The sequence below is a fragment of the Collinsella sp. TM05-38 genome (assembly GCF_003466445.1).
Taxonomy (GTDB): domain Bacteria; phylum Actinomycetota; class Coriobacteriia; order Coriobacteriales; family Coriobacteriaceae; genus Collinsella.
On the sequence record NZ_QSPM01000017.1, the window covers coordinates 1 to 47423 of the forward strand.

A 47423-nucleotide genomic window follows, 5' to 3' on the forward strand; every position below is an offset into this window, starting at 1 on the left:
GCGCTGCATGAGCATGCCCTTCTGGCGCGAGGACCTCTAAGTCTTTTCGTTTCCGGTGCGGTCTCCCTACAACCGCACCGGTTTCGCCCGTCAAACGGGCAACACTAATACTTACGTAATTCATTTCTTCGAAAGGATTCGAACCATGGGCGTTAACCTCTCCGGCCGTAGCTTCCTCAAGCTCCTCGACCTCACCACCGAGGAGATCGAGTACCTGCTCAAGCTCTCCAAGAACTTCAAGGATATGAAGCGCGCTGGCGTTCCGCACCGCTATCTCGAGGGCAAGAACATCGTCCTGCTCTTCCAGAAGACCTCCACTCGTACCCGCTGCGCCTTCGAGGTCGGCGGCATGGATTTGGGCATGGGCGTCACCTACCTCGATCCCGGTTCGTCCCAGATGGGCAAGAAGGAGTCCATCGAGGACACCGCCCGCGTTCTCGGCCGCATGTATGACGGCATCGAGTTCCGTGGCTTTGCCCAGGACGACGTCGAGGAGCTCGCCGCTAAGTCCGGCGTGCCCGTGTGGAACGGCCTGACCACTGAGTGGCACCCCACTCAGATGCTCGCCGACATCCTGACCGTCCAGGAGAACTTCAACTACGACATCAAGGGCAAGACCCTCGTCTTCATGGGTGACTGCAAGAACAACGTCGCTCGCTCCCTCATGGTTGTCTGCTCCAAGCTCGGCATGAACTTCGTGGCCTGCGGCCCCGAGGAGTGCATGCCCGCTGACGACGTCATCGAGGCCTGCAAGCCCATCGCCGAGGCCAACGGCTGCACCATCAAGCTGACCACCGACGTCAAGGACGGCGTCACCGGTGCCGACGTCATCTACACCGACGTGTGGGTCTCCATGGGCGAGCCCGACGAGGTCTGGGCCGAGCGCATCGCTCAGCTCACCCCGTATCGTGTCACCTCCGAGGTCATGGCTATGGCCAACCCGGGTGCCATCTTCCTGCACTGCCTGCCCAGCTTCCACGACACCAACACTACGATTGGCGCCGAGAAGTGCGAGCAGTTCGGCATCACCGAGCAGGAGGTCACCGACGAGGTCTTCGAGAGCCCCGCTTCCAAGGTCTTCGACGAGGCCGAGAACCGCATGCACACCATCAAGGCTGTCATGTACGCTACGCTCAAGTAAGAGCATCTAGCATCTCGCTCGGGGTGCATTGCTGCGCACCCCGAGCGCTTTTGTCTGGTAAAAATCTCGCACCGAGCGACATGCACGGCACGGAAGAGCCGCTTTGGGCGAGATCAGTAAATGATTTATGAAGGGGGGATGAGAACTATGACTGAGACCGCTAAGAAAAAGCGCGGTATGCCTTCATCGTTCACCATTCTTCTTGCTCTGCTGGCAATTGTCGCGGTTGTTACCGTTATCGTCTCCGGTACGTCCGGCGGCGCGGTTACCGCTGCCCGCCTGAGCGATTTCTGCACCGCCCCGGTCAAGGGCTTCGCTGACGCTCTGCCCGTCTGCCTCTTCGTTATGATCCTCGGCGGCTTCCTCGGCATGATGACCGAGACCGGCGCCCTGGACAACGGCATTGCCGTTCTGGTGCAGAAGCTTAAGGGCAATGAGATCATGCTCATTCCCGTGCTGATGCTCATCTTCTCCCTCGGTGGTACCACCTATGGTATGTGCGAGGAGACCGTTCCCTTCTACGCCCTGCTCGCCGCCACCATGATGGCTGCTGGCTTCGACCCCATGGTCGGCGCCGCTACCGTCCTGCTCGGCGCTGGCTGCGGCTGCCTCGGCTCCACGGTTAACCCGTTCGCCGTCGGCGCTGCCGTCGACGCTCTGACCGGCGTTGGCATTGAGGTCAACCAGTCCATCATCATCGGCCTCGGTGCCGTCCTGTGGATCGTTACCACCGCCATGTCTATCGTCTTCGTTATGAGCTATGCCAAGAAGGTCAAGGCCGACAAGGGCTCCACCATCCTTTCGATGCAGGAGCTCAAGGACGCCGAAGAGGCTCACGGCAAGGCTGCTTCCGAGGTTAACAAGGAGGTCAAGCTCACCGGTCGTCAGAAGGGTGTTCTGATCGCCTTCGCCTTCACCTTCGTCGTCATGATCGTCGGCTTCATCCCGCTGGCCGACCTCAACGAGGGCGTCGCCAACTTCTTCGATGCTGGCGCTGTCTATGACGCCGACGGTAACGCCATCGTTCAGGGCTGGTCTGCCCTGATCACCGGCCTGCCCATTGGCCAGTGGTACTTCGACGAGGCTTCCACTTGGTTCTTCCTCATGGCTATCCTGATCGGTATCATTGGTGGCCTGTCCGAGAAGCAGATCGTCAACACCTTCATCACCGGCGCTGCCGACATGATGTCCGTTGTCCTCGTCATCGCTCTCGCCCGTGGTATCTCCGTCCTCATGGCTAGCACCGGCCTCGACGTCTACGTCCTCGACGCTGCCGCCAATGCTCTGGCTGGTCTGTCCGGCGTGATCTTCGCTCCCATGAGCTTCCTGGTCTACTTTGGCCTGTCCTTCCTGATTCCCTCGACCTCCGGTATGGCTACTGTCTCCATGCCCATCATGGGACCGCTGGCTGTTAAGCTCGGCTTCTCGCCCGAGGTCATGGTCATGATCTTCTCCGCCGCCATCGGCGTCGTGAACCTGTTCACCCCGACCTCTGGCGCCATCATGGGCGGTCTTGCCCTGGCCAAGATCGAGTGGACGACCTGGCTCAAGTTTGCTCTTAAGCTCATCGTCGCTCTCTCCGTCGTCTGCGCCGTCATCCTGACCATCGCTTGCGTGATGCTCTAAGTACCCCTTGGGTACCCCACGGAAACCATGACGATCCTGTAAAGGATCACCTGGTCATCGTCTGTCCGGTGGGGTAACCCCACCGGTAGACTCCTACCTTTAGCCTCCTCCCGTTCCGTGCGCGGGGGGAGGCGCACTTATGTTGCGCGGCTCTACGAACCGCGCAACCAGTCGACGCTGCGCGCCGTCCAGAACGACAATTTGTCATTCAAAAGGCAAGGCATGACCAAAAGGTCTATGCCTTGCCTTTTTCATGCCAACTTGTTCGTTCTGGGCGGCGCTCGCTGACGTTGCATCTTCCTGCGACGTTTCTATTGTTGGTGCAAGGTGGTGCCGTCCCAAATAGACTACCCGGGTTCCTTACGGTTGCGTGGTGGCGTGTTTGGTTGGTGCCCGTTGTTGGCCTGGCCTTTGGGAAGGGCAGGCTTCGCTATAATCGCGTAGGAACTTAATTGGGAAACGGGACGGGAGCCATACATGCGCCAGGGTTTCGACAATGCGAAGTATATCGAGCTGCAGGCTGCTCATATTAAGGAGCGCATCTCGCAGTTTGGCGGCAAGCTGTATTTGGAGTTTGGCGGCAAGCTGTTCGATGACTATCATGCCAGCCGCGTGCTGCCGGGCTTTGAGCCGGACAGCAAGTTTCGCATGCTCAAGAGCATCGCCGATGACGTCGAGGTCATCATTGCAATCAATGCGAACCATATCGAGAAGAACAAGGCCCGTGGCGACTTGGGTATTACCTATGATGAAGACGTCCTGCGCCTGGTCGATCTGTTCCGAGGGAATGGATTTGCCGTTGCCGCCGTGGTAATCACGCAGTATGCCGGCCAGCCCGCTGCCGATGTCTTCCGCAATCGTCTGAACGCGCTCGGTATTCCCGCCAAGCTGCATTATCCCATCGAGGGCTATCCGCACGATGTCGATCTGATTGTTTCTGACGAAGGCTACGGCAAGAACGAGTTTGTCGAGACCACGCGTCCGCTCGTTGTCGTGACGGCACCGGGCCCTGGCTCGGGCAAGCTTGCCACCTGCCTGTCGCAGCTGTATCACGAGCATAAGCACGGTACCGCCGCTGGCTATGCCAAGTTCGAGACCTTCCCGGTCTGGAATCTTCCTCTGACGCATCCGGTCAATATCGCCTACGAGGCCGCCACGGCAGACCTTGACGACGCCAACATCATCGATTCGTTCCATCTTGAGGCTTACAACAAGACCACGGTCAATTACAACCGTGATGTTGAGGCATTCCCGGTTGTTCGCGCCCTTATGGAAAAGATTCTGGGCGAGAGCCCCTATCAGAGCCCTACGGACATGGGCGTCAACATGGTTGGCTTTGCCATTACCGACGACGATGCCTGCCGTGATGCCTCCAAGATGGAGATCGTGCGCCGCTATTTTGCCGCGGTTGAAAGCGTGCGCCGTACCGGCGTGGGCGACGAACAGGTCGATCGTCTCAAACTCATCATGAAAAAGGCCGGCATCGATAAGAACTATTCGCCGGCGCGCTCGGCTGCCCTCACCAGAGAGCAACTGACGGGCGGCCCCGTGGGCGCCATGGTCATGCCGGACGGTTCTGTTGTGACCGGTAAGACCTCAACGCGCCTGGGTGCCGCGAGCTCGCTGATCATGAACGCCCTCAAGCATGTCTCGGGCGTGGACCTAGAGCTCGAAGTCATCAGCGACGAGGCGATCGAGCCCATCAGCAAGCTCAAGACGCATTTCCTGGGTAGCAAAAACCCTCGCCTCCATACCGACGAGACGCTTATGGCGCTGTCGATCACCTCGGCTACGAGCGAGACTGCCGCCCGTGTCCTTTCGGGCCTGGAGCAGCTCCGTGGCTGTGACGCCTTCTTTAGCGTCATCATCTCGCCGACTGATGAGACGGTGCTGCGCAAGCTGGGCATCAACGTGTGCTGCGAGCCTAAATTCGAGCGTCGTGGGTTCTTTCACCGCTAAAACGAGACGATTGGTCTGATTAGGCCGCATGGGGTATATGCCCTATGCGGCTTAATTAATCAACATTGCCTTTGTTTGGGTTAAAAATAGCCCGTTTACCTGCCTATAAGTGATTTGAGCGGTATACAATAACGCTGATGTAACATCCTTTGCGGGATACGCCGGTCGCGCACGGCGCGTTAAATGCTCGTGCTCGGTTTGAGGAGGCTGCTATGGCGGGCAAGGGTCGTGCGAGTGTCAACGATATGAAGCGTGTCGAGGTGCTGGTGTTGATGGAGATCGACCGGCAAACCGAAGACAATGGCGGGCCGTATGGTTTCTCGCGCAAAACGCTTGCCGAGTGCGTGGGGGTTTCGCCGTATCGCGCCCGCGCCGCAATCGATCGCTTGGATTCCGAAGGCATGATTGATGTCGTCTCGCGTTATAGCGATGACGGCGGTCAGCTTGCAAATGGCATTTGCCTCACCGAACGTGGCGAGTGGTATCTTGAGGGCGTCCGTACCGGTATGCTCGTTCAAGAAATGCTTGAGGACGAGGTTGCTGATCGATAGCAGCGTGTAGCCCTTGCCATAACAGCGCCGCCTGGGAAACCGGGCGGCGTTTTGTTTCAAGACTGAGAAATGCAATCGCACGCGAGAAAAATTGCGAACGGTCCGCGGGGCGAGTATTACAATGAAGACCCGTAAGATGTGTATGGACAACTTCTACGGGAAGTGCAGGTAACTCAATATGACCAAGCATGTGTTCGTAACCGGTGGCGTGGTTTCGTCCCTGGGCAAGGGTATTACCGCGGCCTCGCTGGGCCGTCTGCTCAAGTCGCGTGGCTACAAAGTAACGATGCAAAAGGCCGACCCGTATCTGAACGTCGACCCCGGTACCATGAGCCCCTTCCAGCATGGTGAGGTCTTCGTTACCGAGGACGGTTACGAGTCCGACCTGGACCTGGGTCATTACGAGCGCTTTATTGATGAGAACCTGACCCGCGATTCCAACTTTACGACCGGTGCCATCTACAAAAGCCTAATCGCCCGCGAGCGTCGCGGCGACTTTTTGGGCGGTACCGTGCAGGTGATTCCTCACGTCACCAATGCCATTAAGGACAAGTTTCGCCGCATCGAGGAGCAGACCGGCTCCGATGTAGTCATCACCGAGCTGGGCGGCACGATCGGCGACATCGAGTCCCAACCGTTTGTCGAGGCCATCCGTCAGTACCGCAAGGAGGCCGGCCCCGAGAACGTCTGCTACATCCACGTGTCGCTCGTTCCCTATATTGCCGCCGCCCACGAGGTCAAGACCAAGCCCACACAGCACTCCGTCAAAGAGCTCCGCAGCTTTGGTATCCAGCCCGACATCATCGTGCTACGCTCCGATCACCATATTGACGACGCCATCCGCGGCAAGATCGCGAGTTTCTGTGACGTCGACACCGACTGCGTCTTTACCAACGAGGACTGCGCGAGCATCTACGACGTGCCGCAGCTGCTTGCCGAGCAGGACTTTGACCTGCGCATTTGCGAGCGTCTGGGTCTGGATCCGCGTGAGCGCGACATGAGCGAGTGGAACGAGTTCCTGCGCAAACAGAATCACGCCAACCATCACGCCGACAAGGTAAAGATCGCCGTCGTGGGCAAGTACACGCAGCTGCCCGATGCGTACCTGTCGGTTATCGAGGCCCTGCACCATGCGGGCGTCTTCTACGATCGCCATGTGGACGTCCAGCTGGTCGACGGCGAGAGCCTCGACGAGCAGAATGTCTCCGAGGTTCTGGGCGACGCCTCGGGCATCCTGGTCCCCGGCGGCTTTGGCAAGCGCGCCCTGGAGGGCAAGATCCTCGCGGCCGAGTTTGCCCGTGAGCACAAGATTCCGTATCTGGGCATTTGCCTGGGTATGCAGGTGGCCGTGTGCGAGTTCGCCCGCAACGTCGTCGGCCTTGCCGGCGCCAGCTCCTCTGAGTTCGATCCGGACTGCCCGTTTAGCGTCATCGATCTGATGAGCTCGCAGGAGGACGTGACCGAGAAGGGCGGCACCATGCGCCTGGGCGCCTATCCGTGCAAGCTCGCCGCCGATACCCTTGCTCGCGAGGCATATGGCGAGGAACTCGTCTACGAGCGTCACCGTCACCGCTTTGAGTTCAACAACGCCTTCCGCGACCAGCTCGAGGACGCCGGCTTGGTTATCTCTGGCCTCTCGCCCGACGAGCGCTTGGTCGAGATGGTCGAGCTGCCGCGCGATGTGCATCCGTGGTATGTGGCAACCCAGGCTCACCCCGAGTTCAAGAGCCGTCCGACCAACCCGCAGCCGCTGTTCCGAGAGTTCGTGCGTGCCTCGATCGGTCGGCACGAGGGTGTCGATCGCCTGCAGGTGACGCCCATGAACCTCGCTACGGACTAAGGGTGCCGGCGAACAAAGAACATACCGGAGCTACTCCCTCGTCGCTCGCCGTGGCGGCGGGGGAGTATCTCGATTACCTCGCGGTCGAGCGGGGTTTGGCGCGCAACACGATTGCGGCCTATCGTCGTGACCTGACGACGTACTGCGCCTATCTGGAGCGGGCGGGTATTGTGTCTTTTGAAGAGGTGACCCGTCAGGTCGTGGAGGGCTTTGTCGCCGACCGTCGCGATGGGGGCTATTCCGATGCCTCGGTGGAGCGTGCGCTTGCGGCAGTGAAGGGCCTGCATGCCTTTTTGGTGCGCGATGGGGCTGTGGCCCAAAATCCAACGGCGGCGTTGCGCCTGCCTAAAAAGGCTGAGCGTTTGCCGGAGTATCTATCGGTGGAGGATGTCTCGGCGCTGCTCGATCAAGACTTCCCCGAGGGCGAGATGGGCTTGCGCGACCATGCCATCTTGGAAGTGCTCTACGGATGCGGTTTGCGTGTGAGCGAGTTGGTGGGGCTCGATGTGGGCGATATCCATATCGACGATGGCTTTGTGCTCGTTCGCGGTAAGGGCTCAAAGGAACGCCTGTCCCCGCTGGTGGGAAGCGCGGCGCGAGCTCTGACGCTCTATGTAACTGAGGGGCGTTCTCGCTTGGCGGCCCATGCCCGCGGAACCGAGACCTCGGCGGTCTTTTTAAATAAGAACGGCCGCCGTCTGTCGCGCCAGGGCATCCATGCCATCTGTGAGCGCTATGGGCGCCAGGTGGGGCTGGTGGGGCTCCATCCCCATACGCTGCGTCACTCCTTTGCCACCCATATGCTTGCTGGCGGCGCAGACCTCCGTGTGCTACAGGAGATCTTGGGACATGCCGATATATCGACCACGCAGGTCTACACGCATGTCGATCGTACGCAACTGACCGAGGTCTATCTGGCGGCGCATCCGCTGGCGCATCGTTAGCACATCGCTGACCTGCAAATTAATAGGTGTTTGGGAACGGGCCCCAGATTGCCGCGGCGTGCTTTTGCGCGTGCATGGGCAATCTGGGGCCCGTTCTATTTTTCGCCACATGTCGTCGCGGTGGTGGGCCGCACGTGCCTTGGGTGGGGGAGTTTGGGGGCGATGTGAACGGCATGTAAAGGGACGCAAAAATCGCCTCAAGGTCAACTTGAAGGTTGAGGATGAACGGCGGGGTGCCACAGGTGGCATCCCGCCGTTGCTGTAAACACAACATATTGTGTTTTCGAACATATGATTGGGGGTGTTTTGCAATATATGGTGGGTGGAGTGGTGGGGTGGAGTGGGGGAAGAGGTGGGGAAAGGTGTTGAAAAATGGGGCGGTTCCCCATATTATTAATGACGTCGACAGGCGGGGTGGTTCCCCGCGTACGTGCCATCTGAGTAACCGAGGGGAGGGCGCACATGGGAATGACTGGCGCATACGAGCGCAATCTCGATGCAAAAGGCCGTCTGTCCCTGCCTGCACCCCTTCGCGAGGAGCTTGGAGAGCACGTTCGCGTGTTCAAAGCCCTGGATGTCGATGCTCTGTACGTGTTCTCTGCCGAGGCCTTCGATAAGTGGGTCGAAGGACTCTTCGCGGGTCGTGAGGGCCACGAGGGTTTTAACCCGCGCGACATCAACGACCAGAAGCTCATGAGGGCGATCAACAAGCGCACCACGTCGATGGACGTGGACAGCGCCGGTCGTATCGGTCTTTCCGAGTCTCTCCGCAAGCAGGCGAACCTCGACCGCGAGGTCACGGTTGTGGGCAACTACGACCACCTTGAGGTTTGGGATCGCGCCGCGGCCGATGAGGACGATGACGACGAGGCCCTGCTGGACCTCTTCTTCTCGTAAGGGCAAGGCACGGGTAACGGATGGAGCGTGGGATCTTGACACAAGAATATCGGCATGAACCTGTCATGCTCGGCGAAGTGCTTGAGTCGCTGCGGCTAAAGAGCGGCTCCGTTGTCTGCGATTGCACCCTTGGCGGTGCCGGCCATTCGGTAAAGATGGCTGCGCAGGTGGGGGAGACGGGCCTTTTGCTCGGCGTCGATCAGGACGACATGGCCCTCGAGGCCGCTGGCGCCCGTCTGGACCGCGAGGTTCCCGGCGTTCCGCACCAGCTGCTGAAGGGCAACTTCGGTGACTTGGACGAGCTGCTTTGCTCGGCCGAGGTGCCCGGGGTCGATGGCTTCCTGTTCGATTTGGGCGTTTCGTCACCGCAACTCGATATCCCTGGCAGGGGCTTTTCGTATAACGAGGACGCCCCATTGGACATGCGGATGGATCCGGGTAATAACACCTTAAACGCAGCTGAGGTCATCAACACCTATAACGAACACGACCTCGCCCGGATTCTACGCGTCTACGGCGAAGAGAAGTTCGCCTCGCAGATCGCGCGCGAGATCGTGCGCCGCCGCGAGCAAGAACCGATCGAAACCACCGGCCAATTTGTCGAGATCATCAAGGCGGGTATCCCGGCTGCCGCTCGTCGGCATGGCGGACACCCGGCCAAGAAAAGTTTCCAGGCCATTCGCATCGAGGTCAATCACGAACTCGATGTGCTCGAACGAGGGCTTGATGCCGCCACCAGGTGGCTCAACCCGGGCGGACGTATCTGCGTCATCTCGTATCACTCGCTCGAGGACCGTATCGTAAAGAACCACTTTAAGGAGATGAGCCAGGGGTGCACGTGTCCGCCGGAGATTCCGGTGTGCGTGTGCGGCAACGTGCCGATACTCAAGGTCATCACCCGCAAACCCTTGGTTGCCCAGCCTGATGAGGTTGAGCGCAACCCTCGGGCGAGATCAGCCAAAATCCGCGTGGCGCAGCGTCTGTAGGCGCGACCGCGCGATATTGGACCTCCCGCTCGCACCATAAACGAAGCTTAAACACACTACCAACGTACTCGGGATGGGAGGCGGCATATCATGGGCTACAACACTTCAAGCGCAGCACTTGCCTATGATATGAACGCCATGCCCGCCTATCGTGAGACACCGCAGGCCCCCGATGCTCCCCGTGAGCAGCGCACGCCGCGCTTTGATGTCTACACGGGCGCGGGCCGTCAGGCAAACCAGGCGGTAAGCCCGGTTTTCATGAGCGTTCTTAAAACGTTTTGCATCATTGCGGCTATCTTCATGACGATCGGCGTCGCCCGCGTGGCGCTCGCCGGCGTTACGGCCCAGGTGCTCAACAGCAACGCCGAGCTAACCAACACGCTCGAAAAGGCGACCGATGAGAGCTCCGACCTGGAGGTCATGCATTCGGTCTATGGCGCCGACACGCGCATTCGCGACCTTGCGGGCGCTTATGGCATGGTGGAGCCCAGCGAGAGCGTTACACTTGACTTTTCGCAGGATGCAGCCGCGGGCGCCAACGCGACCGCGACCGCTCAGTAGCAAGACGGTAGCTGAGTATGACAAATGACTATCGCCGCGGTTCCGATGGGGGCCGCGGTTCTGGACGTCCCTCGTCGCGGGGACGTTCTGGTTATCAAGGAACGGGTCGGCAATCTTACAACGCCGGGCGGTCCCGTGGCAACGACCCGGCGTCGCGACTTCGCGGCTCGGGCGGCCCTCAAGTGCATAACACCAGGTCGCGCAAGAGTTCGTCGACCGAATGGCTCACAGGCACGCCGCTGCCTCGCCGCAAAGCCGTCATGGGATTCATTGGGCTTGGCTTGGGCTTGGGCGTCTTTCGCCTTGCCGACTATCAAATTGTCGAAGCCGATAAACTGCGCGAGCGTGCCGATGCGCGGCGCCTGCTTGCGCAGACCCTCTATGCCAAACGTGGCACCATCTACGACCGCAATGGTAACGTGCTGGCGTCGTCGGTCGAATGTCGCAACATCGCCGTGAACCCGCAGCTTGTCGAGGATGTTGACAAGACGGTGTCGGCGCTGGTCAAGGCAACTGGAATCGATAAAAAGACCTGCCGTAAGCTCGTCGAGTCCGATGGAACCTGGGTGTATATCAAGCGCCAGGTGGACGAAGACGATGCTGCGGCGCTGGAGAAGAAGAACCTGCCCGGCGTGCTTTTTGAGCAGGCCATGAAGCGCGTATATCCATACGGCAATCTGGCATCGCAGGTGCTGGGTGTAGTGAATGTAGACAACGACGGCTTGACGGGTCTCGAAAAGCAATACAACAAGCTTCTGACCGGCACGAACGGTTCTCTCGTACGCGAGCGCGCGAGGGACGGCAGCTATATCGCGGGCGGTGCCTATAAAAAGGTGGCTGCGGTCGACGGCGTTGATATCGTGACGACGCTCGATGTCAATATCCAGCGTACGGCTGAGGACGCTCTGGCAGAGGCTGTCGAGAAGACAAAGGCCAAGAACGGCTCGGCTTTGGTCACCGACCCCACGACCGGCGAAATTCTCGCCGCCTGCTCGTATCCGACCTACGACCAGACTGATTTGGAAAACGCCAAGACCGAGGATATGAACCTGCGCCTGGTAACCGACGCCTACGAGCCCGGCTCGGTCTTTAAGACACTCGTGGCGGGCGCCGGCTTCGACTTGGGCGTAGTGCGATCGAGTACGTCGTTTGAGGTGCCGGCGAGTATCAAGGTGGGCGACGATACCGTCACCGATGCCGACAAGCGCGACTATGCCATGACCATGGATGTGCGCGAGATGATGCGCCGTTCGTCCAACGTGGGCTTTGTCCTGGTGGGGCGCAAAATCGGTGCCGACGACTTTGCCGCCTATGTGGACAAGTGGGGCATCGGTCACAGCTCGGGTGTCGATTTTCCGGGCGAGAGCCTGGGCATCGTCAAGGAGCGTGACCGGTATGACGGCGCCACGCTGGGCTCGATGAGCTTTGGGCAGGCGCTGTCTGTCTCGCCGATTGAGATCGCACGTGCCGTGGGCGGCATCGCCAACGGCGGCGTGATGATGACCCCGCACTTCTATAAGTCCAGCAAAGGCAACGAGAAGGACTGGGGCGAAGGCGAGCGCGCGATTTCGGAGGACGCCGCATCGCAGGTGACATCGTGCATGCAGACGGTCGTGTCCGAGGGAACGGGCGTTGGCGGCGCGGTTGACGGCTATGACGTGGCGGGTAAGACCGGTACGGCCGAACGTGCCGACGAGAACGGCGGCTACCTCAAGGAGAACTACATGTCGTCCTTTATGGGCTTTGCGCCGGCGCAATCGCCCAAGGTGCTGTGCTATATCACGCTCGACGGAACGCCGAGCGGCTCAGATGCCGCTGCGGTGCCGTTCCAGTCCATTATGGCCAACGCGCTCGACGTGCTGGGTATCCCGCGCACGAAGTAGGGGGTTACAATCTTTGGGGCGTGGTTTGTTGTCCCATATGAGGGGTGTTCACATGCCCTGCACCACGCATGCGCGGCGCTGGGATACAATACGCCGATAGCATTATTAGGTTTACAGGGGAGCTGCAATGATAGAGATCGCCGTCAACAACCTCGCGGCCGCAACAGGGACCCGAACCGTGACGGGAGAAGTCGATCGGGTATGCCGCGGGTGCGTTATCGACTCGCGCCAGGTCGAGGAAGGGACGATTTTCGTCGCCTTTCCCGGTGAAAACGTCGACGGCAATGATTTTGCTTCCCGTGCCGTCCAGTCGGGTGCCGGCGCCGTCGTGATGACGCGCGAGCCCGAGGCCGAGCTGGTCTCGCTGGCGCAGGACAAGGGCTGTGCCATCCTGCTGACCGATGATCCCGAGGAGTTTCTGCTGCGTTTGGCGCACGCGTATCGCCTGGAGCTTGGCTGCCTGGTCGTTGGCATTACCGGTTCCATCGGCAAGACGACGACTAAGGACGTGCTCGCCGCTGTACTCGCCAAGCGCTATCGTGTCTGGGCCACCAAGGGCAATTTCAATAACCTGATCGGCATGCCGCTCACGGTGCTTTCCGCCCCGGCCGATACCGAGGTCCTGGTGCTCGAGATGGGCATGAACCATTTCCACGAGATCGAGCGCCTGTCCCAGTCCGCCAATCCCAACCTTGCCATCGTGAGCAAGATCGGTACCTCTCATATCGGTATTTTGGGCAGCCGCGAGAACATCGCCCGCGCTAAGGCCGAGATTGTCCAGGGCATGTGCGCCGCCGGCGACTATTTGCCGCTGCTGGTTTTGGGTGGCGAGGACGACTTTACGCCGTTCATTCGCGATACGTTCGCCCAGCCTGCTGGTATCGACGTGATGCTTGCCGGCGTCTCGGACGATGATGAGGTCCGCGCCCGCGACGTTCGTGTTGATGACGAGGGCCGTCCGGTCTTTACGCTCGATTTTGGCCAGGGCGAGACGATCGATACCATGCTTGCCATCCCCGGCGTGCAGTCCGTTCCTAATGCCGTTAAGGCCGCCGCGGTTGCCTATCGCCTGGGCGTGACGCCCGAGCAGATCGATGCTGCCTTTAGGGGCCTCACGATCACCGGGCACCGCCAGGAGATCAAGCGCGCCAAGAGCGGTGCACGCATCATCGATGACTCCTATAACGCTAGCGCCGAATCGATGGCTGCTGGTCTCGATCTACTGTGCTCGCTTTCGTGCACGGGGTCTCGCATGGCGATCCTGGGCGAGATGGGCGAGATGGGCGATGAGGCTCCTCGCATGCATGAACTCGTGGGCGCCTATGCCGCAGCCAAGGAGCTCGACATGCTGGCGTGCGTGGGTGGTGAGCTGGCCCAGCTTATGGCCGATGCCGCGCGCATGATGGGCATGGACGAGGACCGCATCCAGGTGTTCTCCGATTATCAGCAGGTGCTCGACCGCATGGGCGGCGCGCTTGAAAAACATGATGTTGTACTGGTCAAGGGTTCCCGCTTTGTTGAGCTCGACCGCTTTGTGGAAGGTGTGTGCTAGCCCATGTTCGGCAATCCCTCGTATCCAACGTATCAGGCTTTTTTGGGGCTTGGCATCGCCGCCGCCATTGCGCTGCTGCTCATGCCGTGGTGGATCAAGCTGCTCAAGGTTGAGGGTATCGGCCAGCAGGTTCGTGCCGACGGCCCCAAGCGTCATTTGGTTAAGCAGGGAACGCCCACCATGGGTGGTGTTGTCATCCTCGTCGCGATCTCGCTGACCTGCCTGCTGATGGGCAAGCTCACCACCGAGCTCGTGCTCGTGCTCCTCGCCACGCTGGCGACCGGCGTGCTGGGCCTGATCGACGACCTGACCTCCGTTACGCATGGGCGCTCGCTCGGTCTGACGCCCCATGCCAAGATGATCGGCCTAACCATTATCTGTGTCACCTTTACGGTACTTGCCGTCAACTGGTGCGGCGTCGCCCCCGAGATTCGTTTTCCCGGTGGGTTGACGATCGACCTTGGCGTACTTTCGACTACCATCTGCGGCTATTCGTTCCCGTGGCTCTATATTGTCTTTTGCTGGCTGATGATTGCCGGTCTTTCTAATGCCGTGAACCTGACCGATGGCCTTGACGGTCTTGCTGGCGGTGCCTCCATGATTGCCATGCTCGCCATGGCTGCCATGGCATTTTTGCACGAAGACGTGAACCTGTCCATCTTCTGCACCGCGTGTGCCGGTGCCTGCTTGGGCTTTCTGTGGTTCAACTGCTATCCGGCGAGCATCTTTATGGGCGATACCGGATCGCTTGCCCTGGGCGCCGCGTTTGCCTGCACGTCCATCATGACCAACACCGAGGTCGTCTCCCTCATCATCGGCGGCCTGTTTATCGTTGAGACCCTTTCGGTCATGATTCAGGTTGTCTACTTCCACTTTACGCACAAGCGCGTCTTCCTTATGGCGCCCATCCATCATCATTTCGAAAAGAAGGGCTGGGCCGAGACCAAGGTCGTCATCCGTTTTTGGATTATCGCTGCGGCCTTTGGTGCCGTTGGCCTTGCTCTGTTCTTCCAGTTGGGATAGTGGTCTTTCATGCCTCTTGCTGATGTCTTTAGCCTGCTCGTTTTGGGTCAGGGCAAATCCGGTCTCGATGTCGCCCGCTGGGCGCTGGCGCATCCCGAGCGCGTAAGCGCCGTTACCGTGTATGGCGGCGGCACGTCTGAGCCCAATGACGCCACGCGTGCGCTCGAGGCTGCTGGTGTGTCGTTTGTCTATGGGACCGAACAGGTCGAGGGCGCCTATGACGTATGCGTGACGTGCCCGGGCATCTCGGAGTTCTCGGGCTTCTTTAAGGCCGGGCACGAGCATGCCGCCCAGATTATGGGTGAGCCCGAGTTTGCCTATCGCCTGTCGCCCGATAACTGGATTGCCATTACGGGCACCAACGGCAAGACGACCACCACGTCGCTGACTGATTATCTGCTCAAGGCTGCCGGCGAGGCCAGCGTAGCTGTCGGCAACATCGGCGAGCCGCCGGTCAACGAGATTGACGGCCGAGCTCACAACGAGTGGTTTGTGGCTGAGCTCTCGAGCTATCAGATTGCTACGGCCACCGAGCTCCACCCTCGCGTGGCGGTGCTGCTCAACATCACTCCAGACCACTTGGGCTGGCATAAGAGCCATAAGAACTACGCGCTTGCCAAGGTCAAACTGTTTGACAATATGGGCGATGACGATCTGGTGGTTGTCGACGTCGAAGACGCCGGCATTCACGAGTTCGATGAGTACATCTACACGCCGGGTCGTCGCATCTGCAAGGTTGCCTTTGACGAGCCTGAGGGCGAGGATGTCGCCTTTGTGCGCGATGGCAAGATGATCGTGCGCCTGAAGGGCGTCGAGACCCCGCTCATCGCTACATCCGAGCTCAAGATCTCGGGTCATCACAATGTTATCAATGCCCTGTGCGCTGCCACGGCTGCCCTGGCAGTCGGTGCCGATGTCGATGGTGTCTGCCGCGGCCTGGCCTCGTTCCAGCCGCTCGAGCACCGCGTGGAGCCGTGTGGCGAGATTGACGGCGTGCGCTACGTCAACGATTCCAAGGCGACCAACACCGATGCGGTCGAGAAGGCCCTGACGGCATTTCCCGATGACGACGTGATCTTGCTGCTCGGCGGCCACGATAAGGGCACGCCGCTCACGGACTTCGCGCGCGTCGTTATGGATAACGTACGCTCGGTCGTCTGCTTTGGCGATGCACGCGAGCGCTTCACCGCCGCTATGGACGAGGCCGATGTCGATGGCGATGTGGATATCGCCCAGGCGGATGACCTACGCGACGCCGTGGACGTTGCCCGCTCGCTGTCGAGCCGTGGCGACGTGATCTTACTTTCTCCTGCCTGCTCTTCGTTCGATGAGTTCTCGGGCTATGAGGAGCGCGGCCGCGTGTTTAAGGACTATGTGGCCCAGCTTGCCGCTGCGGCGAAATCGCAAATGGAATAGGGGCTGCCGGTGAGAGAGGAGAGCCCCCGACAAGGTATGAGGAGGCCCGACTCGGACCGTGCTTCCTCGCGGCGCAGCAATCCGCGTTCCGGTCGCGGCGGGCAGACGTTTAGCGAACGCTATATTGCCGGCGTTCCCGCCCGTATCATGCGCCCCCGTTTGATATTCATGGCCTGCCTGTTTACCTTGGTGTGCTTTGGCCTGCTGATGGTGTACTCGGCATCTTCGGTCGAGGCACTGCACGAGAATGGCTCGGCGACGTTTTTTTTTGGTCGACAGGCCGCGTTTACCGCGATCGGTGTTCTAGCGCTGATTGCCATCGTGCGCGTTTTGCCGGACAGCTGGTTTGGGGAGGATGTGCTCAGGATCTTCCTTATCGGCATGATGCTCTTGCTTCTGCTGGTTTTCTTGGTGGGCAGCGGCAGCCGTGGCGCCACGCGCTGGCTCAACATCGCCGGCATTCAGTTCCAGCCTTCCGAGTTTTTAAAGCCATTTGCCATCGCGTATTCGGCCATCATGCTCGACCGCTTCTTTTCGCCCGGTGGCAACATCAACGAATTCCTTCGCAAGATGGGCATCTACCTGGGCATTTCGCTCTTTCTGATCTTTATCCAGCCCGATTTCGGTACCGTCCTGATCATCCTGTTGACCCTCATGTGCATGGCGTTGTTCGCGGGTCTCGACCCCAAATTCATCCTCGGCGTGATAATCTTCGGCATTCTCGTGATCGTGATTGCGCTTGTTGCAGAGCCGTACCGTATGGTGCGTATTCAGGTTGCCTTGAACCCTTGGGCCGACGAGTATGGTGACGGCTATCAGGCCACGCTTGCCATCATGGCCTTTGCCTCGGGCGGCCTGTTCGGCCGTGGCATCGGCAACTCAACCATGAAGTACTCGTATCTGCCCGAGGCGCACAACGACTACATCCTGGCCATCATTGGCGAGGAGGCCGGTTTTGTCGGAACCGTGCTGTTCTTCTTGGTGTTTGCGATGCTGATCTACTCGGCGTTTCGCATTGCCGAGCAGGCGACCGACCGTCGCGGAGCGCTTATGGCGTCTGGCTCCGCGGTCATCCTTGCGGTGCAGTTTTTGATCAACGCGCTGGGCATTCTCAATGTGTTTCCCATGACGGGCAAGCCGCTGCCGTTTATTAGCTACGGCGGCTCGTCGATTATTGTGTCGCTTATGCTCGTCGGGTTGATCCTGCGCGTTTCGTACGAGAGCGCCCGCCGCGATGAGCATGACCGCCGCCGTGAGAGCTTTGCCGTTATGGACGAGAGCACCGCCGGCGTTGCCCATGTGCGCGGTGAACGACCTTCGCGTAGCGGCTTTACCGTTCTGGATGGTTCTGCATCCGAGCCGGTAGCCCGTCCACGCCCGCGAACGGCTCCGCAAGGTCGTCCGCAGCGCCCCAGCCCTCGCAACGCGGGCGGCGGATATAATCGAATCGATTTGAACTCGGACCCGTCGGCGCGTCTGCGCACCGACGACCAGGGACCGCGTGTACGAAGGGACTACCATGACCGATAAGATGACCGTTGCTATTGCAGCCGGCGGCACGGCAGGACACATCAACCCTGCGCTCGCCTTGGCCGAAGAGCTGCGTGACCGTGGTCACTACGTTGTGTTCGTGGGCCAGTCGCGCAAGCTCGAGGGTCGTCTGGTCCCCGAGGCCGGGTTTGATTTTGTGCCCATTACGGTCACGGGCTTCGACCGCTCCCGTCCTTGGACGGCGCTGACCTCGCTGTGGCGTGTCAACAAGGCCAAGCGTGCGCTCGCCAGTTATTTCTCAAAGGTCGGCAAGCCCGATGCCGGCATCGGTTTTGGTGCCTATGTCGAGGTTCCGCTGCTGGGGTGGTGCAAGGGCGCGGGCGTTCCGTATCTGCTGCATGAGCAGAACTCTGTTCCGGGCCTGGCCAACAAGATGATGAACTCCCACGCCGCCCGCGTGTGCATCTCGGTGCCGGCAGCGCGCGCGGTCTTTGAGCGCGAAGGCGACCCTGACCATGTGCTCATGACCGGCAACCCCGTACGTCGCTCGGTGATCGAGGGCGATCGCGCTCGCGGCCGCAAGGCACTTGGCGTTCCCGAGGACGCTACGCTGCTGCTCGTCTTTGGCGGTTCACTTGGCGCCCAGCACCTCAACGAGCGCGTGGTTTCGCTCAAAAACGAGCTGCTTTCGCGCAAGAACCTCTATGTGTTGCATTCGACGGGTGCCGACGGCTTTGAGGAGACCGAGCGCGCTTTGGCGCTGACGCCCGAGGAAGCGAAGCGTTACCGCGTCCAGCCTTACATCGACAACATGGGCGATATGCTGGCTTCTGCCGATTTGGCGCTCTCGCGTTCGGGCGCATCGAGCGTGGCCGAGATCGCTGCGCTTGCCGTGCCCTCGGTGCTCGTGCCGTATCCGCATGCGACGGCCGACCACCAAACCACCAATGCCCGTTATCTGGTCGACGCCGGGGCCGGCGTACTCTGCGCCGATGCCGATATCGACGGTTCTGCCTTTGCCGATGAGCTGCTGCACCTGGTCGATGATGCGTCGGCGCGCGACGCCATGCGTCAGGCGGCGCGTGGTCTGGCTCAGGATAGGGCCGCCGCTCTTCTGGCGGATGCGGTAGAGGGTTTGCGTTAGTTAGACGGGATATCGTCGGTCGCCCTCGCGCTGATGCGGTAGGTGCGGTACAGTTAACGGGTTACAGGCAGTGTTTACGCAAGGAGTACACGAGCACATGGCTGATTCCCAGACTGCAACCTCCGCGCCCAAGTTTAAGAGCGCCCACTTTATCGGTATCGGCGGCGCCGGCATGAGCGGCATCGCCCTCGTTCTGCACGAGCGCGGTTATGCCGTTACCGGCTCTGATCTTAAGACGTCACGTTATATCCGCCAGCTTACCCGCGCTGGTGTGAAGGTGCATGTGGGCCATGAGGCCGCCACGATCGACGAGGTCAAGCCCGACGTGGTTGTTGTCTCCACCGCTATTCCGGAGTCCAACCCTGAACTTGTGCGCGCTCGCGAGCTTGGTATTCCCGTGTGGCCCCGTGCCAAGATGCTCTCTGCTTTGGGCCACGGCTACACCACCGTCGCTGTTGCCGGCACGCATGGCAAGACCACCACGTCTTCGATGTGCGCCACCATGCTCGACCGCATGGGCCTGGATCCGAGCTTCTTGATCGGCGGCATCGTCGAGGGCTATGACACGAACGGCAAGAACGGCTCGGGCGACTACTTTGTCGCCGAGGCCGACGAGTCCGACAGCTCCTTCCTGTTCCTGAACCCCAACGTGGTCATTGTGACCAACGTCGAGGCCGACCACCTCGATCACTACTCGGGTATCGAGGAGATCGAGGCAACTTTCGCCAAATTCATGAGCCTGGTGGGCGAGGACGGCACCGTCATCGTCTGCGGTGAGGATCCGCATCTGGTCGAGCTCGCCAAGTCGACGGGCCGTCACGTGCTTTCCTACGGCTTTGCCGAGAGCAACGATGTCGTCTGCGTGCATCCGGATGTCAAGGGCATCCAGAGTGACTTTATCGTTCGCTTTGAGGACGGCACTGAGCACGCTGTGGAGATCAAGAGCAATCCCGGTCGCCACAACATGCTCAACGCCACGGCGGTGCTCACCGTCGCCCATGTCCTGGGCCTTGACATCGACGCCGCCGCCAAGGCGCTCTCGAGCTTTGAGGGCGTCCGCCGTCGCTTTACCCACGTGGGCGATATCGATGGCATCACCGTGGTCGATGATTACGGCCATCACCCCACTGAGATCAAGGCGACGCTTGCTGCCGCTTCGTCGCTGGGCTACAAGCACGTCGACGTCGTATTCCAACCGCACCGCTATTCGCGCCTGCAGGCCCTGTGCGACGACTTTGCCGATGCATTTGCCAATGCCGATAAACTGCTGCTGATCGATGTGTTCTCGGCTGGTGAGATGCCCATTCCGGGTGTCACCTCTAAGATGCTCGCCGATACCGTGCGCGCCAAGCATCCTGGCAAGGAGGTCGTGTACTGCTCCAGCCGTCTTGAGCTCAATCAGGAGCTCGAGCAGATGGTGGGCGAGGGCGACCTGCTGCTCACCATGGGTGCCGGTGACGTTACGACCGTCGGTCCCGAGTTCATCGAGTATCTGACTGCCAAGAAAGACGCTTAAGTCTAATGGGTCTGTTTAACGCCGTCATGGCGCTCTCGGGCATGATCGACACGGATGTGATCGAGGACGAGCGCCTTGCGCGTCATACGAGCTATCGTATCGGCGGCAAGGCCGACCTCTTCGTGACGTGCCATAGCTATCATGCCCTCCGCCGCGCCGTGGCGGTGCTCGATCGCGAGCAGGTGCCGTGGGTCATCATCGGCAAGGGCTCCAATCTGCTGGTTGCCGATGGCGGTTATCGCGGTGCCGTCATTTCGCTCGGACGTGAGTTTCAGCGCACGGTTGTTGCCGATGACGGCTGTACGCTGACGGTCGGTGCGGGCGTGATGTTTGCGCGCCTGGTCAACGATGCCCTGTCGCGTAGCCTCTCGGGCCTTGAGTTTGCCGTTGGCATCCCTGGTTCGGTCGGCGGTGCGATATCTATGAATGCCGGCACACGGACCGAGTGGATTGGCTCGCTGGTCGAGGATGTCGTAACGTTTGACCCGGCATCCGGTATCAAGCATTATGCGGGGTCCGAGATCACTTGGGGCTACCGCGAATGTAGCCTTCCCCGCAATGAGATCATCCTCGAGTGCGTGCTCAAGCTTAAACCGGCGCCCAAGGCCGACATTCGCGAGCGCATGGAGCGGTACCTGACGAGGCGCAAGCGTACACAGCCCATGGGTCGCGCATCCTGCGGGTCGGTCTTTCGCAACCCGCCCGATGCGAGTGTGGGCAAGCTTATCGAGGATTGTGGATTAAAGGGTTTTTCGATTGGCGGCGCGGAAGTATCGCCCGTTCACGCTAATTTTATCGTTAATAACGGAACTGCCTCGGCCGATGACGTTGCCGCGGTTATCAGACATGTGCACGGAAAGGTGAGGGAGGCGTATGGCATCGAGCTCAGACCGGAAGTTAAATTCCTCGGCTTCTAGAGCATCGAAACCCACCTTCCGCCGCACCGGAGGGCGTTTTGGCGCGCCTGCCAAACCTCAACGCAATACCGTCGCGCACTCTAAGTCTGTCGGGCATGCTCGACAGGCCAGTCGTCCGGTCGTCGGCTCGCAGCTCGGTAATCGTCCGGCCGCAAAAAAGTCCTCGCGTCCCTCGGTGACGTCAAAGCCTGTTATGGGCGCCAAGCCTGCCCGTCCCATGGCAGCTCCTAAGCCCTCGACGGGAACTAAAGCGGCGCGTCCGGGTCGCATGCTAGGCGCATCGAAACCGCGCTCGCTGACATCGGTGTCGGCTACCGCCGAGAAGCCTTCGGGTAAAAAAGGCGTCAACCCGTTGTCTTCACTTGGGGCGATGGCAAATAAAACATCAGACGCCGCTTCTGTCGTTGCAGGCAAAGGCAAAATCCTGGGCGGCGTTCTGGCCGTCTTGGCCGTGCTCGTCGTCGTTGCCATCGTGGTGATCAACTCTGGATTGTTTACCGCCACTGATATTCAGATTCAAGGCAGCGAGCATGTGACGAAGCACGATGCTGTCCAGCTGATCGATTTGCCCGAGGGAACGTCGCTTTTTAACGTCGATCCCGACCAGATTACCGAGGACCTCAAGCAGAACCCGTGGGTCTCGGGCGTGGATGTCCAGCGTCAGTTCCCGCATACGCTCATCATTACGCCGATGGAGCGCAAGGTCATCGCAATTGCCTATATCAGCTCCGATGACCTTGCCTGGGCCATCGGGGATGATGACACCTGGATCGCCCCGCTGTCGACGTCGGTCGAAGTGGACGACCAGGGCAACGTCATCACGACAGGGCAGGGCTCAAATACCCTGACCGGCATTGATGCCGCACTGGCGCTCGCTAAGCACTATGGCGCGGTGTTGCTGACTGATGTCTCGGCGGATGTCGCTCCGGTTTCCGGCCAGGCGGTGAGCTCCAAGGCCGTTAAGGCTGGCTTGGATTATGTGCGTGGTTTTTCGAGCGAGTTCTTGGGACAAGTCAAGGATATTTCCACGCCTTCGGTCGAAGCCATCTCGGCAAACCTCAATAACGGCATTGAGGTGTCGCTGGGCGATTCGGACGATATCGCCAAGAAAGAACGCGTAGTCACTAAGTTGCTTTCGCAGGTAGAGGGCGTAACGTATATCAACGTGCGCTCTCCGGGCAACTACACATTTAGGAACGCTCCGACCGCGTAGCGCTGGTTGATGCTTTGTTGAGGGGCCATGCCACGCCGTTTATCTGGTTTGTTTGGTTTTCACAGTCAATTATTTGACTGATACGTTCATAATGTGCAAACATAATACGGTTTACCTTTGCATTTACTTTCAACCTGAAGGTTAATGTGCGCAGGGGTCGACCCATGCTATGGCTATAACCTTTGTTCGGAGGACCGACATGCACGAGACAGAGATCAACAACTACCTTGCCGTCATTAAGGTGGTCGGCGTCGGCGGCGGCGGTACCAACGCGGTCAATCGAATGATCGAAGAGGGCATCCGCGGCGTCGAGTTTGTTGCCATCAACACCGATGCTCAGGCACTCGCGATCTCTGATGCCGATATCAAGGTGCACATCGGCACCGACCTTACCCGCGGCCTGGGCGCCGGCGCCAACCCCGAGGTTGGCCGCAAGGCTGCCGATGAGTCCCGCGACGACATTGCCGAGGCGCTCGCTGGCGCCGACATGGTGTTCATCACCTGCGGCGAGGGCGGTGGCACCGGTACCGGTGCTGCTCCCATCGTTGCCGATATCGCGATGAACGAGGTCGGCGCACTGACCGTCGCCGTCGTGACCAAGCCCTTCACCTTCGAGGGCCGCAAGCGCAAGAAGAGCGCCGAGGAGGGCATCAAGACCCTCTCCGATTGCGTCGACACCATGATCGTCATTCCTAACGATAAGCTGCTCGACATCGCCGAGAAGAAGACCACCATGCTCGAGGCCTTCGCGATTGCCGATGGCGTCCTTTCCCAGGGCACCCAGGGCATCACCGACCTCATCACCGTCCCCGGTATCATCAACCTGGACTTCGCCGATGTTAAGACCATCATGAAGCAGGCCGGTACCGCCATGATGGGTATTGGTACCTCTTCTGGGGATACCCGTGCCGTCGACGCTGCCCAGCAGGCCATCTCCAGCCCGCTGCTCGAGAGCTCCATCGATGGCGCCACGCGCGTGCTGCTCTCCATCGCCGGTTCCAAGGACCTGGGCATCCAGGAGATCAGCGACGCCGCCGACGTTGTCGCCAACGCCGTCGACCCCGAGGCCAACATCATCTTCGGTACCGTTGTCGACGAGTCCCTGGGCGATCAGGTGCGTATTACCGTCATCGCTACGGGCTTCTCCGACTCCAACGTCAACCGTCAGGACGAGCTCTTTGCTGCTCAGCAGTCTCAGAGCAAGGTCGCTGCCTCCGCTGAGCCGCAGCGCACCGCTCCTGCCGCCAGCCCGGCTCAGGCCGCTCCGACCCGCAACGTCGGTGGCACCGAGCTTCCTAACTTCGGCAACGATCAGTTCGAGCTTCCCGACTTCCTGAAGCGCGGTAGCTTCTAAGTCGTTCTTTGCATTGTTGTGCACAGGGGCGTGTCCGTATGGACGCGCCCTTTTTATTTCGACTTTGTAAACTAGAACCTCCAATCTCTTTACGTTCCCTTTACGATTGCCTCCAGTGCAGCAGGTATCCTTTTAAGGAAGTATGACAGCCGTATAAACGCGGGCTGTAGCGGCGATGCCGCGTACTTGTGTTATTAGGAGGCTTTAGTATGGCAGCGCGTGCGGACAAAGTTTCGCGTGTCGACCATGATGGAGTTACGTTGGTGGAGGGCGCGACATCCTATGTTCGCTTTGCCTTCACCGAGCGCGTCGGTGGTGTTTCCGAAGATGCGTACTCCTCACTCAACTTGGGCTCGCATGTTGGCGATGATCCCTTTGCTGTTCAAGAAAATCGTCGTCGCGCGCTCGAGGCTATGGGTGCCGCCGAGTGCGAGCACAACCTGCTCGTTCCCAATCAGATCCATGGTGACCATATCGTTACGGTGACCTCGAACGGCGCCGATGACCTTGAGGACGTTCGCGAGCAGATTGCCGAGGGCTGCGATGCCATCGTCTGTACGGCGCATAACGTGCCCGTGCTGCTCTGCTTTGCCGACTGCGTTCCCGTGGTGCTGGTGGCCCCCGGCGGATTTGCCGTGGTGCACTCCGGTTGGAAGGGCACGATTGCACGTATTTCCGCCAAGGCGTGCCAGGCGCTTTGCGATGCTGCCGGCTGCGATGCGAGCGACGTTTCCGCCTATATCGGTCCCCATATCTTGGGTGACGAATATGAGGTGTCCCAGGAACTCATGGATCGCTTTGCTGCCGAGTTCTCGTGCATCGATGCGAGCATCTCTCGCATGCTCGATCTTTCCGCTGCCATTTGCGAGGCACTGGTAGATGTCGGTGTCGACGCGGATAATATCGTGGATACCCAGCTTTCGACTGTGCGTCAGAACGACCGCTTTTATTCCTACCGTAACGAGAACGGCACCTGTGGGCGCCATGCTGCGATCGGCGTGATGCTATGAGAAAGATCGTATCGGTCCTGAGCGCCGCTGTGCTTACGCTTACGCTGTGCGCCTGTTCTTCGGGATCTTCTACTTCTTCCATTACCGTCGCCGGCTCGACCACCTGCCTACCCATTGCCGAGATTGCGGCCGAGGGCTTTAAGGAAGAGACCGGCATCGACGTACTTGTCTCCGGTCTGGGCTCCTCTGCGGGCATCGAGGCCGTCAGCAACGGCACTGCCGATATCGCCAGCTCATCTCGCGGCCTCAATGCCGACGAGCAGGATCTGGGCCTGACCCCGATTGTGATCGCGCACGACGGCATCGCGGTCATCGTGAATGACGATAACCCGGTCGATAACCTCTCGACCGGGCAGCTCCGCGATATTTACGCCGGCAAGATCACCAACTGGAAGGAAGTCGGCGGAGAGGACCTGAAGATTCAGGTCATCAACCGAGATGAGGCGTCTGGCACGCGTGAGGCCTTTCGCACCATCGTGATGGACGGCACCCCGTTCGATCGTCGCTCGGCCGTTCTTTCGGGCACGGGTCAGGTGCGCGACGTGGTATCTCGTTCGCGCGGTGCCATTGGCTACATTTCGCTGGGCTTCGTCGATAGCCTCAACGCCAAGACCTCGGTCAAGGCCGCCTCGGTCAATCATGTTGAGGCGTCCGAGAAGACGGTCGCGAGCGGCGGCTATCCCATCTCGCGTGACCTGTACTTCTTTGTGAAGGGTGCGCCTTCGCAGCAGGCGCAGGATTACATCGACTACGTGACGTCCGAAAAGATGGACAAGCAGATTCGCGAGGCGGGCTTTATCCCCGTCACCAACGACGAGAAGGGGAGTGAGTAGCATGGAAGCACAGGAAAACTCCCAGACTGAGCAGAATGTTCAGGCACCCAAGAAGCGCGAGCTGGCGCTCGTATCGCGCAGTACCTATATCAAGGAGAAGGCGCTGCAGTGGATCTTCTTTGCCTGCGCGTTCTTGGCGGTCGTTACCGTCATCCTGATTTTTGTCTTTACCACGTACTCGGCGCTGCCCGTCTTTACCGACATTGGCCTGGCGGACTTCTTCAGCTTTACGTGGGCGCCCTCCGAGGGCCACTACGGCATTATGTCGCTGCTGGCCGGCTCGGGTCTCGTGACCGTCGGTGCGCTCGCCATGGGTGTGCCCCTGGGCGTGGGCACGGCCGTGTATCTGGTCGAGATCGCCAGCAAGCGCGTGCGCAAACTCATCAGCCCCGCCGTCGACCTGCTGGCGGGCATTCCCTCCATCATCTACGGTTTCTTTGGCATGATCATCATCCGTCCGTTTATCGCGCAACTGACCGGCGGTCTTGGTTTTGGTGCGCTGACGGCGTGGTTCGTGCTTGCTATCATGATCGTCCCTACCATCACCACGCTCACCATCGATGCTCTCAATTCCATTCCCATGGGCATTCGCGAGGCATCGTATGCCATGGGCGCCACCAAGTGGCAGACCATCTATAAGGTCGTGCTACCTGCCGCCAAGCTGGGTATCGTGGATGCCATCGTGCTGGGTATGGGCCGTGCCATCGGTGAGACCATGGCCGTGCTCATGGTCGTGGGTAACGCTCCGGTTATTCCCGACAGCATTGCGAGCCCCATCTCGACGCTCACGAGCCAGATCGCGCTCGACATGAGCTATTCCTCGGGTCTGCACCGCTCGGCGCTGTTCGGCATGGGTGTGGTCCTGTTTATCATCTCCGCCGCGCTGGTGGGCATCGTCCGTCTGATTTCCAAGAAGAAGAGGGGGTAGGCTATGTCCGATTCCGTTGACACGACGGTCGATACGACCTCGTCGCGCGAGCGCATCAAGCGTGCCCTTTCCCACGGCAAGAAGGGCCGCATCAACAAAGACCTGTCCAATAAGATCATGCTTGGCGTGTTCCGTGCCGCAGCATACATCACCACGCTGGTGCTGGTCGCTATCATCGCTTACGTGGTCATTAACGGTCTGCCGCATATCTCGTTCGACTTTATCTTCGGTTGGCCCCAGGGCGTCAACGCCGAGGGCGGCATTTGGCCCACGATCGTCTCGACCGTCTACGTGACGGCGCTCGCCATGCTTATCTGCACGCCGATTGCTGTGCTGGCAGCCGTCTATCTGGCCGAGTACGCCAAGCAGGGCAAGGTCGTCGAGCTCATACGCTACGCTGCTGACGCTTTGGCGTCGGTGCCCTCCATCGTTATGGGCCTGTTTGGCTACGCCTTGTTTGTCGAGGCCATGGGCCTGGGCCTTTCGATGGTCTCTGCCGCTCTGGCGCTGGCGCTTCTGATGCTGCCTATCGTCATGCGCACCACCGAAGAGGCCATTCGCGCCGTTCCGCGCTATATCCGTTGGGGCGCGTACGGCTTGGGCGCCACCAAGTGGCAGGTCGTCTCCAAGATCGTACTTCCTTCGGCCTTTGGTCGCATTGCCACCGGCATCGTCCTTGCCATCGGCCGCGCCATCGGCGAGACCGCCGTGGTGCTCTACACCATGGGCCAGGCCGTCAATCTACCTATTTCGCCGCTCGATTCCGGCCGCCCCATGACGGTTCACCTGTACCTGCTTGCCAACGACGGCATCAACATGAACGCGGCCTACGGCACCGCGCTTTTGCTGATGGCGATTATTCTGGCCTTCAACCTGTTTGCGCGCTACCTGTCGCGCAAACGCCACTAATTAAGGAGTCCCATGTCCGTCTATCAGTCCGCTCCCACGCCGGAGCAAGCAGCCATCACGGCCAAGGATTTCAACTTTTGGTACGGTGACTTTCATGCGCTGACAGGGCTTGACCTCAACATCGCCAAAAACGCCATCACCGCCTTCATTGGCCCTTCGGGCTGCGGCAAGTCGACGTTCTTGCGCTGCATCAACCGCATGAATGACCTGATCGAGGGTACGCGAGTCGAGGGCACCATGACACTCGACGGCAATGATATCTATGCCGAGGGCGTCGACCCGGTCGACCTCCGTCGTCGCGTGGGCATGATCTTTCAGCAGCCCAACCCGTTTCCCAAATCCATCTACGAGAATGTCGCCTTTGGCCCTCGTCTGCAGGGCGTGACTAGCAAAAGCGACCTCGATGACATCGTGGAAGAATCGCTCAAGCGCGCCAACCTCTGGAAAGAGGTATCCAATCAGCTCAACAAGGATGGTTTGGCGCTCTCGGGCGGTCAGCAGCAGCGTCTGTGCATCGCCCGCGTGCTTGCGGTGCAACCCGATGTCCTTCTGATGGACGAGCCCTGCTCCGCCATCGACCCCACGTCCGTCTCTAAGGTCGAGGATTTGATGGCCGAGCTGGCGCCCGAGATGACGATTATCATCGTCACGCATTCTATGCAGCAGGCAGCTCGTATCAGCGACTACACCGCATTCTTCTTGCAGGAAGTTGCCGGCGAGCCCGCCACGCTCATCGAGTATGGTCAAACCGACGCGATCTTCACCAGCCCGGTGGACTCGCGTACGGAAGACTATATCACCGGCCGCTTTGGCTGATCGGTGCGACTAGTCCCAAGCCGATCGGACCTGGTCCGGTGCGTATTCACTGTGCGGGCGGCATGACCGCACCCAACTGATTGGAGTGAACCATGCGCAAACTGTTTTCCCGTCAGCTCATCGAGGCCCGTCACGAGATGCTGAGCATCTATGAGGCCGTCGATCTGGCCCTCCACGATGCCGTAAAGGCCTATGTGACCGACGACCGCAAGCTCGCCACCAAGACCAAGAAGCGCACGCTTTCGATTGACGCACGCTGCGCCAACCTGGAGGCCGTCTGCTACAACCTGATTGCCACGCAGTCACCGGTCGCCTCCGACTTCCGCCTGCTTCAGACGATTATCTATGTTGACTTTAACCTGCAGCGCATGACCGATAAGGTCCGTCAGATTTGCCGCGCCACGCGTCATATGATCAAGGCCGACATCTCGCTGCCCAAGGAGCTTGTCGGCACGGTCGAGGCCGAGGCTGAGGCCGTCTACCAGGTGCTGGGCTCTTCGCTTTCTGCGCTCGTCACCAATGACATGTCCATCATCTGCAACCTGGCCGTCGAGGACGAGCCAGTGCACGCTGCCTACGAGAAGTTCTTCCGCACCTTTAACCGTATGGATACGGGCGACTTTATGGACGACGACAGCAACTATGACGACCTGCGTCGCGCCATCATGGTTTCACGCTACCTCGATCGCATCGCTTCGATTTCCATCGATGCCGCTTGCCGTCTGACCTTCCTGTTGACTGGTCAGCGTATGAACGCCGGCGATATCGCCCGCACTGATGAGGATGAGCTCGAGAGCATGCGCGTGCCTTCGGGCGAGGGTGTTATCATGAGGCCCGCCGTCGATGCTCGCTATGTTGCCAAGGTGCCTGCTAACGAGGTTAGCGAGGGCCTGCGCTACCTGCTGGATCATCTTGAGGATGAAGACGATGGCGAGGACGACGAGGAGTAGGGTAGCTCCGCTCGTTGAGAGATTGTAAATACCTGAGGGAGCGCGGCCTTGCGGATGCGGGGCCGCGCTCTTGCGTTAGCATGGGACTACTTGTTGTGCTGTCTGCGGAGGCGATTTGCCATGGATAACTATTTAGACTTGATGCGCGCTCGCCGCGAGCAGATACTCGAGCGCTTTTATGCCGCGCTCGATCGCGCTGGGAGGCCCCACGATGCCGCGCGTTTGATTGCCGTGTCCAAGACCGTCGGCGTTGACGAGACCATCGCTGCCATTCGGGCGGGGTATCGCCACTTTGCCGAGAACCGCCCGCAAGAGCTCGTCCGCAAGCTTACGGGTCTGGCGGAGCATCCGGAGCTGCCCGAGGTGCGTTTCGATATGATCGGCAACCTTCAGACTAACAAGATCAATGCGGTGCTGGGCTCAGCCGAGCTAATCCATTCGGTGGGGTCGCTTCATCTGGCGCAGGCGATCTCGAGCCGTGCGACTCGTAAGATCGAGGCGGGCGAGCTGGTTGCTCCCCAGCAGGTGCTGATTGAGGTCAACGTGAGCGGCGAGGAGTCCAAGGGCGGTTTTTCGCCCGATGAGATTCGCGCCGCCGCGGGTGAGCTTGCAGAGCTTGAGGGAATTTGCGTGCAGGGGCTTATGACTATGGCGCCCCGGGGGAATAAGGATGTGGCACGCCGCACCTTTGCGGGGCTTCGTGAGCTGAGGGATGAGCTGGAGGCAGCGCATCCCGATTTGAACCTGCCTGAGCTTTCCTGCGGCATGAGCGAGGACTTTGAGCCTGCCCTTGAGGAGGGCTCTACGCTCGTTCGCCTGGGCAGGGTAGTATTTAGCCCGGAGTTTGCAGTAAAATAGGGCTCTGAAGTGCGCACTGGTTTACAGAGCGCCTGCACTAAACCGTGAGAGGACACAACCATGGGCTTCCTTGACGAGATTAAAAATAAGATGCACCTGGGCGGCCAGCAGGGTTACGACCAGGGCTATAGCCAGGATGACGACTACGGCTACGATGACGGCTACGACGACGGCTATCAGGGCGGCGGCTACAGTGGTGCTTCGGGCGAGGGCTTCTATACCCAGGACGAGCCGAGCAACGGCCTGCTGGGCCAGACGCGCCGCGGTGAAGCTGAGTCGGTTGCCGTGTATACGCGCTCCGGTCAGCTGGTCGGCGATGACTCGCGTCATGCAACGACGTACAATCCGCCGTCGCGTTCTCAGGATACGGTCACCGGTGGCTATCGTCCCGGCGCCTACGACACGCCGTCGAGTTATGCCGAGAGCGCCCGTGCTCGCGCCGCGGCGCCTGCGCCCGCCCCTGCGCCGAGCGACGCCTCGGCCTATGCGAGCAACATCATCAACGCCACGCCGCAGCTGCCTGCCTATGTCCTGCGTCCCGAGAGCTATGATGACGTTGAGACCGTTGTCCGTCGTGTGCGTACCAAACAGCCCGTCGCGCTGATTTTTGTCGGCGTTCGCACCGAGGTCGCCAAGCGTGTCCTGGACTTTAGCTATGGCTTTGCCTGTGGCCTGGGCGCTACGGTCAAGGAGGTGGGCGACCGCGTGTTCATGGTGCTGCCCGCCGGCTGCGAGGTCAAGGATTCGGACCTCAAGAAGCTTCGTGCCGACGGCTACCTTAAGTAAACCCAAGACGAGGAGATTCTCATCAACATCTACACCATTGTCCAGCTGGTCAACACGCTGTTCAACTTCTACTCCACGCTCATCGTGGTCTATTGCTTTATGACGTGGATTCCCATGAAGCAGGGCGGCCTGCTGCAGGATATCGCTGCAGTGCTCGATAGCGTCTGCGGCCCGTGGCTCAACCTCTTTCGTCGGTTTATCCCGCCGATGGGCGGCGTTGATTTTTCGCCGGTCGTTGCGATTATTGCGTTGCAGTTGGTGCAGAGACTGGTTCTGCAGCTTCTTATAGGTATACTCGTATAGAACTGACTTAGTAACTTACGTCGGGCGTGTAGCGCCGAGGCGATGAAAAAGGAGACTTGTTATGGCTATTACCCCTGCAGACATCCAGGCTCAGACTTTCTCTGAGGCCAAGCGTGGCTACGATCCTGCCGAGGTCGACGTCTTCTTGGAGACGCTGTCTTCCGAGGTTGACGCTATGCTCGCTAAGATCGTCGACCTTAAGGGCCGTCTGACTGCTACTGAGCAGCAGCTTGCCGATGCACAGGCTCAGCTTGCCCAGGCTCAGGATACCGCCGCCCAGGCCGCCCCTGCCGCCCCCGTGGCCGCTCCCGCCCCTGACTTCTCCGCTCAGGAGCGCCAGATTTCCGCTGCCCTGATCGCTGCCCAGCAGACCGCTGAGACCATCGTCAACGATGCCAATGAGAACGCTGAGCGTATCCGCAACGAGGCTGACGCCAAGGCCCGCGAGGTTATCCGCCAGGCTCTGACCGAGAAGCAGGCCGAGCTCGAGGAAATCGACCGTCTGAAGGCTTCCCGCGAGGAGTTCAAGGCCGAGTACCTCAAGCTCATCCAGCACTTTATGGACGACGCCCAGAACTCCTTCCCGGCCGACCTCATGGCCTCCACGCCGGTTGGTTCTGCCGCTTCTCCTGCGGTGACTGTTCCCGCCGAGCCGCTGCCCGTCGCCGATCCGGTTGTCCCCGTGGCCGATCCCTTCGCCCCGATCGACAACTTCGCTGCCGACGACCTGGACTAACATTCGGTCTACAATTTAGTGCCTAGAAAGGACCCGCAGCTTGCGGGTCCTTTTTTATGACTGTGCAGGGTGTGCAGGGGTGCGCAACATAAAAAACCGAGCCCTGCACATAGTGGCGCAGAACTCGGTGAACGGGTGAGCGGTCAAGGGTAGGTTTGCGGCATGTCCCAAAAATCTACTTGAGGAGGAAGTCGGAGAGGGGAATGGTGCGGGCCTCTCGATGCTCGGGGTCGGTGATATGGTCGGCAGGATAGCCACAGACGAGCATGTGATAGGGATAGACACCCTCGGGCAGGTCGAACTGCTCACGGGCCACCTCAGGCTTAAAATGGCACACCCAGCACGTTCCCAGGCCCTGCTCGGTGGCCTCCATCATCATCTGATCACACACGATGGACGTATCGATTTCACTGGAATTCATCTGATCATACGGGCGCACCCAAGCATCATCGGTAACGCTGCAAATGAGGAAGACAAGCGGAGCCCCAAAGATAGACCCATCACGAGCAAACCGAGGCTGACAAGCAGCAGCCTTCTCCAACAGCTCGGGCGTATCCAGCACCATTACACGAGAAGGATGATTATTACAAGCAGAAGGAGCAATCCGCCCAGCTTCAACAACAGCATCAATCACCGCCCGCTCCACAGCACGATCCTCAAACAAACGACAAGAATACCGAGAACGAGCCAAATCCAAGTAGCTCATAACAAAGCCCTCCAAAGTCAACGAATCAATCCCAAGTCAACCAAAAAGGTACCCAAAGCAACACCCACCCAAACGCTCAGCACAGCCCCAAAGTATTCTTTCGAGCATCAAGGGCCGCATCAGCCAAGACCTCATTACACCCAAACCATCAGCCAAAGTTTCAATGGCGGTACGTAAGGGAGCGGGCCCGACCACTAATACCTTTCGAACGACTCTGCAAAGCAGCCGGAGTGAGAAAGGCATTAGTGGTCGGGCCCGCGACCGGTGGGATACGTACAGCTAATTAACTGTTCTTCATGACAATCGAATCCACGACATCGGCCACATTCTCACAGCAGTCGGCGCAGTACTCCAGGAAGGCATATACGTCACGCCAGGCGATGACCTCGAGCGGGTCCTTGCCGTTGACGTGCAGGTTGCGCATGGCGTTGATGTAGAGCTCGTCAGCCTCGGACTCGATGGTGTTGATCTGGATGACCAGTTCGCGCAGCGTTTTGGACTTGCGGTAGTTGGGCAGCTCGACCATCAGGTCCTTCATGGCGCGGCAAGCGTCGGTCACCTTGTGGGCGATGACGATGGCGTCGGGATGGATGCTCTGAATGTTGGTGAAGTAGACGCGCTGCACGACGCCCTCGATGCGGTCGAGCACGGTGTCGAGTGAGCAGCTCATCAGATTCAGATCCTCGCGCTCGAGCGGGGTGATAAAGGCGGTGAGCAGGGCGTCTTCAAGCTCGTGGTGCTTCTTGTCTGCCGCATGCTCAATGGCATGCATCTCCTCGAGCATATCGTGAATCTTCGCGGGATCGAAGTTCTCAAAAATCTGGGTAAGCAGCTCGGCGGCCTGGACGGCGAGGTCGGCGCAGGCGACGTAGTTGTCAAAGTAGAACGAATTGGGTTTCTTTGCCATGGGTGGGTCCTTTCGAGGCGAAGACGGGTAGGCGAAGTGTTGCGGTCCGGATGGACACTCGGTTTGACTAGAGGAACATCATGAACAGCTTGGCCATGAAAAAGCTGATGAGTCCGCAAGCGGGGAAGGTGAAGAACCAGGTGAACATCATGTCCTTGACGACGCCGAAGTTGATGGCTGAGAGGCGCTTGACGGCGCCGACGCCCATGATGGCGCAGGTTTTGATGTGCGTGGATGACACGGGGATGCCGGTAAGGGTGGCAAGTAGCAGGTTCGCGGCGCCCGCGAGGTCGGCAGAGAAACCCTGATACTTCTCGAGCTTAACCATGCTCTGGCCGACGGACTTGATGATGCGCTCGCCGCCCACGCTGGTGCCGATACCCATAGTGGCCGAGCACAGCAGCATAATCCAGATGGGGATGCCGGCATCGCCGACGCTCGTCTGGCCGTTGGCGAAGGCCACGCCTAAAAAGAGCACGCCGATGAACTTCTGTCCATCCTGCGCGCCGTGCATGAAGCTCATGGCCGCGGCACTCGCGATCTGAGCGTATTTAAAGAAGACGTTGGCACGTCGCCTGTTGGCGGCGGCAAAAAGAATCGAGACGAGCTTGCACAGGACCCAGCCCATGACAAAGCCCAGGCCGATGGAGAGCGCCAAGCCGTAGATGACCTTCATCCACTCGTGGACGTTGACGCTGCTCGCGCCGCCGAGGGCGATAGCGGCACCGGTCAGGCCGGCGATAAGGCTGTGGCTTTGCGAGGTGGGGATGCCAAAACGCGACGCTGTGGCGCCGTAGACGACGATGGAGAACAGCGCCGCGCACAGGCACGCGAGCGCCATGGTGCTATTTCCGCCAAAGTCGACGATATGTGAGATGGTGTTGGCGACGCTCGCGTTAAAGTGCGTCATGATGAGCACGCCGAGGAAGTTGAATGCGGCGCTCATGAGAATGGCAGCGCGGGCGGGCATGCAACGCGTAGTGACGCAGGTCGCGATGGCGTTGGGCGCGTCGGTCCATCCGTTGACGAAGATGGCGCCGAGCGCGAGAATCACGGTGACGGCAAGGACTGGGTTCGACACAAGTTGGCCGAGGAAGGTTGAGAACGTTACGTCCATATATGGGCTTTCTCGAAGTTTGCAGAAACGTTACAAAAACATGATAAATCGTATCACCTCCTGCGGGTTTCTTTACCGAGTTCTGATGGGAGAAGTGAATTATTGGGTACTAAAATTGAATATTAGCCCTGTTGACCTCCGGTGTTCTTTTTGCTAACACGTCGTGCGGACGTGCGCATGCGGTCCGACACGCCAAAACCACAGCCTGTTCGCTTTACAATATGCAAACATGCGTTCGATAATAGGGGCATGGAATATCGACAGACAGATGGCAAAACTCGGCGCGTGCACAAGCAGTATGTGGACGTCGTGGCTCGCATCCTCGCGGGCGGACAAGTCGTGCCGGTCACCGTCTGCTGGGTTGACGGTCGCTGCTTTACGATTGACGAGATTGTCTCGACCACTGGGTTTGGCCTGACGGTTCACGGCATTCGTACGGCAACCTATAAGGTCCGTTTTGGCGGTCATGCGACCGAGTTGTATCTGGAGGACCAGGCGCGCGAACGGCCGGACGGCTCGCAGACCCACGTGATGCGTTGGTGGGTCTGGGCGTTTGACCACACGCTCGAGGGTGAGCGCCGCAGGTAAAACGTGTGGCATTTGGGTACAATGGTAGGAATCTTGTCGCTTAAGGCGCTGCTGTCGCGGCGCTATCTGAAAGGACGAAAGTATGAATGATATCCAGGGCTATCAGAACGGCCCCATCGAGACCGGTGCAAGCCGTGCCAAGGAGATGTCGCCGCGTGCGTACAACCTTGTCATGTCCGCCCTGATCTTTTTGGGCTTTTGCGCCATGGGTGCCGGCGCCTACTTTACGAGCACCATGGCGTTTGCCCGCATGATGATGAGCGGCGCCGCTTTGCCGCTGGTTTTTGGCTCGTTTATTTTGACCATCGTCGGCATTGTCATGATGTCGGCTGCCGCGGGCAAGCAGTCTGTGGGCCTGTCGCTCACGGGTTACGTGATCTTTGCGAGCACCTTTGGCCTGACCGCGTCGTTTGGCCTTGCCAACTACGACCTGCCCACCATCAACACCGCCTTTATCGCCACTGCCGCCATCACCTTTGTCTTTGGCGCGCTGGGCGTGACCTTCCCCAAGTTCTTCCAGCGCGTGTACGGCATCGGTTTTGGCGTTCTGCTTGCCACGATCCTGGTCGAGATCGTGCTGATGTTTATGGGTGTTTCGCAGTCTATTACCGACCTGATCGTAATCGTGGTGTTCGCCGGTTTTATTGGCTATGACACCTATGTGGCCACGACGGTGCCGCCCACGCTGCCCAACGCCGTGCTCATGGCGTCCAACCTGTTCGTGGATATCATCAACGTGTTCCTGCGCATCCTGAATATCCTTGGTCGTCGCGACTAGCGGCGAGTTGCAGCGGTGCTTGCCGCGCGCGTAAATCAATGCGAAAGGCGGTCCTTCGGGGCCGTCTTTTTTGTACGCGGCGGGGTATCATGGATGGGAAAAGCCGATAACGGCAGCGACAGGAAAGGTGACCACTTATGGCAGACGTCGACAACAGGAACCGTAACCGCAGGACCGGCCGCGCAGGGCAGCCCAACCCCAAGCGCGAGGCCCGTGCCAAGGCCGCCGAGCGTCACGTGGCAACTGTGTCCGAGGCGTGTGCCAAGGATATCGAGCGCTCGCTTGCCGGCGTGCGCGAATTCGACGGTATGCCTGCCGGTTTTGTCTCGGCGATGAAGGCCAAGGCCCAGGCGGCTGCGGCTGCCGAGGAGCAGGTTGCCGAGGAGTCTGAGTCCGCCGAGGTCGAGGCCGCTGAGGCTGCGTCCGTCGAGACCGAGGTCACGGACGATTCTGCGCCTGCCGAGGAACCCGCAGAGACCGAGTCCGCGCCTGCCGAGGAGCCCGCTCCGACCCTGCCCGAGGTCACCGTGCTTGATGCCTCCGCCACGCAGGCCATTCTGGATAACGGCCGCGGCTATGCGCAGTTCTGCGATATGGCCGTGCTTGCCTTTGCCTCGTTTACCAATCCGGGCGGCGGTTACATCCAGGGCTATCTGGGCCAGGAGGCCGCGCTCTGTGCCGATTCGTATCTGTATAATGTCCTCGATAAGCAGCGTAAGTGGTACGGCGAGAACCGTCGCCGCAACATCAACTGTGAGCTGTACCGCAACCGCGCGCTGGTAGTGCCCGCGGTGCGCTTCGACCGCAACCATGTGCATGCGTATGCCGACGTGATCGTGGCCGCCGCGCCCAATGCCAAGCGCGCACGCCAGGAGTACCGCGTGAGCGACGATGCGCTGCTGGACGCGCTGCGCGACCGTATCCGCTTTGTGCTCGCCATCTGCGACGAGCTGGGTCGCGAGAAGCTCGTACTGGGCGCTTGGGGCTGCGACAACAACGGCTTTGACGCCGAGGCCGTGGCTGAGCTCTTCCGCAAGGAGCTCGCATCGGGCGACTTCAAGGTCAAGCAGGTCTTCTTTGCTGTGCCCTCTACGCGCTGGGACGAGGACTTCGCCAAGTTCGAGCACGTGTTGGCAAACTTCCCCGAGCGCAACGAGGAGTCCTATGCCCAGGTTGCCGCCCGCGCTGCGGCCGCCCGTGCCGCCGAGCAGGCTCGGGCCGCTGCCGAGGACGATGAGGATGACGACGACTGGCGCAAATACTTGTAAACTGTGCGCGTGATGCGACATGCCGAGCCGACGGGGGCTGCTCCCGTCGGCTTTTTATTGAGTGGGGAGCTTATGATGAAAAACGTTCTATGCTTTGGCGACAGCAACACCTATGGTTACGATCCGGCTGGTATGCGCGACGGCACCGCGGTGCGCTATGCGCAGGATGTGCGCTGGTGCGGCGTGGCGCAGCGTGACCTGGGCGAGGGCTGGCATGTGATTGAGGAGGGGCTCAACGGCCGCACGACGGTGCGCGACGATATGTGCCACCTGGACACTAACCTCAACGGCATTCGCGCGCTTCCGATGCTGCTCGAGGCCCATAAGCCGCTGGACGCCATTGTGATCATGCTGGGCACCAACGACTGTAAGACGGTCTTTAACGTGACGGCTTCCGATATAGCCCGTGGCGCCATGGCGCTGATTCGCGCCGTCCGCGCGTTTTCGTGGACCGACGCTGCGCCTTGTCCGCGCATTCTGCTGATGGCTCCCATCAAGATCAAGCCGCAAATCGCCGATGTGTATATGACCGATTTTGACGAGCATTCCGTCGAGGCCTCGGAGCATTTTGCCGAGTACTACGCGCACGTAGCCGAGCAGTTTGGCTGCGACTTTTTGAATGCCGCCGACTTTGCCGAGCCGGGCGATATCGACTATCTGCATATGATGCCCGAAAGCCACGAGAGCTTGGGACATGCCGTGGCAGCCAAGCTCCAAGAGATGCTCGGTGAGTAGCGCAGCCCCAAACCACCACAAAGGGGACAGGCACTTTTGTGGTGGTTTTGCCCGGGTAAACGAGCGGCTTGGCTGCCACATGGGCATGGATGAGCTCATTGACCTGTTTGCCGAGGGGGATGAGCTTGTCTCAAATACCGCTTTTGAGGAGCTGGAGCTCGCCTATGACGTGGCGAACGGTGCGACCTTTGACGGCATCGTGTTCCGCTCCTGCGTATTCGATGGCGTCGACTGGAGTGGTTCGACGTTTCGTGACGTCGTATTTCGCGGTTGTCGCTTTATCCGCTGCAATATGGAAGGCTGCTGGCTCAACCGATGCGACTTTGTTGATTGCTCGGCGCCGGGGCTCAACTTGGTCAAGGCGCGCCTGTCGAACGTTTCGTTTGCATCATGCGACCTGAGCTACGCGAACCTTTCGGAGGGACGCATTGGCCCCATCACGGCGTGCGATGTGCGCCTGACCGAGGCGGCGCTCCAGGGGGCCAAGCTGGGGCAGCTGCGGCTGGATAGCTGCGACCTGACACGAGTTGATGTGTTCAAGACACCGCTGTGTGGTGTTGATGTATCGCGCTGCACGTTTGAGGCTCCCGTTGTTTCGGGCGACTACCGTGAGTTGCGAGGCCTGACAGTCAATGCCGAACAGGCGCTCGCGCTTTCGGGCTTGCTCGGCATCCAACTCGCAGACGATTAAGTGGTAAAAGAAAAACCACCACAAAGGTGCCTGTCCCCTTTGTGGTGGTTTTGCTGCAGGGCTAGTAATTCCACATGTGGTTGACGGGGCCGGAACCTTTGCCCATGTCAAAGCCGGCGGCGAGGGCGCCCGTTAGGTAGGCCTTGCCGGCGTTGACGGCGTCGGCAAGATCCATGCCCTGGGCCAGCGCGCAGGCGATAGCGGACGAGAGCGTGCAGCCGGTGCCATGCGTGTTGCCGGTCTCGATGCGCTTGTGACGGAACCATGTGGTGAGCGGATCGCCCAGGTGGTTGCCCTCGTCATCGAGCGGCGCGGGCTCCGCCAGCACGTCGTTGGCCTCGTTGACAAGATGTCCGCCTTTAACCAAAGACGCGCATCCAAAGCGGCGGGTGAGGAGCATGGCGGCATTTTGCTGCGTGCGCTCGGAATCGACCTCGTAGTCGAGCAGTGCCATGGCCTCGGGGATATTGGGCGTGATGACGGTCGCCAACGGGAACAGGCGACGCGTGAGCGCCTCGGCCGCATCCTCGGCAATGAGTCGAGCGCCCGAGGTGGCTACCATGACGGGGTCCACGACCACGTTCGTTGCGTTCCAGGAGCTCAAGCGGTCGGCGATGACTTCGATAATCTCGACAGAAGAAACCATGCCGATCTTGACGGCGCTCGGGCGGATGTCGTCAAAGACGGCGTCGATCTGCGCGGCGACGATATCTGGCGAGATATTCTGCACGGCGGTGATGCCCAGGGTGTTTTGCGCCGTGATAGCGGTGATGGTCGTCTCGGCATACAGACGGTGCGCCGTAATGGTCTTGATGTCGGCTTGAATGCCGGCGCCACCGCTGGAATCGGATCCTGCGATGGACAGGACGGCAGGTACCTTGCTGCGATCCATGTTCGCTCCCTTGTTCGGTCGGAATCAAATGGGTCTTTAAGCCAGCATTATAAAGATGCCCGGGCCGACTCTATGTCGAACCCGGGCGGGCGATGCAATCTTTACGCAAATGTAAGCAAATGTTCACACGTCAACAACGGTCGACGTCGCGGTGCTTCCAAAAGCAATCGTGGCGACGAGTTAGTCCTCCATGCCGAGGTCGATCGTCGTGCCTTCGAACACCTTGTTGACAGTGCGAACGGCGCACATCTTGCCGCACATGGTGCAGGTGCCCTCGGTGGCGGCGGGGGATTCCTCGTAGCGCTTCTTGCCGGTGACCGGGTCGAGGGCGCACTTCCACATGGCGTCCCAGTCGAGCTTGCGGCGTGCCTGACCCATCCTGTCGTCCATGTCACGGGCGTGCGGTACCTTCTTGGCGATGTCGGCGGCGTGTGCGGCAATCTTGGTGGCCATGAGGCCATCGAGCACATCCTGAGCGTTGGGCAGGCACAGGTGCTCGGCCGGCGTCACGTAGCACAAAAAGTCGGCACCCGAGCTCGCGGAGATGGCGCCACCAATGGCGGCGGTGATGTGGTCGTAGCCCACGCCGATATCGGTCACCAGCGGCCCCAGCACATAGAACGGGGCGTTGTGGCACAGGCGCTTCTGCAGCTTCATGTTGGCGGCGATCTCGTCGAGCGCCATGTGACCCGGACCCTCGACCATGACCTGGACGCCGGCGGCCCAGGCGCGCTTGCACAGCTTGCCCAGCTCGATCATCTCGGCGGTCTCGGTTGCGTCGTTGGAGTCGTAGAGACAGCCCGGGCGGCAGGAGTCGCCGAGCGAAATCGTCACGTCGTACTCGTGGCAGATCTCGAGCACCTCGTCGTAGAACTCGTAGAAGGGGTTCTCGTTACCGGTGACCTCCATCCAACCAAACAGCAGCGAGCCGCCGCGGCTGACGATGTTCATGAGGCGGCCAGTCTCCTTAAAGGTCTTGATGACCGACTTGTTGATGCCGCAGTGGATGGTCATAAAGTCCACGCCGTCCTCGGCATGCGCGCGCACGACCTCGAGCAGATCGTCCTTGGTCAGCTTGACCAGCGGCTTTTCCATGTAGCCGATGGCATCGTACATCGGCACCGTGCCCACCATGAGCGGCGTCTCGTCGATGAGCTGCTGGCGGAACTGGCGCGTCTTGCCCGAGTTGGAGAGGTCCATGATGGCGTCGGCGCCAAAGTCCTCGGCGATCTTGACCTTCTTCCACTCCTCGGCGGCATCGGCCTTATCGCCCGAGATGCCCAGGTTGACGTTGACCTTGGTGGACAGGCCCTCACCGACGCCAAAGGCGCGCATGCCTTTTTTGATATGCACGATGTTGGCGGGGATGGCGATGCGGCCGTCGGCCACGCGCTCGCGGATGTACTCGGGGTCGCGATGCTCGCGCTCGGCGACTTCTTTCATCTGCGGCGTGATTTGCCCGGCGCGGGCGAAGTCGATTTGCGTGACGAGCTTGGGCTCGGTCTGTGTGCTCATTGGCACGGCTCCCTTCGTTGGCATTACCCATATCAGGTTTGCGGGTCAGGGCGGGCGCGCCCAATCTCAGCCTGCCGTCTTGTCCTGCAAGCTCCCCGTTATGTCATGGGCTCAAGTATAGCCTGAATGGGTACGATTGGGCCAACGAGCGTGCTTGCGGGGAGGCGAACATGGAAGACAAGCATCTATATCGAGAGACGCAATGGGATGTATCGGCCGAGGAAAGCCGTGCGCACCATGGCCTTGTCGCGATTGGTTTTGCGGTGCTTGCCGTGCTGGTGATTGCCTTTTGTATTTGGACGTTTGGCGGTCGCGGCGGCGCTGGCTGGGAGTTCGAGGTTGATGATAGCCTACCGATTATGACGGTGAGGAGTACTGGCGGTAATGCCAATACGCTCGCCGTTCCGGGCGATTATTGGTACCCGCGCGATGAGTTTGTGCAGTTGCAGCTGAGTGGTGGGTCCATTCCAGGTGAAGAAATCGAACGCGTGACGTTTGATGCGGCGCTCAAAACGCTGACGGTGAAGCTCAAAAATCAAGGAGACGTTCCCACGACGATGGATATCGCGCTGACGGAATGGCGCCTGGAGCCCCCGTCGGGCGTCAAAGTGTCCGAGGTGGAGCACGTCAAGATTACCTATCAGGACGGCTCGACAAATGAAATTGCCAAAGCCGACGGCTTGGCGGAATAGACGCCGTGCCTAGGTAGCACATTCAAAGTAGCGGTGGTCCTACAAGGCCTGTTCGTTCAGGAAGACCAAAGTGTTTTTATTTGAAAGCTCGGGAAAGTGACGATAACCAACGTCGAACGCGGTGAGCCCGCTTACATCCTCGAGCTTGTTTTCTGCCATCCACCGCACCATGGAGCCGCGCGCCTTTTTGCTGGCGGTCGACCGTTGGATGGGCTTCCCGTTGCGGATACCCTCGCCAAAGAGGCATGTGACGGCCGTGGCGTCGCCCGCGAGGTGGGGCAGAACGGCTTTGGCATACTCTACGCTGGCGAGGTTGACGATCGTGGTGTTTGAGTCCGCCGGGGCGATAGCCCGCGCGAGCTTGTCGCTCCAAAACGCGTAGAGGTCTCGGGCATCGTCAACGGCGAGCTTCGCGCCCATCTCCAGCCGATACGGTTCGACGGCATGAAAGGGACGAACGCACCCGTAGAGGCCGGAGAGGATCCATAGATGGTCTTGTAGCCATGCGAGCTGCGCGGAATCCATCACCTCGGGCGCCATACTCTGGTATTGAATGCCGTGATAGGACATGACGGCAGGGGAGAGGTGACGGGCGAGTTCGGGATTGTCGAGATCGCCGTTTTTCAGGATGGGCCCGAACTCATGCAGGGTGTTGAGGCAAGGCCCCAGCAGTTTGTCACTCACGTTCCATAGCGCTTGCAGGCCGCCGCTGCCTTCATTTCGTTCGATATCTAGCAGTGCGCAGTGGAGGCGAGCCGTCTCGTGCGCAAAAGGTGGAATGCCCTGGACTTCAAAAGCATCTTGGGCCGCGCGCATCTGCTTGGCGGGCGAAATGATGATCTGCAGCATGGACTCTCCTCTGCCAAAAAGGAAGTTGCGGTGGAATACAGTCTGTTTGGGCCGTTTATGGGCCAGTTTAGTCCGTAATTTCACCGCAACTGATGAAGGGCTGGTTAGGCGCGCTCGATGAAGGCCTTGTAGCCGCGATAGGCCTCGTAGATATCGGCCTTGTTGGCGACCTCCCACAGGGCGTGCATGGACAGGACGGCAACGCCGGAGTCGATGACGTTCATGCCATACTCGGCCATGATGTAGGCGATGGTGCCGCCGCCGCCCGCGTTGACGCGGCCGAGCTCGCAGGTCTGGAAGTCCACGCCGGCCTCGTCCATGATGTCGCGGACGAGGGCCACATACTCGGCGTCGGCATCGTTGGAGCCGCCCTTGCCACGGCTGCCCGTGTATTTGTTAAAGCACAGGCCGCGACCCATAAAGGCGGCGTTCTTGGTCTCGAACTTGCCGGCGTAGCCCGGGTCAAAGCCGGCGGACACGTCAGAGGAGAGCATGCGGCTGCGGGCGAGTGCGCGGCGCAGGGCCAGCGGGCTGCTCTCGCCGGCGAGCGTCATGATCTCGGCGACGGTGTTCTCGAAGAAACGGCTCGTCATGCCGGTGGCGCCCACGGAGCCGATCTCCTCCTTGTCGACGATGAGCGTGATGCTCGTACGCTCGACGTCTGCCACGTTGATCTGGGCGAGCATGGAGGGGTAGGCGCAGACACGGTCGTCGTGGCCATAGCCCAAGATCATGGAGCGGTCGAGACCCATGTCGCGGGCGGGGCCGGCGGGCACGACCTCGATCTCGGCGGAGAGGAAGTCCTCCTCCTCGACGTCGTACTGTTCCTTGAGGATATCCAGGAACATCTGCTTGACGGGCTCCTTGGGGGCGTCCTTGTCGTCCTCGTCAAACTTGACGGGGCGGCCGCCCACGATCACGTCGAGGATCTCGGCGTCGACGGCGTCCTTGGCCGGCTTGGACATCTGCTCGCTCGAGAGGTGGATCAGCAGGTCGGAGATGGTAAAGACCGGGTCGTCTGCCTTGTCGCCGATGTTGATGTCGACGGTGGTGCCGTCCTTTTTGCAGATGACGCCCACAAGCGCGAGCGGGGAGGCCACCCAGTGGTAGCTCTTGACGCCGCCGTAGTAGTGCGTGTCGAGGTAGGCCATGTCGCCGGCCTCGAAGGCGGGATTCTGCTTGAGGTCCAGGCGCGGCGAGTCCACGTGGGCGCCCAGGATGTTAAAGCCCTGCTCGAGCGGGGCGGTGCCAAGGTTGACGAGCATAAGGTCCTTGCCGTGGTTGGCGGCGTACACCTTGTCGCCTGCCTTGAGCTCGCGGCCCTCGGCGATCGCGGTCTCCAGGTCGACGTAGCCCGCCTCCTCGGCCATCTTGATGCCGGCCTTAACGCACAGGCGCTCGGTCTTGTTCTCACTCAAAAACTTCTTATAGCCGCGGCAAAGCTCCTCGAGCTCCTCGATCTGCTGTGGCGTGTACTTTTTCCATGCGCAGGGACGCTCCATGACGCAGGCTCCTTTCGGATCGATCGTGCTGGTTAATGTACCGCGAGCCATCGTATCACGCGCGGGCGCGCGGTGGCGGGGGAGCTTGATGTGCGGTGGCCGCGAGGCGGGGAGCGTGTAAACTGGTGGGAGCAAATCGTGCCCAGCCCAAAGCGAGGTATTCAATATGTCTGACAAGCACCGCACCTTTGCCGTTATCGACGGTAACTCGCTCATGCACCGCGCCTTCCACGCCGTGCCGCCCACCATGAACGCGCCGGACGGTCGCCCCACCAACGCGATCTTTGGCTTTCTGAACATGTTTCTCAAGATGATCGACGCCTTTAACCCCGACGGTGTGGTCGTGGCGTTTGATAAGGGCAAGCCGCGCGTGCGCATGGAGATGCTGCCGCAGTATAAGGCGCAGCGCCCGCCCATGGACCCCGACCTGCACGCGCAGTTCCCCATGATTAAGGAGCTGCTCGCTGCGCTCAACGTGCCGATTTTGCAGTCCGAGGGCTGGGAAGGCGACGATATCCTGGGCACCATGGCGCGCCTGGGCGAGGAAGCCGGCTGCGACATGCTGCTGGTGACCGGCGACCGCGACATGTATCAGCTCGTGACCGAGCACGTCAACGTGGTCTCGACCCGCAAAGGCCTGTCCGACGTGGCGATTATGACGCCCGAGAGCGTGGACGACCTGTATCACGGCATTACACCGGCGCTCGTGCCCGATTTTTACGGCCTGAAGGGCGATACGTCCGACAACATTCCCGGCGTGCCGGGCATCGGCCCCAAAAAGGCGAGCGCGCTCATCGCGCAGTACGGCAGCTTGGACGAGGTCATCGCACATGCCGACGAGGTCAAGGGCAAGATGGGCGAGAACCTGCGCGCGCATATCGACGACGCGCTGCTGAGCCGCAAGGTCGCAACCATTCGTACCGATGCGCCTGTCGAGCTCGACTTTGATGCGACGTCCTTCCCGGCGTTTTCTGCCGACGAGGTGTCCGCTGCGCTGGGCACGCTCGGCATTACGGCCATGCAGAACCGTTTTTTGGCGCTGATTGGCGGCGAGGGCGGGGCTGCGGCCGCTGCCAGCACGTTCGAGATGCCTGCTGTTTTGCGTGCCGCCGCCGGCGATGCCGAGGCGCTTGCTGCTGCCGCCGCCGAGGTCGCTCGCGCGATTGATGCGGGCGAGTGGATTGCCGCTGTGGTGGACGATGACAAGGAGGAAGGCGCACTTTTTGGCCTGACGCGCACGCTGTGGCTGGCGACGTCCAAGGGGTTGCTTGCGCTCGAGGAGGGCGACGGCGGTGCGTCTGCCGTGGTCGATGGCTTCAACGTTGCCCACGGCGTGATCGCCGGCGTGCTCGCGCGCCTGTTTATGGAGGGCCGCGTGGCGAGCCCGGACATGAAGGCGCTGCTGCACGAGCTTTCGCCCATCGATTCCTCTGAGCCCGAGCTCATGGATCCGCTGGCCGTCGATTCCACGCGCATCTTCGATACTGTGGTCGCCGCCTATCTGTTGGATTCCGACCGCTCCGAGTTTGATGAGGCGTATCTGGCCGATACCTATCTGCAGATGACGCTGCCTGCGGCGCGCGGCGCGGAGGGTGCTGGCGAGGACGCTCCTGCGCCTGCTGCCCGCACTGCGGCCCTGACGCTGGCGCTCGTGGCGCCGCTGCGCGACCGCATGGCCCGCGAGAACGCCGCCAACGTGTTCGATGGCATCGAGATGCCGCTCGTGCCGGTGCTTGCCAAGATGGAGCGCGCGGGCATGCTCGTGGACCCCGATCGCCTGCATAGTCTGTCCGAGGGTTTGGCGACCCAGATTGCCGAGGTCGAGCGGAGCATTCGCGACCTGGCCGGTGACGAGGCCTTTAACATCGGCAGTCCCATGCAGCTCTCGCACGTGCTGTTTGACGTGATGGGCCTTCCGACCAAGGGCCTCAAAAAGACCAAGCGCGGCTATTATTCGACCAACGCCAAGGTACTGAGCGACCTTGCCCGTGACCACGAAATCGTGCGTCTGATCTTGGACTGGCGTGAGAAGTCCAAGATCAAGTCCACCTATCTGGACACACTGGGCCCGCTGCGTCGCGGTGACGGTCGCGTGCACACTACGTACAACCAAACCATCACGGCGACGGGTCGTCTTTCCTCGAGTGACCCGAACTTGCAGAACATCCCGACGCGCTCGGAGCTGGGCCGTACCGTCAAGACGGCGTTTTCGGCAGGCGAGGGAAGCGTCTTTTTAGCGGTGGACTACTCGCAGATCGAGCTGCGTCTGTTGGCGCATCTCTCGGGTGATGAGCACCTGGTGCGTGCCTTTAACGAGGGCGAGGACTTCCATGCCGAGACAGCCGCGCGCGTGTTTGGCGTACCGGTGTCCGAGGTAACGCCCGATTTGCGCAGCCGCGCCAAGGCCGTGAACTTTGGCATCGTGTACGGTCAGCAGGCCTACGGCCTGTCGCAGTCGCTGCATATCTCGATGGCCGAGGCACGCGACATGATTGACCGCTACTACGAGGCATACCCGGGCGTGCGCACGTTCCTCGACAACGTGGTGGCACGTGCCAAGCAGACGGGCTACGCCGAGACCATGTACGGCCGCCGTCGCCATATTCCGGAGCTCAAGGCCAAAAATCCGCAGCTCCGTGGTTTTGGCGAGCGCACGGCCATGAACCACCCCATGCAGGGCACCGCCGCCGACATCATCAAGATCGCAATGGCCCGCGTGAGCCGCCGTCTGGAAGAAGAGGACTTTGCTGCCCACATGATTCTGCAGGTACACGACGAACTGGACTTTGAGTGCCCCGTCGACGAAGTCGAGCGCCTCACCGCCATGGTCCGCGACGTCATGGAGCATGTGGTGGAGCTCCGCGTACCGTTAATCGCCGAAGCCAGCACCGGCATAACCTGGGCCGACGCCAAATAGGAAAGCGCTCCGTAAGGCAAGCTCGCCCAAGACGCAAGCCCCCACATACTTAAGATTTGGGACAAACACTACTGATTAATTTAGGCTCTGTTAGACCAGGATTGACATACATGTGTCCCCACG

At 60.2% G+C, this 47423-nt stretch carries 43 protein-coding genes and 1 riboswitch; of the genes, 36 read left to right on the top strand and 7 right to left on the bottom strand.

What is annotated here, in order from left to right; translation table 11 throughout:
• The first annotated feature begins 145 nt into the window (after nt 1-145).
• The 29 genes from argF (at nt 146) to DXD49_RS08930 (ending at nt 32143) form a co-directional block, all read left to right on the top strand.
• A complete protein-coding gene (argF, locus tag DXD49_RS08790) occupies nt 146-1141 on the top strand; it encodes an ornithine carbamoyltransferase (protein WP_006234279.1) in 996 nt (331 codons plus the stop codon).
• A 138-nt stretch (nt 1142-1279) separates the two neighbouring features.
• A complete protein-coding gene (locus DXD49_RS08795) occupies nt 1280-2767 on the top strand; it encodes a YfcC family protein (RefSeq protein ID WP_369831392.1) in 1488 nt (495 codons plus the stop codon).
• Between the two features lie 477 nt (nt 2768-3244).
• Nucleotides 3245-4726: a DUF1846 domain-containing protein gene (locus DXD49_RS08800; protein WP_117794763.1), complete on the top strand. Its 1482-nt coding sequence runs from the start codon at nt 3245-3247 to the stop codon at nt 4724-4726.
• A 212-nt stretch (nt 4727-4938) separates the two neighbouring features.
• A complete protein-coding gene (locus tag DXD49_RS08805) occupies nt 4939-5277 on the top strand; it encodes a hypothetical protein (RefSeq protein WP_117734940.1) in 339 nt (112 codons plus the stop codon).
• A 178-nt stretch (nt 5278-5455) separates the two neighbouring features.
• On the top strand, nt 5456-7117 hold the full coding sequence (locus DXD49_RS08810) for a CTP synthase (protein ID WP_117794764.1): 1662 nt from the start codon (nt 5456-5458) through the stop codon (nt 7115-7117).
• Nucleotides 7118-7119: 2 nt separating this feature from the next.
• Nucleotides 7120-8061, top strand: coding sequence for a site-specific tyrosine recombinase XerD (gene xerD, locus DXD49_RS08815; RefSeq protein WP_199569027.1), 942 nt, complete (start codon nt 7120-7122; stop codon nt 8059-8061).
• A 462-nt stretch (nt 8062-8523) separates the two neighbouring features.
• The gene (locus DXD49_RS08820; protein WP_006234269.1) at nt 8524-8958 is read left to right on the top strand and encodes a division/cell wall cluster transcriptional repressor MraZ; all 435 of its coding nucleotides are present in this window, start codon (nt 8524-8526) and stop codon (nt 8956-8958) included.
• A 20-nt stretch (nt 8959-8978) separates the two neighbouring features.
• Nucleotides 8979-9944, top strand: a complete 966-nt coding sequence (gene rsmH, locus DXD49_RS08825; protein ID WP_006234266.1) for a 16S rRNA (cytosine(1402)-N(4))-methyltransferase RsmH — start codon at nt 8979-8981, stop codon at nt 9942-9944.
• Between the two features lie 90 nt (nt 9945-10034).
• The gene (locus DXD49_RS08830; RefSeq protein ID WP_117794765.1) at nt 10035-10505 is read left to right on the top strand and encodes a hypothetical protein; all 471 of its coding nucleotides are present in this window, start codon (nt 10035-10037) and stop codon (nt 10503-10505) included.
• A 182-nt stretch (nt 10506-10687) separates the two neighbouring features.
• Nucleotides 10688-12388: a peptidoglycan D,D-transpeptidase FtsI family protein gene (locus tag DXD49_RS08835; protein WP_369831618.1), complete on the top strand. Its 1701-nt coding sequence runs from the start codon at nt 10688-10690 to the stop codon at nt 12386-12388.
• Nucleotides 12389-12515: 127 nt separating this feature from the next.
• The gene (gene murF / locus DXD49_RS08840) at nt 12516-13940 is read left to right on the top strand and encodes a UDP-N-acetylmuramoyl-tripeptide--D-alanyl-D-alanine ligase (RefSeq protein WP_117794767.1); all 1425 of its coding nucleotides are present in this window, start codon (nt 12516-12518) and stop codon (nt 13938-13940) included.
• Between the two features lie 3 nt (nt 13941-13943).
• Nucleotides 13944-14963: a phospho-N-acetylmuramoyl-pentapeptide-transferase gene (mraY, locus tag DXD49_RS08845; RefSeq protein WP_117794768.1), complete on the top strand. Its 1020-nt coding sequence runs from the start codon at nt 13944-13946 to the stop codon at nt 14961-14963.
• A 9-nt stretch (nt 14964-14972) separates the two neighbouring features.
• Nucleotides 14973-16379 (top strand): UDP-N-acetylmuramoyl-L-alanine--D-glutamate ligase, encoded by a 1407-nt coding sequence (murD, locus tag DXD49_RS08850; RefSeq protein WP_117794769.1) that lies wholly within the window; start codon nt 14973-14975, stop codon nt 16377-16379.
• Between the two features lie 36 nt (nt 16380-16415).
• Nucleotides 16416-17909: a putative lipid II flippase FtsW gene (gene ftsW, locus DXD49_RS08855; RefSeq protein ID WP_117794770.1), complete on the top strand. Its 1494-nt coding sequence runs from the start codon at nt 16416-16418 to the stop codon at nt 17907-17909.
• Nucleotides 17899-19014, top strand: coding sequence for an undecaprenyldiphospho-muramoylpentapeptide beta-N-acetylglucosaminyltransferase (gene murG / locus DXD49_RS08860; RefSeq protein WP_117734948.1), 1116 nt, complete (start codon nt 17899-17901; stop codon nt 19012-19014). The genes ftsW and murG overlap by 11 nt, the downstream gene beginning before the upstream one ends.
• A gap of 97 nt (nt 19015-19111) precedes the next feature.
• A complete protein-coding gene (gene murC, locus DXD49_RS08865) occupies nt 19112-20530 on the top strand; it encodes a UDP-N-acetylmuramate--L-alanine ligase (protein ID WP_117734949.1) in 1419 nt (472 codons plus the stop codon).
• Between the two features lie 5 nt (nt 20531-20535).
• Nucleotides 20536-21447 (top strand): UDP-N-acetylmuramate dehydrogenase, encoded by a 912-nt coding sequence (gene murB, locus DXD49_RS08870; RefSeq protein WP_006234257.1) that lies wholly within the window; start codon nt 20536-20538, stop codon nt 21445-21447.
• A gap of 370 nt (nt 21448-21817) precedes the next feature.
• A complete protein-coding gene (locus DXD49_RS08875) occupies nt 21818-22660 on the top strand; it encodes a cell division protein FtsQ/DivIB (protein WP_117794771.1) in 843 nt (280 codons plus the stop codon).
• A gap of 199 nt (nt 22661-22859) precedes the next feature.
• Entirely contained in the window at nt 22860-24014 is a 1155-nt protein-coding gene (gene ftsZ, locus DXD49_RS08880; protein WP_117734951.1) for a cell division protein FtsZ, read from the top strand.
• Between the two features lie 209 nt (nt 24015-24223).
• The gene (locus DXD49_RS08885) at nt 24224-25024 is read left to right on the top strand and encodes a polyphenol oxidase family protein (RefSeq protein ID WP_117794772.1); all 801 of its coding nucleotides are present in this window, start codon (nt 24224-24226) and stop codon (nt 25022-25024) included.
• Complete coding sequence (locus DXD49_RS08890) at nt 25021-25857, top strand: phosphate ABC transporter substrate-binding protein (RefSeq protein WP_117734953.1); 837 nt, start codon at nt 25021-25023, stop codon at nt 25855-25857. Before DXD49_RS08885 ends, DXD49_RS08890 begins: the two co-directional genes overlap by 4 nt.
• A 1-nt stretch (nt 25858) precedes the next feature.
• Nucleotides 25859-26785 carry a phosphate ABC transporter permease subunit PstC gene (gene pstC / locus DXD49_RS08895; RefSeq protein WP_117743761.1) on the top strand — a complete coding sequence of 309 codons (927 nt, stop codon included), beginning with the start codon at nt 25859-25861 and terminating at the stop codon, nt 26783-26785.
• Nucleotides 26786-26788: 3 nt separating this feature from the next.
• Complete coding sequence (pstA, locus tag DXD49_RS08900; protein WP_117794773.1) at nt 26789-27694, top strand: phosphate ABC transporter permease PstA; 906 nt, start codon at nt 26789-26791, stop codon at nt 27692-27694.
• A gap of 12 nt (nt 27695-27706) precedes the next feature.
• Complete coding sequence (gene pstB, locus DXD49_RS08905; RefSeq protein ID WP_117647229.1) at nt 27707-28510, top strand: phosphate ABC transporter ATP-binding protein PstB; 804 nt, start codon at nt 27707-27709, stop codon at nt 28508-28510.
• Nucleotides 28511-28602: 92 nt separating this feature from the next.
• Nucleotides 28603-29460 carry a PhoU domain-containing protein gene (locus DXD49_RS08910; RefSeq protein WP_117734956.1) on the top strand — a complete coding sequence of 286 codons (858 nt, stop codon included), beginning with the start codon at nt 28603-28605 and terminating at the stop codon, nt 29458-29460.
• A 120-nt stretch (nt 29461-29580) separates the two neighbouring features.
• Entirely contained in the window at nt 29581-30318 is a 738-nt protein-coding gene (locus DXD49_RS08915) for a YggS family pyridoxal phosphate-dependent enzyme (protein ID WP_117734957.1), read from the top strand.
• Nucleotides 30319-30378: 60 nt separating this feature from the next.
• Entirely contained in the window at nt 30379-31104 is a 726-nt protein-coding gene (locus DXD49_RS08920) for a cell division protein SepF (protein WP_117734958.1), read from the top strand.
• A 57-nt stretch (nt 31105-31161) separates the two neighbouring features.
• Nucleotides 31162-31407 (top strand): YggT family protein, encoded by a 246-nt coding sequence (locus DXD49_RS08925; RefSeq protein WP_199406628.1) that lies wholly within the window; start codon nt 31162-31164, stop codon nt 31405-31407.
• Nucleotides 31408-31468: 61 nt separating this feature from the next.
• Nucleotides 31469-32143, top strand: coding sequence for a DivIVA domain-containing protein (locus tag DXD49_RS08930; protein ID WP_117734960.1), 675 nt, complete (start codon nt 31469-31471; stop codon nt 32141-32143).
• A 175-nt stretch (nt 32144-32318) separates the two neighbouring features.
• Here the strand turns inward: DXD49_RS08930 and DXD49_RS08935 are convergent, their stop codons facing one another.
• The 3 genes from DXD49_RS08935 to DXD49_RS08945 all read right to left on the bottom strand — a co-directional run bounded on the left by DXD49_RS08935 (nt 32319) and on the right by DXD49_RS08945 (nt 34873).
• Nucleotides 32319-32849 (bottom strand): nitroreductase family protein, encoded by a 531-nt coding sequence (locus DXD49_RS08935; RefSeq protein WP_117794774.1) that lies wholly within the window; start codon nt 32847-32849, stop codon nt 32319-32321.
• Nucleotides 32850-33132: 283 nt separating this feature from the next.
• Complete coding sequence (locus tag DXD49_RS08940) at nt 33133-33756, bottom strand: DUF47 domain-containing protein (RefSeq protein WP_117734961.1); 624 nt, start codon at nt 33754-33756, stop codon at nt 33133-33135.
• A gap of 67 nt (nt 33757-33823) precedes the next feature.
• A complete protein-coding gene (locus DXD49_RS08945; RefSeq protein WP_117734962.1) occupies nt 33824-34873 on the bottom strand; it encodes an inorganic phosphate transporter in 1050 nt (349 codons plus the stop codon).
• A 249-nt stretch (nt 34874-35122) separates the two neighbouring features.
• On the opposite strand from DXD49_RS08945, the gene DXD49_RS08950 reads away from it, so the two are divergent.
• From DXD49_RS08950 to DXD49_RS08970, 5 genes are all read left to right on the top strand, one after another.
• Entirely contained in the window at nt 35123-35461 is a 339-nt protein-coding gene (locus DXD49_RS08950) for a hypothetical protein (protein ID WP_147330314.1), read from the top strand.
• Nucleotides 35462-35543: 82 nt separating this feature from the next.
• Nucleotides 35544-36239 carry a Bax inhibitor-1 family protein gene (locus tag DXD49_RS08955; protein ID WP_117794775.1) on the top strand — a complete coding sequence of 232 codons (696 nt, stop codon included), beginning with the start codon at nt 35544-35546 and terminating at the stop codon, nt 36237-36239.
• 137 nt (nt 36240-36376) lie between these two features.
• Nucleotides 36377-37507, top strand: a complete 1131-nt coding sequence (locus tag DXD49_RS08960; protein ID WP_117794776.1) for a TIGR02452 family protein — start codon at nt 36377-36379, stop codon at nt 37505-37507.
• A gap of 75 nt (nt 37508-37582) precedes the next feature.
• On the top strand, nt 37583-38242 hold the full coding sequence (locus tag DXD49_RS08965; protein ID WP_158553181.1) for an SGNH/GDSL hydrolase family protein: 660 nt from the start codon (nt 37583-37585) through the stop codon (nt 38240-38242).
• A gap of 85 nt (nt 38243-38327) precedes the next feature.
• The gene (locus DXD49_RS08970) at nt 38328-38933 is read left to right on the top strand and encodes a pentapeptide repeat-containing protein (protein ID WP_233505133.1); all 606 of its coding nucleotides are present in this window, start codon (nt 38328-38330) and stop codon (nt 38931-38933) included.
• A gap of 61 nt (nt 38934-38994) precedes the next feature.
• On the opposite strand, the gene thiD is transcribed toward DXD49_RS08970, so the two are convergent.
• Nucleotides 38995-39825 carry a bifunctional hydroxymethylpyrimidine kinase/phosphomethylpyrimidine kinase gene (thiD, locus tag DXD49_RS08975; protein ID WP_117794778.1) on the bottom strand — a complete coding sequence of 277 codons (831 nt, stop codon included), beginning with the start codon at nt 39823-39825 and terminating at the stop codon, nt 38995-38997.
• A gap of 180 nt (nt 39826-40005) precedes the next feature.
• Nucleotides 40006-41340, bottom strand: coding sequence for a phosphomethylpyrimidine synthase ThiC (gene thiC, locus DXD49_RS08980; RefSeq protein ID WP_117734969.1), 1335 nt, complete (start codon nt 41338-41340; stop codon nt 40006-40008).
• A riboswitch (TPP riboswitch) is annotated at nt 41332-41448 on the bottom strand. Its footprint overlaps the gene before it by 9 nt.
• A 62-nt stretch (nt 41449-41510) precedes the next feature.
• Here thiC and DXD49_RS08985 point away from each other — a divergent pair.
• Entirely contained in the window at nt 41511-42032 is a 522-nt protein-coding gene (locus DXD49_RS08985) for a hypothetical protein (RefSeq protein ID WP_117776701.1), read from the top strand.
• A 39-nt stretch (nt 42033-42071) separates the two neighbouring features.
• Here DXD49_RS08985 and DXD49_RS08990 read toward each other — a convergent pair whose 3' ends face one another.
• Entirely contained in the window at nt 42072-42881 is an 810-nt protein-coding gene (locus DXD49_RS08990) for a YaaA family protein (protein WP_117794779.1), read from the bottom strand.
• Between the two features lie 104 nt (nt 42882-42985).
• Complete coding sequence (locus tag DXD49_RS08995; protein ID WP_117762856.1) at nt 42986-44383, bottom strand: aminopeptidase; 1398 nt, start codon at nt 44381-44383, stop codon at nt 42986-42988.
• Between the two features lie 166 nt (nt 44384-44549).
• On the opposite strand from DXD49_RS08995, the gene polA reads away from it, so the two are divergent.
• A complete protein-coding gene (gene polA, locus DXD49_RS09000) occupies nt 44550-47300 on the top strand; it encodes a DNA polymerase I (RefSeq protein ID WP_117794780.1) in 2751 nt (916 codons plus the stop codon).
• Nucleotides 47301-47423 lie beyond the last annotated feature (123 nt).

What these genes read in the sequence shown, in the direction of transcription:
- ftsW (WP_117794770.1), top strand. Translation starts at nt 16,416, where the DNA reads ATGAGGAGGCCCGACTCGGACCGTGCTTCCTCGCGGCGCAGCAATCCG.
- polA (WP_117794780.1), top strand. Translation starts at nt 44,550, where the DNA reads ATGTCTGACAAGCACCGCACCTTTGCCGTTATCGACGGTAACTCGCTC.
- DXD49_RS08890 (WP_117734953.1), top strand. Translation starts at nt 25,021, where the DNA reads ATGAGAAAGATCGTATCGGTCCTGAGCGCCGCTGTGCTTACGCTTACG.
- DXD49_RS08990 (WP_117794779.1), bottom strand. Translation starts at nt 42,881, where the DNA reads ATGCTGCAGATCATCATTTCGCCCGCCAAGCAGATGCGCGCGGCCCAA.
- murF (WP_117794767.1), top strand. Translation starts at nt 12,516, where the DNA reads ATGATAGAGATCGCCGTCAACAACCTCGCGGCCGCAACAGGGACCCGA.
- pstB (WP_117647229.1), top strand. Translation starts at nt 27,707, where the DNA reads ATGTCCGTCTATCAGTCCGCTCCCACGCCGGAGCAAGCAGCCATCACG.
- DXD49_RS08960 (WP_117794776.1), top strand. Translation starts at nt 36,377, where the DNA reads ATGGCAGACGTCGACAACAGGAACCGTAACCGCAGGACCGGCCGCGCA.
- murC (WP_117734949.1), top strand. Translation starts at nt 19,112, where the DNA reads ATGGCTGATTCCCAGACTGCAACCTCCGCGCCCAAGTTTAAGAGCGCC.
- DXD49_RS08795 (WP_369831392.1), top strand. Translation starts at nt 1,280, where the DNA reads ATGAGAACTATGACTGAGACCGCTAAGAAAAAGCGCGGTATGCCTTCA.
- DXD49_RS08910 (WP_117734956.1), top strand. Translation starts at nt 28,603, where the DNA reads ATGCGCAAACTGTTTTCCCGTCAGCTCATCGAGGCCCGTCACGAGATG.
- DXD49_RS08930 (WP_117734960.1), top strand. Translation starts at nt 31,469, where the DNA reads ATGGCTATTACCCCTGCAGACATCCAGGCTCAGACTTTCTCTGAGGCC.
- DXD49_RS08970 (WP_233505133.1), top strand. Translation starts at nt 38,328, where the DNA reads ATGGATGAGCTCATTGACCTGTTTGCCGAGGGGGATGAGCTTGTCTCA.
- DXD49_RS08915 (WP_117734957.1), top strand. Translation starts at nt 29,581, where the DNA reads ATGGATAACTATTTAGACTTGATGCGCGCTCGCCGCGAGCAGATACTC.
- DXD49_RS08830 (WP_117794765.1), top strand. Translation starts at nt 10,035, where the DNA reads ATGGGCTACAACACTTCAAGCGCAGCACTTGCCTATGATATGAACGCC.
- DXD49_RS08885 (WP_117794772.1), top strand. Translation starts at nt 24,224, where the DNA reads ATGGCAGCGCGTGCGGACAAAGTTTCGCGTGTCGACCATGATGGAGTT.
- murG (WP_117734948.1), top strand. Translation starts at nt 17,899, where the DNA reads ATGACCGATAAGATGACCGTTGCTATTGCAGCCGGCGGCACGGCAGGA.
- thiD (WP_117794778.1), bottom strand. Translation starts at nt 39,825, where the DNA reads ATGGATCGCAGCAAGGTACCTGCCGTCCTGTCCATCGCAGGATCCGAT.
- DXD49_RS08955 (WP_117794775.1), top strand. Translation starts at nt 35,544, where the DNA reads ATGAATGATATCCAGGGCTATCAGAACGGCCCCATCGAGACCGGTGCA.
- pstA (WP_117794773.1), top strand. Translation starts at nt 26,789, where the DNA reads ATGTCCGATTCCGTTGACACGACGGTCGATACGACCTCGTCGCGCGAG.
- DXD49_RS08875 (WP_117794771.1), top strand. Translation starts at nt 21,818, where the DNA reads ATGGCAAATAAAACATCAGACGCCGCTTCTGTCGTTGCAGGCAAAGGC.
- DXD49_RS08805 (WP_117734940.1), top strand. Translation starts at nt 4,939, where the DNA reads ATGGCGGGCAAGGGTCGTGCGAGTGTCAACGATATGAAGCGTGTCGAG.
- DXD49_RS08995 (WP_117762856.1), bottom strand. Translation starts at nt 44,383, where the DNA reads ATGGAGCGTCCCTGCGCATGGAAAAAGTACACGCCACAGCAGATCGAG.
- DXD49_RS08945 (WP_117734962.1), bottom strand. Translation starts at nt 34,873, where the DNA reads ATGGACGTAACGTTCTCAACCTTCCTCGGCCAACTTGTGTCGAACCCA.
- DXD49_RS08820 (WP_006234269.1), top strand. Translation starts at nt 8,524, where the DNA reads ATGGGAATGACTGGCGCATACGAGCGCAATCTCGATGCAAAAGGCCGT.
- DXD49_RS08985 (WP_117776701.1), top strand. Translation starts at nt 41,511, where the DNA reads ATGGAAGACAAGCATCTATATCGAGAGACGCAATGGGATGTATCGGCC.
- argF (WP_006234279.1), top strand. Translation starts at nt 146, where the DNA reads ATGGGCGTTAACCTCTCCGGCCGTAGCTTCCTCAAGCTCCTCGACCTC.
- DXD49_RS08800 (WP_117794763.1), top strand. Translation starts at nt 3,245, where the DNA reads ATGCGCCAGGGTTTCGACAATGCGAAGTATATCGAGCTGCAGGCTGCT.
- rsmH (WP_006234266.1), top strand. Translation starts at nt 8,979, where the DNA reads ATGGAGCGTGGGATCTTGACACAAGAATATCGGCATGAACCTGTCATG.
- DXD49_RS08935 (WP_117794774.1), bottom strand. Translation starts at nt 32,849, where the DNA reads ATGAGCTACTTGGATTTGGCTCGTTCTCGGTATTCTTGTCGTTTGTTT.
- DXD49_RS08965 (WP_158553181.1), top strand. Translation starts at nt 37,583, where the DNA reads ATGAAAAACGTTCTATGCTTTGGCGACAGCAACACCTATGGTTACGAT.
- DXD49_RS08940 (WP_117734961.1), bottom strand. Translation starts at nt 33,756, where the DNA reads ATGGCAAAGAAACCCAATTCGTTCTACTTTGACAACTACGTCGCCTGC.
- pstC (WP_117743761.1), top strand. Translation starts at nt 25,859, where the DNA reads ATGGAAGCACAGGAAAACTCCCAGACTGAGCAGAATGTTCAGGCACCC.
- murB (WP_006234257.1), top strand. Translation starts at nt 20,536, where the DNA reads ATGGGTCTGTTTAACGCCGTCATGGCGCTCTCGGGCATGATCGACACG.
- DXD49_RS08950 (WP_147330314.1), top strand. Translation starts at nt 35,123, where the DNA reads ATGGAATATCGACAGACAGATGGCAAAACTCGGCGCGTGCACAAGCAG.
- DXD49_RS08810 (WP_117794764.1), top strand. Translation starts at nt 5,456, where the DNA reads ATGACCAAGCATGTGTTCGTAACCGGTGGCGTGGTTTCGTCCCTGGGC.
- DXD49_RS08920 (WP_117734958.1), top strand. Translation starts at nt 30,379, where the DNA reads ATGGGCTTCCTTGACGAGATTAAAAATAAGATGCACCTGGGCGGCCAG.
- ftsZ (WP_117734951.1), top strand. Translation starts at nt 22,860, where the DNA reads ATGCACGAGACAGAGATCAACAACTACCTTGCCGTCATTAAGGTGGTC.
- mraY (WP_117794768.1), top strand. Translation starts at nt 13,944, where the DNA reads ATGTTCGGCAATCCCTCGTATCCAACGTATCAGGCTTTTTTGGGGCTT.
- murD (WP_117794769.1), top strand. Translation starts at nt 14,973, where the DNA reads ATGCCTCTTGCTGATGTCTTTAGCCTGCTCGTTTTGGGTCAGGGCAAA.
- thiC (WP_117734969.1), bottom strand. Translation starts at nt 41,340, where the DNA reads ATGAGCACACAGACCGAGCCCAAGCTCGTCACGCAAATCGACTTCGCC.